Source organism: Streptomyces sp. NPDC014006 (genome assembly GCF_043088925.1).
Lineage (GTDB): Bacteria > Actinomycetota > Actinomycetes > Streptomycetales > Streptomycetaceae > Streptomyces.
In genome coordinates this window covers 169,075-224,056 of record NZ_JBICAJ010000003.1, presented here as the reverse complement: position 1 = coordinate 224,056, position 54,982 = coordinate 169,075, and the positions used below count along the sequence as shown (strand labels likewise).

General features: G+C 73.0%; 59 protein-coding genes (1 of these 59 cut by a window edge). 41 read left to right on the top strand and 18 right to left on the bottom strand.

The features are described from left to right. Positions 1-219 precede the first annotated feature (219 nt). The 11 genes from ACF1GV_RS13200 to ACF1GV_RS13150 all read left to right on the top strand — a co-directional run bounded on the left by ACF1GV_RS13200 (position 220) and on the right by ACF1GV_RS13150 (position 9,936). A complete protein-coding gene (locus ACF1GV_RS13200) occupies positions 220-1,008 on the top strand; it encodes an aldose 1-epimerase (protein ID WP_391679949.1) in 789 nt (262 codons plus the stop codon). A 10-nt stretch (positions 1,009-1,018) separates the two neighbouring features. Next, positions 1,019-1,567 (top strand): orotate phosphoribosyltransferase, encoded by a 549-nt coding sequence (gene pyrE / locus ACF1GV_RS13195; RefSeq protein WP_391679948.1) that lies wholly within the window; start codon positions 1,019-1,021, stop codon positions 1,565-1,567. 132 nt (positions 1,568-1,699) lie between these two features. Continuing rightward, positions 1,700-2,722, top strand: coding sequence for a class II fructose-bisphosphate aldolase (fbaA, locus tag ACF1GV_RS13190; RefSeq protein ID WP_391679946.1), 1,023 nt, complete (start codon positions 1,700-1,702; stop codon positions 2,720-2,722). A gap of 187 nt (positions 2,723-2,909) precedes the next feature. Continuing rightward, positions 2,910-4,934 carry an Ig-like domain repeat protein gene (locus ACF1GV_RS13185; protein WP_391679944.1) on the top strand — a complete coding sequence of 675 codons (2,025 nt, stop codon included), beginning with the start codon at positions 2,910-2,912 and terminating at the stop codon, positions 4,932-4,934. 13 nt (positions 4,935-4,947) lie between these two features. Next, positions 4,948-5,361 carry a DUF3151 domain-containing protein gene (locus ACF1GV_RS13180; protein WP_363269109.1) on the top strand — a complete coding sequence of 138 codons (414 nt, stop codon included), beginning with the start codon at positions 4,948-4,950 and terminating at the stop codon, positions 5,359-5,361. 144 nt (positions 5,362-5,505) lie between these two features. Continuing rightward, on the top strand, positions 5,506-6,345 hold the full coding sequence (locus ACF1GV_RS13175) for a tryptophan 2,3-dioxygenase family protein (RefSeq protein WP_391679942.1): 840 nt from the start codon (positions 5,506-5,508) through the stop codon (positions 6,343-6,345). Beyond that, positions 6,338-7,549 (top strand): kynureninase, encoded by a 1,212-nt coding sequence (gene kynU / locus ACF1GV_RS13170; RefSeq protein ID WP_391679940.1) that lies wholly within the window; start codon positions 6,338-6,340, stop codon positions 7,547-7,549. Before ACF1GV_RS13175 ends, kynU begins: the two co-directional genes overlap by 8 nt. Positions 7,550-7,680: 131 nt before the next feature. Next, complete coding sequence (locus ACF1GV_RS13165) at positions 7,681-8,019, top strand: hypothetical protein (RefSeq protein WP_391679938.1); 339 nt, start codon at positions 7,681-7,683, stop codon at positions 8,017-8,019. 10 nt (positions 8,020-8,029) lie between these two features. Then, positions 8,030-8,362, top strand: coding sequence for a DUF4288 domain-containing protein (locus ACF1GV_RS13160; protein WP_391679937.1), 333 nt, complete (start codon positions 8,030-8,032; stop codon positions 8,360-8,362). A 52-nt stretch (positions 8,363-8,414) separates the two neighbouring features. Beyond that, complete coding sequence (locus ACF1GV_RS13155; protein WP_391679935.1) at positions 8,415-9,221, top strand: ABC transporter permease; 807 nt, start codon at positions 8,415-8,417, stop codon at positions 9,219-9,221. 1 nt (position 9,222) lies between these two features. Further along, a complete protein-coding gene (locus ACF1GV_RS13150) occupies positions 9,223-9,936 on the top strand; it encodes an ATP-binding cassette domain-containing protein (protein WP_363269103.1) in 714 nt (237 codons plus the stop codon). Positions 9,937-10,003: 67 nt separating this feature from the next. Here the strand turns inward: ACF1GV_RS13150 and ACF1GV_RS13145 are convergent, their stop codons facing one another. From ACF1GV_RS13145 to ACF1GV_RS13115, 7 genes are all read right to left on the bottom strand, one after another. Further along, positions 10,004-10,732, bottom strand: a complete 729-nt coding sequence (locus tag ACF1GV_RS13145; protein ID WP_391679933.1) for a DNA-binding response regulator — start codon at positions 10,730-10,732, stop codon at positions 10,004-10,006. Positions 10,733-10,931: 199 nt separating this feature from the next. Next, on the bottom strand, positions 10,932-11,363 hold the full coding sequence (locus ACF1GV_RS13140) for a DUF2511 domain-containing protein (RefSeq protein WP_391679931.1): 432 nt from the start codon (positions 11,361-11,363) through the stop codon (positions 10,932-10,934). Next, entirely contained in the window at positions 11,360-12,274 is a 915-nt protein-coding gene (locus tag ACF1GV_RS13135; RefSeq protein ID WP_391679929.1) for an ATP-binding cassette domain-containing protein, read from the bottom strand. The genes ACF1GV_RS13140 and ACF1GV_RS13135 overlap by 4 nt, the downstream gene beginning before the upstream one ends. Further along, positions 12,271-13,071 (bottom strand): hypothetical protein, encoded by an 801-nt coding sequence (locus tag ACF1GV_RS13130; protein WP_391679927.1) that lies wholly within the window; start codon positions 13,069-13,071, stop codon positions 12,271-12,273. The genes ACF1GV_RS13135 and ACF1GV_RS13130 overlap by 4 nt, the downstream gene beginning before the upstream one ends. A 146-nt stretch (positions 13,072-13,217) precedes the next feature. After that, complete coding sequence (locus ACF1GV_RS13125; protein WP_391679926.1) at positions 13,218-13,832, bottom strand: hypothetical protein; 615 nt, start codon at positions 13,830-13,832, stop codon at positions 13,218-13,220. Positions 13,833-14,166: 334 nt separating this feature from the next. After that, the gene (locus ACF1GV_RS13120) at positions 14,167-15,048 is read right to left on the bottom strand and encodes a hypothetical protein (RefSeq protein WP_391679924.1); all 882 of its coding nucleotides are present in this window, start codon (positions 15,046-15,048) and stop codon (positions 14,167-14,169) included. Beyond that, positions 15,045-15,602, bottom strand: a complete 558-nt coding sequence (locus ACF1GV_RS13115; RefSeq protein WP_363269096.1) for a sigma-70 family RNA polymerase sigma factor — start codon at positions 15,600-15,602, stop codon at positions 15,045-15,047. The genes ACF1GV_RS13120 and ACF1GV_RS13115 overlap by 4 nt, the downstream gene beginning before the upstream one ends. A gap of 232 nt (positions 15,603-15,834) precedes the next feature. On the opposite strand from ACF1GV_RS13115, the gene ACF1GV_RS13110 reads away from it, so the two are divergent. From ACF1GV_RS13110 to ACF1GV_RS13085, 6 genes are all read left to right on the top strand, one after another. Then, on the top strand, positions 15,835-15,999 hold the full coding sequence (locus ACF1GV_RS13110) for a gallidermin/nisin family lantibiotic (RefSeq protein WP_363269094.1): 165 nt from the start codon (positions 15,835-15,837) through the stop codon (positions 15,997-15,999). Positions 16,000-16,112: 113 nt separating this feature from the next. Next, a complete protein-coding gene (locus ACF1GV_RS13105; protein WP_391679922.1) occupies positions 16,113-19,319 on the top strand; it encodes a lantibiotic dehydratase in 3,207 nt (1,068 codons plus the stop codon). After that, the gene (locus ACF1GV_RS13100) at positions 19,316-20,704 is read left to right on the top strand and encodes a lanthionine synthetase C family protein (RefSeq protein ID WP_391679921.1); all 1,389 of its coding nucleotides are present in this window, start codon (positions 19,316-19,318) and stop codon (positions 20,702-20,704) included. The genes ACF1GV_RS13105 and ACF1GV_RS13100 overlap by 4 nt, the downstream gene beginning before the upstream one ends. Then, a complete protein-coding gene (locus ACF1GV_RS13095; RefSeq protein WP_391679919.1) occupies positions 20,701-21,690 on the top strand; it encodes an ABC transporter ATP-binding protein in 990 nt (329 codons plus the stop codon). Before ACF1GV_RS13100 ends, ACF1GV_RS13095 begins: the two co-directional genes overlap by 4 nt. Further along, entirely contained in the window at positions 21,687-22,487 is an 801-nt protein-coding gene (locus tag ACF1GV_RS13090; protein WP_391679918.1) for an ABC transporter permease, read from the top strand. Before ACF1GV_RS13095 ends, ACF1GV_RS13090 begins: the two co-directional genes overlap by 4 nt. Further along, positions 22,484-23,743: a DUF6895 family protein gene (locus tag ACF1GV_RS13085; protein WP_391679917.1), complete on the top strand. Its 1,260-nt coding sequence runs from the start codon at positions 22,484-22,486 to the stop codon at positions 23,741-23,743. Before ACF1GV_RS13090 ends, ACF1GV_RS13085 begins: the two co-directional genes overlap by 4 nt. A 268-nt stretch (positions 23,744-24,011) precedes the next feature. On the opposite strand, the gene ACF1GV_RS13080 is transcribed toward ACF1GV_RS13085, so the two are convergent. Beyond that, the gene (locus ACF1GV_RS13080; protein ID WP_391679915.1) at positions 24,012-24,635 is read right to left on the bottom strand and encodes a TetR/AcrR family transcriptional regulator; all 624 of its coding nucleotides are present in this window, start codon (positions 24,633-24,635) and stop codon (positions 24,012-24,014) included. Between the two features lie 198 nt (positions 24,636-24,833). On the opposite strand from ACF1GV_RS13080, the gene ACF1GV_RS13075 reads away from it, so the two are divergent. The 7 genes from ACF1GV_RS13075 to ACF1GV_RS13045 all read left to right on the top strand — a co-directional run bounded on the left by ACF1GV_RS13075 (position 24,834) and on the right by ACF1GV_RS13045 (position 32,266). After that, positions 24,834-25,706 carry an alpha/beta hydrolase gene (locus ACF1GV_RS13075; RefSeq protein WP_391679914.1) on the top strand — a complete coding sequence of 291 codons (873 nt, stop codon included), beginning with the start codon at positions 24,834-24,836 and terminating at the stop codon, positions 25,704-25,706. A gap of 187 nt (positions 25,707-25,893) precedes the next feature. After that, positions 25,894-26,889: an alpha/beta hydrolase gene (locus ACF1GV_RS13070; protein WP_391679913.1), complete on the top strand. Its 996-nt coding sequence runs from the start codon at positions 25,894-25,896 to the stop codon at positions 26,887-26,889. Next, on the top strand, positions 26,882-28,078 hold the full coding sequence (locus tag ACF1GV_RS13065; RefSeq protein ID WP_391679911.1) for an acyltransferase: 1,197 nt from the start codon (positions 26,882-26,884) through the stop codon (positions 28,076-28,078). Before ACF1GV_RS13070 ends, ACF1GV_RS13065 begins: the two co-directional genes overlap by 8 nt. After that, positions 28,071-29,474, top strand: a complete 1,404-nt coding sequence (locus tag ACF1GV_RS13060) for a sensor histidine kinase (protein WP_391679909.1) — start codon at positions 28,071-28,073, stop codon at positions 29,472-29,474. The genes ACF1GV_RS13065 and ACF1GV_RS13060 overlap by 8 nt, the downstream gene beginning before the upstream one ends. Further along, positions 29,471-30,145, top strand: a complete 675-nt coding sequence (locus ACF1GV_RS13055; RefSeq protein ID WP_391679907.1) for a response regulator — start codon at positions 29,471-29,473, stop codon at positions 30,143-30,145. Before ACF1GV_RS13060 ends, ACF1GV_RS13055 begins: the two co-directional genes overlap by 4 nt. Before the next feature lie 103 nt (positions 30,146-30,248). Further along, a complete protein-coding gene (locus tag ACF1GV_RS13050) occupies positions 30,249-31,607 on the top strand; it encodes a histidine kinase (protein WP_391679905.1) in 1,359 nt (452 codons plus the stop codon). Then, positions 31,604-32,266, top strand: a complete 663-nt coding sequence (locus tag ACF1GV_RS13045; RefSeq protein WP_363266325.1) for a response regulator transcription factor — start codon at positions 31,604-31,606, stop codon at positions 32,264-32,266. Before ACF1GV_RS13050 ends, ACF1GV_RS13045 begins: the two co-directional genes overlap by 4 nt. A gap of 134 nt (positions 32,267-32,400) precedes the next feature. Here ACF1GV_RS13045 and ACF1GV_RS13040 read toward each other — a convergent pair whose 3' ends face one another. Together ACF1GV_RS13040 and ACF1GV_RS13035 are read right to left on the bottom strand one after the other, a co-directional pair. After that, positions 32,401-32,895 (bottom strand): hypothetical protein, encoded by a 495-nt coding sequence (locus ACF1GV_RS13040; protein ID WP_391679904.1) that lies wholly within the window; start codon positions 32,893-32,895, stop codon positions 32,401-32,403. 14 nt (positions 32,896-32,909) lie between these two features. Beyond that, positions 32,910-33,443 carry a hypothetical protein gene (locus tag ACF1GV_RS13035; RefSeq protein ID WP_363266327.1) on the bottom strand — a complete coding sequence of 178 codons (534 nt, stop codon included), beginning with the start codon at positions 33,441-33,443 and terminating at the stop codon, positions 32,910-32,912. A gap of 264 nt (positions 33,444-33,707) precedes the next feature. Here ACF1GV_RS13035 and ACF1GV_RS13030 point away from each other — a divergent pair, with 264 nt between their 5' ends. Next, a complete protein-coding gene (locus tag ACF1GV_RS13030; protein ID WP_391679902.1) occupies positions 33,708-34,928 on the top strand; it encodes a cytochrome P450 in 1,221 nt (406 codons plus the stop codon). Between the two features lie 181 nt (positions 34,929-35,109). On the opposite strand, the gene ACF1GV_RS13025 is transcribed toward ACF1GV_RS13030, so the two are convergent. Both ACF1GV_RS13025 and ACF1GV_RS13020 read right to left on the bottom strand, forming a co-directional pair. Further along, the gene (locus ACF1GV_RS13025) at positions 35,110-36,678 is read right to left on the bottom strand and encodes an ABC transporter permease (protein ID WP_391679901.1); all 1,569 of its coding nucleotides are present in this window, start codon (positions 36,676-36,678) and stop codon (positions 35,110-35,112) included. Continuing rightward, the gene (locus tag ACF1GV_RS13020) at positions 36,675-37,577 is read right to left on the bottom strand and encodes an ATP-binding cassette domain-containing protein (RefSeq protein ID WP_391679900.1); all 903 of its coding nucleotides are present in this window, start codon (positions 37,575-37,577) and stop codon (positions 36,675-36,677) included. Before ACF1GV_RS13020 ends, ACF1GV_RS13025 begins: the two co-directional genes overlap by 4 nt. Positions 37,578-37,650: 73 nt before the next feature. Here ACF1GV_RS13020 and ACF1GV_RS13015 point away from each other — a divergent pair, with 73 nt between their 5' ends. Continuing rightward, positions 37,651-38,151, top strand: a complete 501-nt coding sequence (locus tag ACF1GV_RS13015) for a GbsR/MarR family transcriptional regulator (RefSeq protein WP_391679898.1) — start codon at positions 37,651-37,653, stop codon at positions 38,149-38,151. Between the two features lie 36 nt (positions 38,152-38,187). On the opposite strand, the gene ACF1GV_RS13010 is transcribed toward ACF1GV_RS13015, so the two are convergent. After that, positions 38,188-39,018, bottom strand: a complete 831-nt coding sequence (locus ACF1GV_RS13010; protein WP_391679897.1) for a diacylglycerol kinase family protein — start codon at positions 39,016-39,018, stop codon at positions 38,188-38,190. A 208-nt stretch (positions 39,019-39,226) separates the two neighbouring features. On the opposite strand from ACF1GV_RS13010, the gene ACF1GV_RS13005 reads away from it, so the two are divergent. The 4 genes from ACF1GV_RS13005 (at position 39,227) to ACF1GV_RS12990 (ending at position 41,810) form a co-directional block, all read left to right on the top strand. Next, a complete protein-coding gene (locus tag ACF1GV_RS13005; protein ID WP_391679895.1) occupies positions 39,227-40,510 on the top strand; it encodes an adenylosuccinate synthase in 1,284 nt (427 codons plus the stop codon). A gap of 74 nt (positions 40,511-40,584) precedes the next feature. Further along, positions 40,585-40,779: a hypothetical protein gene (locus ACF1GV_RS13000; protein WP_391679893.1), complete on the top strand. Its 195-nt coding sequence runs from the start codon at positions 40,585-40,587 to the stop codon at positions 40,777-40,779. A gap of 152 nt (positions 40,780-40,931) precedes the next feature. Continuing rightward, entirely contained in the window at positions 40,932-41,363 is a 432-nt protein-coding gene (locus ACF1GV_RS12995; RefSeq protein ID WP_391679892.1) for an ester cyclase, read from the top strand. Positions 41,364-41,519: 156 nt separating this feature from the next. Then, the gene (locus tag ACF1GV_RS12990) at positions 41,520-41,810 is read left to right on the top strand and encodes a hypothetical protein (RefSeq protein WP_391680423.1); all 291 of its coding nucleotides are present in this window, start codon (positions 41,520-41,522) and stop codon (positions 41,808-41,810) included. Positions 41,811-41,822: 12 nt separating this feature from the next. Here ACF1GV_RS12990 and ACF1GV_RS12985 read toward each other — a convergent pair whose 3' ends face one another. The 3 genes from ACF1GV_RS12985 to ACF1GV_RS12975 form a co-directional block, all read right to left on the bottom strand. Beyond that, positions 41,823-42,473: a hypothetical protein gene (locus tag ACF1GV_RS12985; protein ID WP_391679890.1), complete on the bottom strand. Its 651-nt coding sequence runs from the start codon at positions 42,471-42,473 to the stop codon at positions 41,823-41,825. Positions 42,474-42,565: 92 nt separating this feature from the next. Next, positions 42,566-43,303: a GntR family transcriptional regulator gene (locus ACF1GV_RS12980; protein ID WP_391679888.1), complete on the bottom strand. Its 738-nt coding sequence runs from the start codon at positions 43,301-43,303 to the stop codon at positions 42,566-42,568. Between the two features lie 106 nt (positions 43,304-43,409). Next, positions 43,410-44,768, bottom strand: a complete 1,359-nt coding sequence (locus ACF1GV_RS12975) for an aspartate aminotransferase family protein (protein ID WP_391679886.1) — start codon at positions 44,766-44,768, stop codon at positions 43,410-43,412. Positions 44,769-44,938: 170 nt separating this feature from the next. On the opposite strand from ACF1GV_RS12975, the gene ACF1GV_RS12970 reads away from it, so the two are divergent. The 3 genes from ACF1GV_RS12970 (at position 44,939) to ACF1GV_RS12960 (ending at position 48,358) form a co-directional block, all read left to right on the top strand. After that, the gene (locus ACF1GV_RS12970) at positions 44,939-45,556 is read left to right on the top strand and encodes a type 1 glutamine amidotransferase family protein (RefSeq protein ID WP_391679885.1); all 618 of its coding nucleotides are present in this window, start codon (positions 44,939-44,941) and stop codon (positions 45,554-45,556) included. Beyond that, positions 45,553-46,011 carry a MarR family winged helix-turn-helix transcriptional regulator gene (locus tag ACF1GV_RS12965; RefSeq protein ID WP_391679883.1) on the top strand — a complete coding sequence of 153 codons (459 nt, stop codon included), beginning with the start codon at positions 45,553-45,555 and terminating at the stop codon, positions 46,009-46,011. Before ACF1GV_RS12970 ends, ACF1GV_RS12965 begins: the two co-directional genes overlap by 4 nt. Before the next feature lie 70 nt (positions 46,012-46,081). Then, a complete protein-coding gene (locus ACF1GV_RS12960) occupies positions 46,082-48,358 on the top strand; it encodes a protein kinase (RefSeq protein WP_391679882.1) in 2,277 nt (758 codons plus the stop codon). A 159-nt stretch (positions 48,359-48,517) separates the two neighbouring features. Here ACF1GV_RS12960 and ACF1GV_RS12955 read toward each other — a convergent pair whose 3' ends face one another. After that, positions 48,518-49,270 (bottom strand): SLATT domain-containing protein, encoded by a 753-nt coding sequence (locus ACF1GV_RS12955; protein ID WP_391679880.1) that lies wholly within the window; start codon positions 49,268-49,270, stop codon positions 48,518-48,520. Positions 49,271-49,566: 296 nt separating this feature from the next. Between ACF1GV_RS12955 and ACF1GV_RS12950 the strand changes: the two genes are divergently transcribed. The 3 genes from ACF1GV_RS12950 to ACF1GV_RS12940 all read left to right on the top strand — a co-directional run bounded on the left by ACF1GV_RS12950 (position 49,567) and on the right by ACF1GV_RS12940 (position 51,242). Beyond that, positions 49,567-49,911 (top strand): YbaB/EbfC family nucleoid-associated protein, encoded by a 345-nt coding sequence (locus ACF1GV_RS12950; RefSeq protein WP_391679878.1) that lies wholly within the window; start codon positions 49,567-49,569, stop codon positions 49,909-49,911. A 76-nt stretch (positions 49,912-49,987) separates the two neighbouring features. Then, complete coding sequence (recR, locus tag ACF1GV_RS12945; protein WP_391679877.1) at positions 49,988-50,587, top strand: recombination mediator RecR; 600 nt, start codon at positions 49,988-49,990, stop codon at positions 50,585-50,587. Next, complete coding sequence (locus tag ACF1GV_RS12940) at positions 50,580-51,242, top strand: DUF5063 domain-containing protein (protein WP_391679875.1); 663 nt, start codon at positions 50,580-50,582, stop codon at positions 51,240-51,242. Before recR ends, ACF1GV_RS12940 begins: the two co-directional genes overlap by 8 nt. Here the strand turns inward: ACF1GV_RS12940 and ACF1GV_RS12935 are convergent. Next, on the bottom strand, positions 51,193-51,633 hold the full coding sequence (locus tag ACF1GV_RS12935; RefSeq protein WP_391679874.1) for a hypothetical protein: 441 nt from the start codon (positions 51,631-51,633) through the stop codon (positions 51,193-51,195). The genes ACF1GV_RS12940 and ACF1GV_RS12935 overlap by 50 nt on opposite strands. A 96-nt stretch (positions 51,634-51,729) precedes the next feature. Here ACF1GV_RS12935 and ACF1GV_RS12930 point away from each other — a divergent pair, with 96 nt between their 5' ends. The 5 genes from ACF1GV_RS12930 to ACF1GV_RS12910 form a co-directional block, all read left to right on the top strand. Next, the gene (locus tag ACF1GV_RS12930; RefSeq protein ID WP_391680422.1) at positions 51,730-52,506 is read left to right on the top strand and encodes a helix-turn-helix domain-containing protein; all 777 of its coding nucleotides are present in this window, start codon (positions 51,730-51,732) and stop codon (positions 52,504-52,506) included. Further along, positions 52,503-52,688: a DUF397 domain-containing protein gene (locus ACF1GV_RS12925; protein ID WP_391679873.1), complete on the top strand. Its 186-nt coding sequence runs from the start codon at positions 52,503-52,505 to the stop codon at positions 52,686-52,688. Before ACF1GV_RS12930 ends, ACF1GV_RS12925 begins: the two co-directional genes overlap by 4 nt. Positions 52,689-52,994: 306 nt before the next feature. Next, positions 52,995-53,924, top strand: coding sequence for a hypothetical protein (locus ACF1GV_RS12920; RefSeq protein ID WP_391679871.1), 930 nt, complete (start codon positions 52,995-52,997; stop codon positions 53,922-53,924). A 50-nt stretch (positions 53,925-53,974) separates the two neighbouring features. Then, positions 53,975-54,556 (top strand): Uma2 family endonuclease, encoded by a 582-nt coding sequence (locus tag ACF1GV_RS12915; protein WP_391679869.1) that lies wholly within the window; start codon positions 53,975-53,977, stop codon positions 54,554-54,556. 194 nt (positions 54,557-54,750) lie between these two features. Further along, positions 54,751-54,982: the 5' end (the start) of an aspartate kinase gene (locus ACF1GV_RS12910; RefSeq protein WP_363266351.1), read on the top strand. 1,040 nt of this gene lie beyond the right edge of the window; 232 of the gene's 1,272 nt are visible here — the first part of the coding sequence; it begins with the start codon at positions 54,751-54,753; its stop codon lies beyond the right edge, outside the window.

Below are 54,982 nucleotides of genomic sequence, written 5' to 3'. Positions count from 1 at the left end.
GGAAAGCGACGCCCCGGAGTCGCACCGCGCCCGGACCGTCGCCCGGAGTCCCACCGCGCCCGAACCGGCCCCCCGGAGTCCCTCCGCCCCCGAACCGTCGCCCCGGAGTCCCACCGCCCCATAAACCGACGCCCCGGAGTCCTCCCGCCCCCGAACCGGCCCTGCGGCGTCCGCCGGTCCCGTCGCCCCGGCGCCGACCCGCCCCAGTACTGTCGTCCCGTGAGTAACGAAGACATCACGTTGAGCGCGGGGGACGCGCAGGTCGTCGTGCGGCCCGGCAGCGGTGGGCGGATCGGGTCGGTGCTGGTCGGCGGTGTGGAGCTGCTGCGCCAAGGGGACCGCTACGGCTGCTTCCCGATGGTGCCCTGGTGCGGGCGTATCCGGGACGGACGGTTCCGGGACGGTGCCATGGTGCACCAGATGCCGCTGAACGCCCCGCCGCACGCCATCCACGGCACCGCCCGCGACGCCGCCTGGACGACCGCCCGCGTCACCGCCGACGAGGCCGTCCTGACGTACGACCTGGTCGAGCCCTGGCCCTACCCCGGCCGGGTCACGCAGGTCGTCGCCCTCGCGCCGGACTCCCTGACGCTGACCATGTCGGTCGAGACGTACGACTCGTCGTTCCCGGCGCAGATCGGCTGGCACCCCTGGTTCCACCGGAACCTGGGCGGCCAGGACGTCACGCTGGACTTCTCGCCCGCCTGGCAGGAGGAGCGCGGCGACGACCACCTGCCCACCGGCAACCGGATCGAGCCGCGGCCCGGCCCCTGGGACGACTGCTTCGGGATGCCCGGCGGTGTCGACGTCACCCTCACCTGGCCGGGGCAGCTGCGGCTGAAGGTGGCCAGCCGCGAGGAGTGGGTCGTCGTGTACGACGAGCAGGCCGAGGCGGTGTGCGTGGAGCCGCAGACCGGGCCGCCCAACGGACTGAACACCGCCCCGCGCCTGGTCACGCCCCTGGAGCCGCTGGAGGCCACGACCACCTGGAGCTGGCGGCGCCTTTAAGCTGGCAGACATGACGGACGTTCGCGCGGCGCTGCTGCAGCAGATCAAGGACAAGGCCGTGGTACACGGCAGGGTGACCCTCTCCTCGGGTCTGGAGGCCGACTACTACATCGACCTGCGCCGCATCACTCTCGACGGCGAGGCCGCCCCACTGGTCGGCCAGGTCCTGCTGGACCTGACCGCCGATCTGGAGTTCGACGCGGTCGGCGGCCTGACCATGGGCGCCGACCCGGTCGCCGCCGCCATGCTGCACGCGGCCGCCGCGCGCGGGAAGAAGCTGGACGCGTTCGTCGTCCGCAAGGCCGCCAAGGCGCACGGCCTGCAGCGCCGCGTCGAGGGCCCGGACATCGCGGGCCGCCGCGTGCTGGTCGTCGAGGACACGTCCACGACCGGTGGCTCCCCGCTCACCGCCGTCGAGGCCGTGCGCGAGGCCGGCGCCGAGGTGGTCGCCGTCGCCACGATCGTCGACCGGGCGACCGGTGCCGCGGAGAAGATCCAGGACGGCGCGGGGGTGCCGTACCTGTACGCCTACGCCAAGGACGAGCTGGGCCTGGACTGACCGCTCTCTGGACCGTGCCTGGACCTTCCGGCCGAGTCTGGGAAGATGGGGCCGACGATGACGTCGCCCCCATGGTCTAGGTCAGGGCCGTAACGCACCACACGCCCACCCGCACATACAAGGAGCGGACAGATGCCCATCGCAACCCCCGAGGTCTACAACGAGATGCTCGACCGGGCGAAGGCAGGCAAGTTCGCCTACCCGGCCATCAACGTCACCTCCTCCCAGACCCTGCACGCGGCCCTGCGCGGCTTCGCGGAGGCGGAGAGCGACGGCATCGTCCAGATCTCCACGGGTGGTGCCGAGTTCCTGGGCGGCCAGCACAACAAGGACATGGTCACCGGCGCGGTGGCCCTGGCCGAGTTCGCGCACATCGTCGCCGAGAAGTACGACGTCAACATCGCCCTGCACACCGACCACTGCCCGAAGGACAAGCTCGACGGGTATGTGCGTCCGCTGCTGGCGCTGTCGAAGAAGCGCGTCGAGGCCGGTCTGAACCCGCTGTTCCAGTCCCACATGTGGGACGGCTCCGCGGAGACCCTGGCCGACAACCTGTCGATCGCCCAGGAGCTGCTGGAGCAGGCCCGCGCCGCCAAGATCATCCTCGAGGTCGAGATCACCCCGACCGGTGGCGAGGAGGACGGCGTCACGCACGAGATCAACGACTCCCTGTACACCACGGTGGACGACGCGATCCGTACGGCGGAGGCGCTCGGCCTGGGCGAGAAGGGCCGCTACCTGCTCGCCGCGTCCTTCGGCAACGTCCACGGTGTGTACAAGCCGGGCAACGTCGTCCTGCGTCCCGAGCTGCTGAAGGAGCTGAACGAGGGCGTCGCCGCGAAGTTCGGCAAGGCCTCGCCGTTCGACTTCGTCTTCCACGGCGGCTCCGGCTCCTCCGAGGAGGAGATCCTGACCGCCCTGGAGAACGGTGTGGTCAAGATGAACATCGACACCGACACCCAGTACGCCTTCACGCGTCCGGTCGCCGCCCACATGTTCACCCACTACGACGGCGTCCTGAAGGTCGACGGCGAGGTCGGCGACAAGAAGACCTACGACCCGCGCACCTGGGGCAAGCTGGCCGAGGCGGGCATGGCCGCCCGTGTCCTGGAGGCCTGCAAGCACCTGCGCTCCACCGGCACCAAGATCAAGTAAGCGGCCCCGCCGCCGACCGAGGGCCCGGCGCCCGTGCTGCGGCACGGCGCCGGGCCCTCGGCGTGTCACAGGCGCCGGGGGCGCCGCACAGGTGATACTCCCGCGCGCGATGTCAGGGACATGCTCTACGCTGCGCTTCGCCGCGTCTCCCTCGGGACGCGGGGACCATTGGGGGGTCTCCTACATCGTGCGTAAGCGCTCTCTCTCGGCCGCGACGGCGCTCGCGGTCCTCTGCAGTTCCGCGGCGCTCGTCGCGGGCACGGCCGGCTCCGCCGCGGCGGACAGCAGCTTGCTGCTGCCGCTCAAGAGTGCCGGCGACGTCGTGGTGGACGGCGTCCACCAGCGGATCTTCATCAGCGATCCGTCCGCCGGCAAGGTCGTCGCGACCAACTACTCCGGCGCCGTGCTGGCCACCGCCTCCGCCCTGCCGGGCGTCACCGGCCTCGCCCTGTCCGACGACGCGAACCGCCTGTACGCCGCGGTACCCGGCGCCGACGCCGTCGTCGCCCTGGACACCCAGGCGGTCACCGAGCAGGCCCGGTACGCGACCGGCGAGGGCACCCACCCGCGCTTCCTCGCGCTCGCGGGCGGCAAGATCTGGTTCGGCTACGGCAGCGACATCGCCAACGGCGCCTGGGGCGACGACGACGGCGACATCGGTTCGCTGGACGTCTCCGGCGCCGACCCGGTGGTGGCCCTGGGCCAGGACACCGAGACCGCCTACTCGGGCGCCCCGCGCCTGGCCGCCTCGCCGGCGAACCCGAACGTCATCGCCGCCGCCGGCTCGTACCCCAACAGCTTTGCCCTCGCCACCTACGACGTGACGACGGGCAGCGCGGTGCGCACCGCGCGCGCCGAGGGTGACCAGAACGCGGCGCGCGGCATGACGAACGACCTCGCCTACACCCCGGACGGCACCCGCCTGATCACCGCCAACCCGGGCAACAGCCACTCCGTGTGGCAGACCTCGGACCTCACCCAGGTCGCCGGCTACCCGAGCGAGTACCACGGCGCCGCCGTGGCCGTCGCCCCGGACGGCACCGTCGCGGCGGGCTCCGACGCCGCGTACGGCGACGACGTCTTCGTCTACCGCCCCGGTGAGCAGACCGCCGTGCGGCACTACGACTTCCCCGGCACCGGCTACATCGGCAGCGGCAGCGGGGACGAGCTGGTCGACGGCGGTCTCGCCTGGGAGCCCGGCGGCAGCCGCCTCTTCGCGGTGACCCGCAACGACCGCGGCGCCCTGCGGCTGCAGCGGATGGACGAGCCGGTCAAGTCCGCGCCCGTCGTCACCGTGAAGGCACCGGCGACCGCCTCGCTCGACAAGGCGCTCACCGTCTCCGGCACCGTCACCGCGAGCCTGCAGCTGCCCGCCGGGACGCCGCTCACCGTGACGCGGTACGACGCCGAGGCACCGAACGGCAAGGCGCTCGGCACCAAGCCGCTGGGCGCGAACGGCGCGTACTCCTTCACCGACACCCCGACCGCGGCCGGCACCGTCACCTACAAGGTGACCTACACCGGGGACGCCGAGCACGCGGCCGCCGCCGCGATCGCACGGGTCGGCGTCGCCCACAAGGCGACCGCGATCAGCCTCGACCGCAACGGCACGGTCGTGAACTACGGCACGACGGTGACGTACACGGCCACCCTCGGCCCGACGTACCGGAACCGGGTCGTGGAGATCTGGGCCGACCCGTGGGGCTACGAGCCCAAGCGGCTGCTCAAGCGGGGCACCGTCGACGCCCAGGGCAAGCTGTCGGCGTCCATGTGGATGAACCGCGACACCACCGTCACCGCGGTCTTCGCCGGGGACGCCCGCAACGGCTACGCGTCCGCCAAGTCGGGTGTGTACACCCGCGCCGGGGTGACGACCACGCTGTCCCGCCACTACAAGTGGACCAAGATCGGCACCACCTGGTACCAGACCTACCACCAGAGCACCGACGCGCTGATCACCACCTGGCACAACGCCTACCCGGGCCGCTACACCCGGATCGACGTGCAGGTGTACGTCCAGGGCGCCTGGCAGACCGGTTTCTCGGAGTTCTACGAGCTCGGCAGCGACGGCAAGATGTACCTCACCCTCGAGAACGACGGCGCCGCCGGTGTGCGCGCCCGGGTGCGGTCGGTGTACGTCGACGGCTACAACGGGGACAACGTGAACGCCGGTGTCACCGGACCGTGGAAGTACTTCAACGTCACCCGGTGACAGACTGGACGCCATGTCCCTTCACGAGAACCTGCTCGGGGGTCCGCCCCCGACCCACCTGCCCGACGACCCGGAGCCGCGCGAGCTCCTCGCCAAGGGCACCCCGCCCGCCGAGGTCGCCGCGCGGTTCCCGGCGTCCTCACTCGCCTGGGCCCAGCTGGCCGACGACGCGTTCGAGCGGGGTGCGGCGGTGGAGTCCTACGCGTACGCCCGGACGGGCTACCACCGCGGCCTGGACGCGCTGCGGCGCAACGGCTGGAAGGGCCACGGCCCGGTGCCGTGGGAGCACGAGCCGAACCGCGGCTTCCTGCGGGCCCTGCACGGCCTCGCGCGGGCCGCGCACGCGATCGGCGAGGAGGAGGAGTACGAGCGCTGCTCGCAGTTCCTGAAGGACTCCTCGCCGGCCGCGGCGCAGACGCTGGGCTAGAGCGTTCTCCCTGGTGGGCCCGCCCTTGACGGGGCGGGCCTTGCCGTTTCCCCGGTGATTGCGGAGGATGCGGGTGGGGACCGGGGCCCCCGTGCCGGTAACGGCAGGGGCGGACCGCTACCCGGAGTACAGCAGGAGACAGCGATGTCCCACGAGGCTCACCAGTCCGACGAGCTTCAGACCCCGCATCTCGACTTCGAGGGCACCACGCCGTACGAGGACTACGTCAAGGCGGACGTGCTCACCCACCTCCAGCACACCCTCTCCGACGATCCCGGAGAGATGGTCTTCCTGGTCACTACCCAGGTGATGGAGCTGTGGTTCACGGTCATCGTCCATGAATGGGAGACGGCCGCGCGCGCCCTGCGCGAGGACCGGGTGCCGGTCGCGATCGATGCGCTGAAACGTTCCGTGCGCGAACTGGAGGCGCTGAACGCCTCCTGGAAGCCGCTGGGCGGACTCACCCCGCAGCAGTTCAACTCCTACCGGTCCGCGCTCGGCGAGGGCTCCGGTTTCCAGTCCGCGATGTACCGGCGGCTGGAGTTCCTGCTCGGCGAGAAGTCCGCGTCCATGCTGGTGCCGCACCGCGGCGCGCCCCGCGTCCACGCGGAACTGGAGAAGGCGCTGCACGAGCCGTCGCTGTACGACGAGGTGCTGCGGCTGCTCGCGCGGCGCGGGTACGCCGTTCCGGCGTCCGTGCTCGGGCGGGACGTGTCCCGCAAGTACGAGCCGTCCGACGCCGTCGAGGAAGCCTGGGCGAAGATCTACTCCGGCGACGAGAGCGGCGAACTGGCCCGGCTGGGCGAGGCGTTGACGGATGTCGCGGAGCTGGTGTGGCGCTGGCGCAACGACCACCTGACGGCCACGCGCCGCGCCATGGGCGCCAAGCAGGGCACCGGTGGTTCGGCCGGGGTGGCGTGGCTGGAGAAGCGCGCCCAGAAGAACGTGTTCCCGGAGCTGTGGACGGCGAGGTCCCATGTCTGAGCCGAGTGGAGCGTCCGCGGTGCCGGAGCTGGGCGCGCGGGCGGAGAAGCTGGATGCCGCGGACGAACTCGCAAACGTGCGCGGCCGTTTCGTGCTCGACGACGTCGTGTACCTGGACGGCAACTCGCTCGGCGCGCTGCCGGCGCATGTCCCGGGCCGGGTGGAGGACGTCGTCCGCCGCCAGTGGGGCGAGCTGCGCATCCGCTCCTGGGAGGAGAGCGGCTGGTGGACGGCGCCCGAGCGGATCGGCGACCGGATCGCGCCGCTGGTCGGCGCGGCGCCGGGGCAGATCGTCGTGGGCGACTCGACCAGCGTGAACGTGTTCAAAGCGCTGGTCGGCGCGGTGCGGCTGGCCGGGGACGGGCGCCACGAGATCCTCGTCGACGCCTCCACGTTCCCGACGGACGGATACATCGCCGAGTCGGCGGCCCGGCTGACGGGGTGCACGCTGCGGGCGGTGACGCCGGCGCAGGTGCCGGGGGCGCTGTCGGAGCGTACGGCGGCGGTGCTGCTGAACCACGTCGACTACCGCACCGGGCGCCTGCACGACCTGCCGTCGCTGACCGCGGCGGTGCACGCGGTGGGCGCGGTCGCGGTGTGGGACCTGTGTCACAGCGCGGGGGCGCTGCCGGTGGGGCTGGACGAGCACGGGGTGGACCTGGCGGTCGGCTGCACGTACAAGTACCTCAACGGCGGCCCCGGTTCGCCGGCGTATCTGTACGTGCGCCGTTCGCTCCAGGACCGTTTCGACTCGCCGCTGCCGGGCTGGAACTCCCACGCCGAGCCGTTCGGCATGCGCCCCGAGTACGCGCCGGCGCCCGGTGCGCTGCGGGGGCGTGTGGGCACGCCGGACATCCTGTCGATGCTGGCGCTGGAGGCGGCGCTGGACGTCTGGGACGGGGTGTCGATCGAGGCGGTGCGTGCCAAGTCGCTCGCGCTGACGGACTTCTTCCTGACGTGCGTCGAGGAGTACGTGGGCCCGGGTCGGGTCGAGTCCGTCACGCCGGTGGCGCACAGGGAGCGCGGCAGCCAGGTCGCGTTGCGGTGCGCGGACGCGGGTGACGTCATGAAGCGCCTGATCGAGCGGGGGGTGGTGGGCGACTACCGGGCCCCTGACGTTCTGCGCTTCGGCTTCACACCGCTGTATGTGGGGTTCGCGGACGTGGAGCGGGCGGCTCGGGTGCTGGGGGCTGTCTTGAGCTAGCGGCGTGCGGGTGGGCCGGTCACCCGTGACTGACGGGGGACTGCCAACCGGGCTGCCAGGACGCGGTGGTGGCCGATGTCGGTGGAAAAGTCGGACGCGTTCGTGATGAACCGTCCGACAGGAGGACCGATATGAAGACACTGAGCCGTGTCCTGGCACCCGCCCTGCTCGCGCTGTCCCTCGGAGGTCTGGCGGTGCCCGCCGCGTCCGCCGCCCCCGCGTCCGTCCCCGTCGTGCAGGCGGCCGACGACGCGGGCCTGGTGGCCGGCCGGGACTGCCGGGCGGGGGACAACCTCGACGAGATCGCCGCGAAGTTCATCTCCCGCTGCAAGAAGGGCTCGATCCGCCGGGAGTTCCCGAGCGACCGTCTCTCCCGCAGCCTCGGGGAGATCTACGACGGCAAGCAGCGCGGTGACCGCGATGACGTCAAGGCGTGGAAGCTGCTGAACGACCGCCGCTTCGACAAGTAGCGTGGATCACGTGAGCGAGACATCCGACGTACTGCCCTTCGTGGCGCTGGTGGTGATGGAGGCCACCGGCGCCGGGGAGCCCCTGTTCCAGGAGAACGTCGTCCTGGTGCACGCACCCGACGAGACCTCCGCCCGGCAGCGGGTGGAGCGGCGGGCGCGTGACGCCGAGACCGACTACCTCAACGATCAGGGGCAGACGGTCAGCTGGCGGCTGAAGGCGATCGTCGACGTCAAGGAGGCCGAGGACACCGACCTCGGCCGTGACGCCGACCTGTACACCCGCCACTTCCGGGACTGGGCCGCGTACGAACGGGTGGAGCCGCTGCTCTCCCGCGAGGAGTGACCGGCCGGCGGCTGTCGTGAACCGGAGCGCGGCCCCCGGCTACGTACCGGGCATGCGATACGACACGACAGCTGCCCCGCCCCCGGCGGGGGAGCGAGACGACCCCTCGCTGATCACCGTCACGGGAACGGAACTGGCCCGCCTCAAGCGAGGCTTCCTGGCGTGGTACCACCTGCTGGCCCCGGTGGCCATCACCGTGCCGCTCTTCCTCGGCGCGCTCGGCTCGTCGGAGGCCAGGGCCGGGCAGACGTTCGAGGTCTTCCGGAACGTGACCCTGGAGTTCTGGGGCGTCCTGGTGCCGATGACGGCCGGGCTCGCCGCCGCCCTGTCCGTGCGCGCCGACCAGGACGCCTGGCGCCTGCTGCTCTCCTACGGCGTGCCGCGCGGCAGGTACTTCGTCGGGAAGGTCGCCGCGCTCGGGGTGCTCGGATTCCTCTCGGCGACCGTGCTGCTGGTGATGCTCTCCCTGGGCGCCGCGCTCAGCGGACGCTTCCCGGACGCGCTCGGCACCGTGGCCGCCGCCGTCTATCTGCCCTGGCTGGTCGGCCTGTCCATGACCGCGCTGGCGACGCTGGTCGCCGTGGCGTGGGGCATGGGACCCAGCATCGGCGTGGGCGTCGCCGGACTGCTGTGCGGGGCGCTCGTCTCGGACAAGGTGTTCTGGTATGCGGTGCCGTTCGCCTGGCCGATGCGGGTGGTGCTGCCGCTGGCCGGCATCGGGCCGAACGGTGTGCCGCTGCCCAAGGACAGCCCCGTCACGGATCCGGGGGCCATTCCGGTCGCCGTCGCTCTCGCCGCCGTGCTGGCCGCCGTCCTGCTCGCCGTGGGCCGGCTGCACATGACCCGCAAGGAGATCTGACATGGTGCCCGCCCTGCGCATCCGCGACCTGCACAAGCACTACGGCACCCACCGTGCCCTGGACGGCGTCGACCTGACCGTGGAGTCGGGAGAGGTCTATGGGCTGCTCGGCCCGAACGGCGCCGGCAAGACCACGCTGATGAAGGCGCTGCTCGGGCTGCAGCGGCCCACCTCCGGGAGCATCGAGATCCACGGCCGCCCGGTGGGCCGGGACAGCCTCGCCGAGGTCGGCGCGCTCATCGAGGTGCCCGGGCTGTGGCCGCAGCTGACCGCCGACGAGACGCTGCGCATCCACGCCCGGCTGCGCGGGGTGCCGAGGGAATGGATCGAGCCCGCGCTGGAGCGGGTCGGCATGACCGGGGCGCGGGAGCGCAAGGTCGGCGCGTACTCGCTCGGCATGCGCTGGCGTCTGGGCATCGCGGTGGCGCTGCTGGCGCGGCCGCGGCTGATCGTGCTGGACGAGCCGACGAACGGCCTCGACCCGGTGGGCATCCGGGAGATGCGCGGCATCATCCGCTCCCTCGCCGGGCAGGGGGTCGCGGTGCTCATCGCCAGCCATCAGCTCGCCGAGGTGGCGCAGGTGTGCGACCGGGTCCAGGTGCTGGTGGCCGGCAGCACCCGCTATGAGGGCCCGCTGGACGGGCTCGCCGTCGACGGAGATGTCGAGGCCGGCTTCTTCCGGCTGGTGGAAACGGCCGGTGCCGGCATCCGGTGAGGCCGTCACGGTGCGGTCCGGCCGCCCTGGGTGCGCGGGCGGCCGGACCGCACGGCCTCGGGGCGGGTCAGCCGGCCCGGCCGACCGGGCGGCCGGGAGCGTCGATCAGCCCCAGTTCGGCCGCCCGCGCGTGCAGTTCGCTGCGGCCCGACACCCCGAAGGCGTCGTACAGCTTGCGGATACGGCGGTACATCGACCGCTCCGAACAGTAGTTGCGGCGCGCGATCTCCGACACCGTCGCCGAGGTGCACAGCATCCGCAGCAGAGCGGCGTCGTAACCGCCCGGGCGGGGGGCGAGGGCGGGGTACGGCTCGGTGCCGGGCGCGGGGACGGGCGGCCGTATCGGAGCGCCGTCCGGCAGGACACACAGCCGGAAGGCCGGACGGCCGGCGGCGGGTGAGTCGGTGTCGGGCGAGGCGTGCGCCCGGCAGCGCGCCAGCAGCAGGTCGATCTGCCGCTCCTCGGGAATGGCGAGGTTGAGGACGCAGTTCGCCCCCGAGCGTATGGCGTTGTAGGTGAGGTGCCCGGACACGTCGTCGGTGACGGCGATCAGCAGCGCCATCGCATGGCGGGTGCGCAGGGCCCGCAGCCGGTCCGCCTGGAGTTCGCTGGACACCGGCAGGAGGACGGGCAGCCCGGGATCACCCGGGGCGGCCAGCTGGGAGTCGTCGACGAAGTCGACGCGGTCGAGGCCGGCCCGCAGCGTGCTGAGCGGCGTGCCGGGCGTGGAGAACGGCCGCTTCAGGCCGGTGTGGGCGAGGACGTGGAGCGACGTGGTGACGATGAGCTGGGTCAAGACGGTGTTCCCCCGTGGTTCGCAAGGTCGGTTCCGTACGGTTCGGTGCCCGACCGGTGGATCCTGAGCTTCGGTGTCCTGCGTCATGGGTCCTGGTGTTCAGGTCGGCATGCGGTCCTCGGACGTGCTGCCCCTGTGTGGCGGGGCAGCAGGAACCGCGCCGCCCCGGTGGGAGCGGCGCGGTGGCGGGCTCCGGTGGTCAGCCGGCGGCCCTGCACAGCTTCAGGGTCTTGCTGAGCAGTGAACCCAGACTGATCGGGTCGCCGTCGTCGCCCTTGGCGCGCAGCGGCCCGATGTCGTGGTAACCCGCGTCCCGCGCACGGTCGTTGAGTGCGTAGGCGGTGCCGTCGGGCGCGGTGAAGACGGCCTGGGTCCCCTTGCGGCACTCGGCGGTGCCGTGGTCGACGGTGAGCGGCCAGGTGTATCCGAGGTTCTCGGCGCTCATCCGCTGTGCAGTGGAGGTCGGGCTGGGCAGCGGGTCGGGGTGGCCGGTGGCCGGGTGGCTGGTGCCGCTGCCGCCGCACGCGGTGAGGGCGAGCAGCAGGGCTGCCGCGCCGGCGAGTGTCACCGGCAGGGTCGTGCGGGTCCGGGACGGCCGGCCACAGCCGGGAGTCGATGTCTCGGATGTCATGAACTGGCTACCTCGCTCTCGGGAGAGGCGGACGGGGTGACAGGGTGTCCGGTGGCTCGGAGCAGGGCCGCGTAGCCGTCCTCCAGCGTCGGCTGCACCGGCCGGGCGTCCGGAGGCGGCACGGAGGCGACCACGCGGTACTGGGGGCCGTCGGCGGTCGTGAGCGCGCTGACCACGTCGGCGCCCGGCGGCGGCGCCGCGGCGCCGGCCGGCAGCAGATAGGTGCAGCCGGCGGCCTGGCTGATCAGCGCGGACGTGGTGTCGTGGAAGACGAGTCGGCCCGCGGTGAGCACCGCCACCTCGGGGCAGGTCTGGGCGACGTCGTCGAGGATGTGCGTGGACAGCAGCACGGTGCGGTGGCCGCCGAGGTCGGCGAGCAGTGCGCGGAACCGCATCCGCTCGTGCGGGTCGAGCCCCGCGGTGGGCTCGTCCACGATCAGTACCGTCGGATCGCCGAGCAGCGCCTGGGCGATGCCGATACGGCGCCGCATGCCGCCGGAGAAACCACCCAGCCGCTCCCCGGCGCGGTCCTCCAGACCGACCTCGGCGAGCCGGTCGCCGACCTGGCGGCGGCGTTCGCGTTTGTCGTGGACGCCCTTGAGGACGGCGATGTAGTCGAGGAACTCCCGTGCCGTCAGGTCCGGATACGGCGACAGCTCCTGCGGCAGATAGCCGAGGGTGCGTTTCATCGCGGTCAGGCCCGCGGTCGTGGCCAGGTCGTGCCCCGCCACGACGACGCGGCCCGACGTGGGTTTCAGCACGCCGGTCAGGATGCGCAGCAGCGTGGTCTTGCCCGCGCCGTTCGCCCCGAGCAGGCCGACCGTACCGCCCTCGATGTGCAGGTCCACGTCCTCCAGGGCGCGCCGGCCCCCCGGGTGAACCTTCGTCAGGGATTGCGTCGTGATGTTCATCGGGGTCGCTCTCCGTGTCGTCGTGGGCGTGCGGCGAGGTGACCGAGGACGTGGCACACCACGGCGGTCAGCAGCACCAGTGCGAGGTTCAGGCAGGCGGAGGTGCCGGTGGCGTCCGGGCGCAGCGGGCCGGCGCCGTCGCGGGCCGCCCAGACCGACGGCGCGTCCGCCCATGCCACGAGCGGATAGCCGCCGAGCGGCGACAGCACGGTGCCGGTGGGCGTCGGCAGCGGGGAGAAACGGGGAGGGAACTGGGTCGCCCACAGCCACACCGCGACCAGGACCGCCCGCGCGGCGGCGACCGGCATGAGCAGGCCCAGCAGCCCGGCGAGCGCCGTCGCGGCGAGCGCGGCGGGAACGACGGCCGTGACCAGGGCGGTCAGCGCCGCCGCGAGGGGGCGGGCGTCGGCGTGGGCGAGCGCGAGAACCGCACCGTAGACCAGCAGCAGGGCGGCGATCGGCGCGAGCGCGGTCAGCAGGGGGCCCAGGAGGGCACCGGTGCTGCGCGACAGACGGCCGGTCGGAGTGGCCGTCAGCAGTTCCGGCATGCCGCGGGTCCGCAGACCGCGGCGCGGCAGGTCGGTCGTCGCGAGGGCCAGGCCGAGCGCGCAGAACGTGTTGACCAGCACCGCGGCCGCGCCCACGCGGGTCGCGGGGTCGGCGGCGGCGGTGACCACGGGCGAGGTCAGCGCGAGCAGCAGGCTCAGCGCGGCCAGCGGGAGCACGGCGGCCCACACCGTGCGGCGCCGGGCGGCCATGAGGGCCTCGTAGCGGACGCTGCAGAGGAAGACGGTCATGGGGTCACCCGGGTCGCGGGGGATCGGGGGGTGGGTGCGGTGGCCGGGTGGGTCGCGGCCTCGGGTGCGGAAGGCGGGCGTGCCGAGTCGCTCTGGGCTGTGGGGGGTTGGTGGAGGCTGGCCTGTGCCTGGGCCGGTGCGCGCACTCAGTTCTCCTTGTCGTGGGGGGTCAGGGCGCCGGAGCGGTCGCCGTCGGCGAGGGTGCGCAGGGCCAGCGCGGTCAGTACGGCGCCGGCCGCGAGGGCCGGCACGCCCTGCGGTGCGCCCTGTGGCGCGACGCGGTCCAGCAGCAGCAGTTTGGCCAGGCAGACGGCGATGACCAGGGCGGTGCCGGCTCCGGCCGAGCCGCGGCGGGCGGTGCCCCACACTGCGCAGCCGGTCAGCAGGGCGGTCAGGCCCGCGAGTTCGGTGAGCGTCGTGGCGGGGCGGATGTCACGGCCGGTGGCGGTGAGCAGGCCGACCAGGGCGGTGGCCGCCAGGACCGCCAGGGCGGTGGGTGCGCACAGGCGGCGGGCGACGGTGTGGGGGTAGCGGGTCGGGAGGGTGAGGTGCAGCTCGGTCATCGTCTCCCGGGCGACGACGGAGGCGCAGGCCAGGGCGGTCGCGGCGGGGAGGGCGGTGGTGAGGAGGGCGCGGCCGAGGAGGGTGCCGTCGGGGTCGTCGCCGGTGGCCATCGCCGCCCAGGCGACGAGGGCGGCGGCGCAGGGCAGGACGAGGGCGGCGAGGCCGCAGCGGCGGGCCTCGTGCGGCCAGGCGCTCATGACCTGCTCCTCCCGTTGCGGTGTTCCGGCGGGATCCGTCGCCGCCTCGCCAGGCGGGGGATGACTGGCGAGGGGCGGCGGACGTGTGGTGTACGTAGCGGTGGGGGTGGGGGGCGGTTCACGGAAGTTTCGGGATGGCTGGGGGCGGGTGCCTGCGGCGCCGGGCCGGTTTTTGCCAGCGGGTTTCGTTGTGGCTGGTCGCGCCGTTCCCCGCGCCCCTTTTGTGCCTGCGGCGGCCCGTTGCGGTGTGTGGGTGGAAGGCGTCGCGCATTCGGTTCGCTGGGGGTCGGGGCCGGGGGGCGGGGGTGTCCGTCGTCCGGCGGGTGCGCGAGCCTCACCCTCGGGTGGGGTAGCGGCGCATCGACCCCGTTGCCCAGGCCAGCAGCGCTGCTGACGCCGTCAGGGTCCAGGGGCTCGTGGACAGGACCGGGTCCAGCAGGGCGCGCAGGGGGGTGGAGAGCAGGCCCTGCGGTCCGGTCAGTACGCCCAGTGCCCACAGTCCGGCTCCCGCCGCCGCGCCCGCCGCCGGTGCTATCCGTACCGACAGGGCCAGCGCCAGGGACGACGCGAGGAGGGCCTCGCCCAGCCAGCCCGCGACCACCGGCCACCACCCGGGCCCGCCGATGAGGGCCGAACACACCACCGCCAGCGCGAGGTCGGCGCCGATCACCACGACCATCCGGGCCAGGAACACCGTCCCCGGCGGCACCTGGAGGGTGAACATCAGCTCCCCGCGTGGATCGCGCCGCGGCGACGCGACGACGAGCCCGGCGAGGACGATCAGCGCCACGCAGGCCGCGCCGAAGAGGCGGGGGCCGAGCCGTCCCGCGTCCAGGAGCGGGGTCACCGCGGCGGCGACCAGCAGTCCCACCGCACTCAGCGGCGCCCACAGCCTGGGCAGCAGCGCCGCCTCCGTGCGCGCCAGCTGCCAGGCCAGCCGCCAGGGCGCCGGCGAGCGCGCGGGGGCCGGGGACGCCTGCGGCGGGGCCGTGGCGGCGGCACCCGAGAGGGCCGGGGCCAGCAGGGTGTCGAAGCCCGGTACGGTCGCCTCCGCGCTCTCCGCGCTCTCCGCCTTCCGCACCGCGACGCCCAGCGCACGCCAGTCCGCGAACCGCGCCCGGCAGCCGGTGCAGCCGTCGAGGTGACGGCGGTCCTCCTCGGCGGGCACGCCGCGCAGGAGCCCGATCAGCTCCTCGTCCGCAAGATGGTCTCTCATCGTCGTCCCGTTCCTTCCAGCCGCGAGGCGGCGAGCATGCTGCCCAGTCGCCTGCGCGCATGGGACATCCGGCTCTTGACTGTGCCCACCGGGATGCCGAGGACGGCCGCCACCTCCGGATAGGCGAGTTCTTCCACGAGGACCAGGCCGAGCACCTCCCGCAGATGTTCGGGCAGGGCGCGGACGGCCTCGCGCAGCTCCGTGCGTTCGGTTTCCACGAGGACCTGCTCCTCCACCCCGGGCTCCGGGTGCGGCACGTGCTGGGCCTCGGCGAGGTCCGTGAACCGGGGCCGGGAGCGGCGCAGCTGGTTGTGGGCCTGACGCCGCGCGACACCCAGCAGCCAGCCGCGTACCGAGGACTCGCCCCGGAAGGCCGCGGCGGACCGCCACACGGCGAGCCACGACTCCTGGAGGATCTCCTCCGCCACCCCCTGATCGGAGGTGAGTCTGCGGATGAGGCGCAGCATGGCGGCCGCATGCCGCTCGTAGAGGGTCCGCAGGGCGGTCTGGTCACCACGCGCGGCCGCGGTCAGCAGGGCTTCGTCCGAACACACACGTCGTACGTAGCGCCTGAGCGGGCGGCGGTTCACACCAGTGCGTCGGGATTCGGCCGCCGCTCGGGGCGCCGTGCGGGGCCGTTCGGAATCCGGGGTTCCAGCCTCTGCCAGCGGACTGCCATTCCTGCCAGGCCGCACGGGAGCTGTTGAGTACGTCCGAAACGGCATGGTTCCGTGATCACGGATCGATCCGACGAACATTCATCCGGTTCTGACGAAGGAGCCTTTCATGGGCACCCACGGAGTTCAGTACGACGAGGCGGACCTGTTCGACCTCGACCTGGAGATCGGCGTGGAGAAGTCGGTCGCCGGTCCGGCCATCACCTCCGTTTCCTACTGCACGCCCGGCTGCACCAGCGACGGCGGTGGCTCGGGCTGCAGCCACTGCTGCTGACCGCCCTCGGCCCGGGGCCGGCCGGTTCTCCCGGCCGGCCCCGGGCCTCGCCCGGCATCCACCGGTGCCCGGGAGCAGTCCGCGAGGAGGGGAAGAAAACCTTGGGGGAGTCCTTGTTCCGTGCCGGAGACGTCTTCCTGCTCCGTGCACCCGTCGCGCAGGCCGCACCCGGCCTGCCCCTCCCGGCGGACGGCACCCCGCCCGCCGATCCCGCGGCCTGCGCCGCGCTGCTCGCCGCGGCCGCCGCCGACCCGGTGCTCGACGAAGCCCTCGCCGTGGCCTCTCCGGCACTGAGCGCCCTGGTCCACCGCGTCGCCCGGCACGGTGGCGGCGGTCTCAAGGCGAGCCGGCTGCGCCGCGCCGCGCTCGCCGTCCTGCGCTACGACATCCGGATGCGGACCCGGCCCACCCCCTTCGGCCTCTTCGCGGGCGTCACGGCCGGCGAGTTCGACGTCACGGCGAAGGCGGTCCGCGGCCCGGGCCACCGCACCCGCACGCACGCCGACCAGCGCTGGCTCGCCAAGGTGACCCACCGTCTGGAGCGCGACCCGGCCGTCCTGCAGGCGCTGACCGTCCAGGCCCACCAGGCACTGACGGTCCGCGGCGACCGTCTCGTCCTCACCGCCCCCTCGGCGCCGGACGCCGGCCCCGACCCGGACGGCGAGGGACGCGCCACGGTCTCCGTGCGGCACACCCCGGTCGTGGCGTGGGTCGTGCGGGAGGCGCGTACGCCCGTGTCGTACCCGCTGTTGGCGCAGCGGCTCACCGCTGCCTTCCCGCAGGCGCCCGTGGACCGGCTGCACCACCTGCTGGGGGAGCTGGTCCGGCAGGAGATCCTGCTGACCGGGCTGCGTCCGCCCCTCGACGGCGAGGACCCGCTGCGGCACGTCCTGGCCGCCCTCGACCCCGTCACCGGGGCGTCGGAGGAGACCCGGCACACCGTCGACACCCTGCGCCGGCTCGATCGCGAGCGCGCCGAGTACGACGCCCTGCCGCTGGGCGCCGGACGGGACCGGCTGCACGCGCTGCTCGACACCGCGCGTTCCGTCGCGGCGGACGACACCCCTTTGCACATCGACACCCGGCTCGACGCCACCCTGCACCTGCCGCACGCCGTGCGCGCCGAGGTGGAGCGCGCGGTGGACGTCATGGTGCTGCTGTCGCGGCCCAAGCGGGGGCTGTTCGCCCTGCGCGACTACCACCGGCGGTTCCTCGACGTGTACGGCGCCGACCGCCTCGTACCCGTGCTGGACCTGCTCGATCCGTCCACCGGGCTCGGCGCGCCCGCCGGGTACGGCTGGCCCAACAGCGAGGCCGCGCCCGCAGCGCCGGACGACCCGCGCACCGCCCGGCGCGAGCGGGCCATGGCGCGGCTGGCCGCCGCGGCGCTGCGCGAGCGGCGGCGGGAAGTGGTGCTCACGGACGCCGACCTGGCCGAACTGCGCCACGACGGCGCCGGCGAGCGGGCGGACGCGCAGAACTCCTGCGAGGTCACCGTGCAGGTCGTCGCCGCGTCGGCGGAGGCGCTGACCGACGGCGACTTCCTCGTCTTCCTGTCCCCCTCCCCGGGCTCGCACCGGGCCGGGTCCACCTTCGCCCGGTTCGCCGACCAGGACCCCGCCTGGCGGGAGCCGTTCGCCGCCCTGCACCGGGACACGCCCGTCCACGTCGAGGGCGCGCTCGCCGCCGATCTGGCCTTCCGGCCGCGGTCGGGCCGGGCGGCCAACCTCGCCCACACCCGGCCGGCGACCGGCCGCCGGATCTCCGTCGGCGTCCCCGACGCGCCCGGTGTGGAGGAGCTGCGCCTCGCGGACATCGCGGTCGGCGCCACCCTCGACCGGCTGACCGCCGTCCACCTGCCGACCGGGCGGGAGATCGTCCCCGTCCTCGGCAACATGGTCAGCGCCCCGGCCCAGGCGCCCAACGCCGTCCGGCTGCTGTGGGAGATCGGCCTGGAGGGGCAGCGGCTGTGGGAGCCGTGGAACTGGGGGCCGCTCGCCGACGCGCCCTGCGTGCCCCGCATCCGCCACGGCCGCTTCGTGCTCGCGCCCGCCGTCTGGCGTCTCGACGAACTTCGCGCCCTCGGGGGTGGGGAGCACGGCGCGGACGGCCCCGAGGGCACCGCCTGGGACCGGGCCGTCGCCCGGTGGCGCGAGCGGTGGGACGTACCCCGCCATGTCCTCGCCGTCACCGCCGACCAGCGGCTGCTCCTCGACCTCGGCCACCCCTGGCACCGGGAGCTGCTGCGCGACCAGGTACTCAGGCACCCCGACCTGATCGCCCAGGAGGTGCCCGGTGAGCACGAGGGCCTGCTGGACAGCCCGCTGGCCGGGCACACCGCCGAACTCGTCGTCCCGCTCACCCGCCGCTCCGGCACCCCGGCCCACCGGCCGTACGCCGGGCGCCACTTGCCGCAGCGGGCCGTGCACGGCCTCGGCGGCGACTGGCTCCACCTCAAGCTCCACGGCTCCGCCCGCACCCAGGACGACCTGCTGCGCCTGCACCTGCCCCAGCTGATCGGCCGGGCCCGCGAACTGGGCGCGGACCGCTGGTTCTTCATCCGCTACACCGACGACGCCGGCCACCACCTGCGCCTGCGTCTGCGCGGCGACCGGCGTGTGCTGTGGAGCGTGGTGGCCCCGGCGGTCGGCGAACTCCTCGGAGACTGGCAGCGGCAGGGGCTCCTGCGCGGCCACACCGTCGCCCCGTACGACCCGGAGACCGAGCGCTACGGCGGGGCGGCCGCACTGGCCACGGCGGAGGAGGTCTTCCAGTACGACAGCGAGGCCGCCGTGGAGTTGCTGCGCATCGTCCACCAGGGCGCCCCCGGGAGCGAGGGCCTGTGGGCCGGCGGGCTCGGCCTCGACGCCCTCGCCGTCGTCTCCTGCGCCGCGCTCGCCCACGCCTTCGGGCCGCCCGAACCCGGGCACCCCTTGCTCACCGAGGACTGCGGGGACGACGCGGCCGCCGCCTGGCTGTCCATGACCGGGTCACGGCGCGACCTGCCCGACGCCTATCGCGCCCGGCCCGCGTACTGGCGCCGTCTGGTCGACCCCCGCGGCGGCTGGCCGGCCCTGGCCGCCGACCCGCTGGGCGCCCGCGTCCTGGCCGCCCTGCGGGAGCGCGACGCGGCCGTGCGGCGGCTCGCCGCGCAGGTCAGGGCGGCCGACGAGACACCGGAGGGCCGGGTCGTGGGCAGCCTGATGCACATGGTGTGCAACCGGCTGTTCGGCGGCTCGACCGCACGGGAGACGACCGTCCTCGGCATCGCCCGCGGCGCGGTCCAGGACCACCTCAACCGTCGGAGGCACCAGTCATGAGCTCCCTCGCCGGCACCCCGGCAGCACAGCGCACGGGCGCCGGGCGCGCCGTCACCCTGGTCGCCGAACGCCTCGCCGACCCGGACGCGGTGGCCGCCGTAGCCTCGCGCGACGACAACCGGGACCCCGTGTACGACGCGGTGATGTGGGGCCCGCTGACCCTCGCCAACGGTCTGCCCGGCACCGCCCTGCTGCACGGCGAACTGGCCCGCGAGGACCCCTCCTGGCGGTCCGTGGCCCACCGCCACCTCGCAGCGGCCGGCCGCGCGGCGCCCACCGCGCCCAGCCGCGGCCTGTTCTCCGGCCCGGCCGCACTGCTCGCCGCCGCCCAGACCTGCGCGGGCCCCGAGGGCCACTACGCCTCCCTGCGGCACCGCCTGACGTCCTGGGTCGCGAGGGACCAGACCGAACGCCTCGCCGTCTTCCGCGCCCGCGCCGACGCGGGCGGACAGGGCGTCGACTGGGCGGCGTACGACCTGGTCAACGGTCTGTCCGGCACCACCCGGCTGCTCCTCGACGCCGTCGACGACCCGGCCGAGCGCTCGCCGGAGGCCGCTCGGGCGCTGGAGGAGTCGCTGCGCCACCTGGTGGCGCTGACGGAACCGGTGACCGTCGACGGCCCGGACGGGCCGCGGAACGTGCCCGGGTGGTGGGTGCCGGCGGCCCTGCAGGTCAGTGAGCGGGACCGGACCGCGTATCCGCACGGCGACTTCAACCTCGGTATGGCACACGGCATCGCCGGGCCGCTGGCCGTCCTCGCCGCCGCCGCCGAACGCGGCCACCAGGCACCGGGCCTTCAGGAGGCCGCCCACCGGATCGCCGAGTGGCTGCTCGGGTGGACGCTGATCGATGACGCCGGACCCTACTTCCCGGCCCGCGCCGGCTGGGAGGACGAGACCGCCGGCTCGCGCCCGCGTGCCCTGTTCACCCGGACCGCCTGGTGCTACGGCACCCCTGGCGTCGCTGCCGCGCTGCACCGGGCGGGGGAGGTCTTCGGGCAGCCGATCTGGCGCGCGTCCGCGGTCGCGGCACTGCGGGCGGCCCTGCGGCGCGAGGAAGACAGGTGGGCGATCGAGGGCCCCACCCTCTGCCACGGGTACGCCGGGCTGCTCGCCGTGGTCTCCCGGGTCGCCGAGGTGTCGGGCGACGCCGAACTGCACGCCGGGCGCGACCGGCTGACCGGCATGGTCCTGGACTGCCTCGACGAGGACGCCCCGTTCGCCTTCCGGCACCTGATGCGTTTCCCGGCCGCCGCCCGCTCGCCCGTCCCGCACCGGGCGCTGAACGTGGCCGGCATGCTCGAAGGGGCCGCCGGAGTCGCCCTCGCCCTGCTGCCGGTGACGAACGGGCCTCGCCCGTGGGACCGCTGTCTGGGGCTGGCGTGAGGGCGGCCGGGCCCGCGGCGGCGGGCACGGCCGATCCGCGGACCCGGTCCGGCGAGGAGGTCCGCACGCCCGCGTTCGACGTCCGGGGCCTCGTGGTCCGCTACGGTCGCGTCACCGCCGTCGACGGCGTCGACATCTCCTCCCCGCCCGGCCGCATCACGGCACTGCTCGGCCCGAACGGGGCGGGCAAGTCCAGCCTGATGGGCGTGCTGTCCACCGCGTCCCGCCCCGACGCGGGCAGCGTGCGGATCTTCGGGCACGACGTGCGGCAGGCCCCCACGGCGGCGCGCCGCGCGCTGGGACTGGTCTTCCAGGAACGCACCCTCGACAAGGAGCTGTCCGTCGAGCGCAACCTCTGGTTCCATGCCCGCCTGTTCGGCATGCGCCGTGCCGACGCCCGCGAGCGCATCACCCTGATGCTGGACCTGTTCGGCCTCGCCGACCGGCGTCGGCAGCCGGTGGAGGAACTGTCGGGCGGGCTCGCCCGGCGCGTGGAGATCGCGCGAGCCCTGCTGCACCGCCCCGGCCTGCTCCTCCTCGACGAGCCGACCAACGGCCTGGACCCGAGCGCACGCGGCGCCGTCTGGGCCGACCTGACCCGGCTGCGCGACGAACTGGGCGTGACGGTCCTGTACTCCACGCACTACATGGACGAGGCCGAGTACGCCGACGAGATCGTGATCATGCGCCAGGGGCGGGTCGTCCGGCAGGGCAGCGCCGCGCGGCTGAAGTCCAGCCTGGACTCCTCGCGGATCGTGGTGGCCAGCGGCGACGACCGGCTCGCCGCGGACCAGCTGCGGGCCGCCGGCTTCGACCCGCTGACGGAACCGGACGGGATCGCCGTGCACTGTGCCGACCCGGAGGGCCGGATCGCGGACGTCGTCCGCGCCCTGGACGTGCCCGGTCTGACGGTGTCGGTGCGGCATCCGTCGATGAACGACGTCTACCTGGCGGTGGCGCAGGACAAGCGGGTGGGAACGCCATGAGCACAGGTCTTCTGCCGGCCGTCGCCGACAGCGCCGGGGCCCGGTCGGCATCGGGCGCGCGGGCGGTCGCCGTCATCGCCCACCGGGACCTGCTGCGCCAGCTGAAGCGGCCGGGCGTGCTGTTCAGCCAGGCCGTGCAGATCGTGTTCTTCGTTCTGGTCTACGCCGTCGGCTTCGACGGGATGATCGGCGCGGTACGGCCCGGGGTGCCGTTCAGCGCGTACGTCTTCCCCGGCATCATCGCGATCCAGGTCGTGTCCATCGGGGTCGCCTCCGGCCAGACGTACGCCTGGGACCGCGAGTACGGCGTGCTGCGCGAGCTGCTCGTGGCGCCGGTGCCGCGGATCTGCCTGCCGCTGGGCAAGGTCGTGGCGGGCGCCGGGACGGTGACGGTGCAGAGCATGCTGATGCTGGCCTTCGCCCCGCTCGCGGGGGTGCCGATGACCCCGCGGCGCTTCTGCCTGGCCGCTGGCTGCTACGCGCTGTCCGCGGCGGTGTTCAGCGTCCTCGGACTGTGCCTGGCCACACTGATCAAGCGGGTCCAGACCCTTCAGGCGACGGTCCAGCTCGCCATGTTCCCGATGCTGTTCCTGTCGGGCTCGGTCTTCAGCCCCGAGGACGCGCCGGGGTGGCTGTCCGCCGCGATGCACCTCAACCCGATGACCTACGCGGTCGACCTGGCCCGTCAGTCCCTGCTGGGCGGGCCGGGCCTGCTGCCGTGGTGGGGCGACCTGGCGGCACTGGCAGGGGTGCTGGTGCCGGCCCTGGGGCTGCTCCGGCTGAGGAGCGGGCGGTGAGCGGGGCAGGGACGGAACCGGCGCGGGACGTCCTGCCGGGGGTTGTGGGCTGGCTGGAGCGGAACCTGTGTTTCTTCGACCCGGAGATGTGGGAACGCCACCTGCCCCGCCGGCCCTTCTCTGCCGGGCCGCTGCTCGAACTCCTCGGCTTCCTGCGTCTGTTGTCCGATACGCCTGCGCCTGCGCCGGTCCGGCCCGTGTCCGAGGGCCTGCGCGCGGGTGCGCTGGCGCTTGCCGAACAGGTCGTGGACACAGCGGAGTTCACACGGCGGCTGCGGCGCGCCGACGAATTCTTCCCCTACCACCTCAACCTGGTCGCGCTGCAACACCTGATGGGCCGCCCGCGGCCCGGCCTGCTGCACAGGTGCGAGGCCCTGCTCGTCGCGGGCGCGGGCGGCCACTTCCAGCCGCACCGGCCGCTGCTGTCCCGGCTGGAGCTGCGCTACGTCGCCGACCGGGCCGGCGTGGCGGTGCCCCAGGGCGTGCCCGGCCTGGCCGCCCTGTACCGCCAGAGCCTGCCCGGCCTGGGCGCCGATCCGCTCGCTCTGGACGACACGGAGGTCTACGCATTCACGCACGCGCTGTTCTACGCCACCGACTTCGGCGCCCATGCCCTGCCGCCCGGCGCGGCCGTGGACGACACCGTCCGCGTGCTGCTGGCCTCCCACCTGATCGGCGGCCACCTGGACCTGCTGGCGGAGCTGCTGCTGTGTGCGGACGTGGTGGGCCCGGAGGAGACGGACCTGGTGCGGCGGGGGTGGACGGCCCTGGCGTCGGCGCAGCGGCCCGACGGCGCGGTACCCGGCCCGGTCCATCGCCCGGCGGTGCTGGCGGGACTGACGGGGGAGAAGGCCGAGGCGTACCTCTTCGGCACCTGCTACCACACGACCCTGGCTACGGGGCTGGCGGCGGCGGCACGGCTGCGGCAGGTGAGCCGGCCGGTGCCGCAAGCCCCGTCGCCGTGCCTGCCGGAGTCCGCCGCTGAGGGGGCACCGTCGCCGTATCCACCCGTCGGTGCGGATCCCGACGCCGTACGTGAGTGGGCCGGGGCCGTCGCGGCGGCGGCTGCGCACGCGACGGAGCCGGACCGCGGGCGATGGGTCGAGGCGGTGGCCGGAGCGCTGGTGCTGTGCGCCCGCCGCCGGGACCGGCCGGGGCTGGAGGCCGTGCTGGGGGCGGCGGGGGTGCTGGGGGTGGCGGGGAGTCCGCTCGTGCGGTCGGCTACGGCGCGCCTCGCGGCGGGGTGGTGCGGCTGAGCCGGCGGCGCGGGGTGTCGTTCGGCTTTCGTTTGTCTGCGGGGGCGTTGTGGTTGCTCGCGCCCACGCGGCGGCGCATGTCGAATACAGCCCCGCGCCCGTCTTTGTGCCTGCGGCGGCCCGTTGCGGTGCGGTGGGTGGCTGGTGTCGCGCCTGCGGTGCGTTGTGGGTCGGGGCCGGGGTGGGGGGTGTCCGTCCTCGGTCCGGCCGGAAGCCGGAGCCGGGCTCCCCTCCCGGCTCACGCACCCCCGACAGCAACCCTTTGCCTTCAGCGCAGTACACCCTCATTTCCGTCGGCGTACGCCCCCGCCTTCGCCGCCTCGTACGCCGCCCGGGCCGCCCGCTGCGCGGCGGCGGGGCCGGGGGCCGTCCCCGTCGTCAGCAGCTCGTAGTACAGGGGGGCCGAGACCGCCCGTACGACCGCTCCCGCATCCGTCCCGCGCGGCAACTCCCCTCGCTGCGCGTCCTGTTCCACGCACTTCGCCCACTCCGCCGCCCGTACCTCGCGGAACCGCCGCAGCGCCTCCGCCGTGCGCGCGTCGCAGGCCGCGGCCGCGATCACCGCCCGGAAGAGGGACCCCTGCCGGGGATCCGCCAGGGTGCGCTGCACCAGGGACGCGTGCGCCCGCAGATCCCCGAGTACCGCTCCGGTCTCCTCCCGCGGCAGCGACTGCTCGGCCATGTCCGCGAGCAGATCGGCGACCAGGCCCGTCACCGACCCCCACCGCCGGTAGACGGTCGTCTTGCCGACCTCCGCCCGCCGCGCGACGTCCGCGAGGTCGAGCCGGTCGAAGCCGTGCTCCACGAGCGCGTCCCCGGCTGCCCGCAGCACGGCCGTGCGGACACGTGCGGTGCGCCCGCCGGGACGTACGGTGCCGGGTTCGGCGGACATAACGGCCTCCTTGGTGCACGGACGGGTTACCCCGCCAGCGTAACGAAACAGCAGGACCATTTAGCCTTTCACCGAGCGTGACATCCACGTGTCCGTGCACGTCATCGGCCTGGTACCGTCCCGGCCAACGGCCGATTTTTTCCTCCTGGTCCGTCTCATCTGGTCGCCGAATAGGTTTCATCGCTGAGAGGTTGGAGCATGCCGGACGACGTCGCCGCAGCCCGGGCCGCCGCCGAGGAGGAGTCGGCCTTCTCGCATCCGCCCGTCGACCCCGACGCCACCGCCGCCTACGGCGACCACCCCGACCAGGTGATCGACTTCTACGCCCCACGCGTCCAGGCCGGCCCGACCGCGGCCGCCCCCCTGATCGCCGTCCTGCACGGTGGTGCCTGGCGGGCGCCGTACGACCGGCGGCACATCAGCCCGTTCGCGGACTTCCTGGCGCGGCGGGGGTTCGCCGTGGCCAGCGTGGAGTACCGGCGGGGGAGCGCCACGGAGGGTGACGCCGTCGCGGGCCGTTGGCCGGAGACGTTCGACGACGTCGCCGCCGCGCTGGACGCGCTGCCGGGCCTCGCCCGCGAGGCGCTGCCGCAGGCCGACGCGCGCCGCACGGTCGTCACCGGCCACTCCGCCGGCGGTCACCTCGCCCTGTGGGCGGCGGCCCGGCACGTCCTGCCCGCCGACGCGCCCTGGCACACCGACCGCCCGGTGCCGTTGCGCGGTGTGGTCGCCCTCGCCCCGATCGCGGACTTCACGGTCGCGGAGAAGCTCGATGTCTGCGGCAACGCGGCCCGTCAACTGCTGGGCGGGGGAGAGGCGTTCGTCGAGCGCCGGCCGTACGCGGACCCGGCCCTGCTGCTGCCCACCGGCATCGCGACCACGCTCGTCCAGGGCCGCGCCGACCTCGACGTCCCGCAGGCGGTCGCCGAGTCGTACGCCGATGCGGCGGCGAAGGCGGGGGAGGTGGTCGGCCTGACGCTGCTGGAGGACGTGGGCCACTTCCCCCTGATCGACCCGGCGGCGGACGCGTGCGCGGTGGTCGCGGAGGAGATCGCCCAGCTGGCGTGGTGAGGTCGTGGTGAGCCCCCGCGTTCACCGCCTTCACCGAGCACGTCGAGGCGGAGCCCCGTCGTACCCGTAGTACCTGAGAGCTACGCCGCAGATGAGCTCCCCGGCGTGACGCGGGTGAGGCGCCGCGCTCCGTAACTTCCTTGTCAGGCAGGCCCGGTGGACGGGCCGCACGGCGGGGAGGCGATCGGTGGACACGGGGGAGTACGGCGCACGGCAGAACCCGGCGCGACGGCGAGGACGGCGACTGCTCCGCGCGCTGCTGGCCGCACTGATCACCACCGCGGTCGTGCTGCCCCTCTCCGCCGCGGCCCGGCCACAGATCCCCGCCCCGGCCCCGGCGCAGCTCCCGCCCGTGACCCGGGCCACGCTGCCTCGGGCGTACGCCGCGAACCGGGCCAACGCCCTGGAGGCGGCCCGGATGGCCGCGGCGTACGGCGCCACGGCACGGGCGCGGGCGGAACGGGCCCTGGCGGAGCGCCGGCTGCTCGCCTTCGACGGCCGCGGAGCGGGCCGCGCCATAGAGGTGCTCGGCGACCTGGCCCGCGCCGACCGGATCGCCGTCCTCGTACCGGGTTCGGACACGTCCCTCGGCACCTACGCCCGCTTCCGCGCGACGGCGACCGCGCTCGCGGCCCGCCTCGGCAGAGAGGCACCACCGGGGACGGCCACCGCCGTGGTGGCGTGGCTCGGTTACGACACCCCGGGCACGGTCAGTACGACGGTCCTCACCCCGGACAGGGCGGACCAAGCCGCCCCGGCGCTGCGGGACTTCATACGGCAACTGCACGTCATCGCGGGTCCCTCGGCCCACGTCACCCTTCTGTGTCACTCCTACGGCTCGGTGGTGTGCTCTCGTGCGGCGGACCGGCTGGCCGTGGACGACATCGCCCTGGTCGGCAGCCCGGGCACGGGCGCCGACGACGTGGCCGCGCTGCACACCACCGCCCGGGTGTGGGCGGCGCGCGGCGGCGACGACTGGGTGGCCGAAGTGCCGCACGTGCGGGCGGATCTGTTCGGGACGACCGTCGGCTTCGGTACGGACCCGGTGGACCCGGCGTTCGGTGCCCGCGTCTTCGCGGCCGGCGACGGCGGGCACAGCGACTACTTCCGGCCGGGTTCGGTGTCCCTGGCGAACCTCGCCCGGATCGTGCTCGGCGAGCAGGCGGAGGTGTCCGGTGCGTGAGCGTTCGACGCGGACGAGAGCCGGGAGGATCGCAGCCCGGATCGCTGCCGCCACCCCGGCCGACCGGGACCGGGCCGTGGACGCGCTGCGGGCCGTCGCCATCTGCGGTGTGGTGCTCGGGCACTGGCTGGTGACCGCACTGGTCGCCGAAGGCGGCAGCCTGCACACCGCGAGCCCGTTGCGGTCGATGCCGTGGCTGGCCCCGGTCTCCTGGGTCTTCCAGACCCTGGCGGTGTTCTTCCTGGTCGGCGGGCACTCCGCGACCCGCGGTCTGGCGGCGGCACGGCGGCGTGGCGTTCCCTACCGGCGGTGGCTGGCGGACCGGCTCGGGCGGCTGTTCCGGCCGGTGGCGGCCCTGCTGGCGCTCTGGGCGGTGGCGGCGGCGCTCCTGGTGGTGACCGGCGCCGAGCTGACCTGCGTGCACACGCTGGTCAAGCTGGCGCTGTCACCCCTGTGGTTCCTTGTGGTCTTCGCCGGGCTGACGGCGGCGACTCCGCTGCTGACCCGGCTCAACCCGCTGTGGCCGCTCGCCGTCGTCCTCCATGTGGACCTGGTGCGCTTCGGACTCGGCGGGCCGGCCTGGCTCGGCTGGGTGAACGTGGTGGCCGGCTGGCTCGTGCCCTACACCCTGGGCGCCGCGTGGACGAGGGGTGAGCTGGAGCGGCGGCGGGCCGGGTGGCTGCTGCTGGGCGGGGGCGTCGTGGCGACCGTGGTGCTGGTGGCATGGGCGGGCTATCCGGCGTCCATGGTCGGGGTGCCGGGCGCGGCGGTGTCCAACCTCGACCCGCCGACCCTGGCCGCCGTCACGTTCGGGCTGGCCCAGTGCGGCCTGGCGCTGTTGGTGCGCGACCGGTTGCGCCGGGCCCTGCGCCGGCCGGTGGCCTGGGCGGTGGTGGCGTTGGTGAACCTGTCCGCGATGACGATCTTCCTGTGGCATCAGACGGCTCTGATGGCCACCACGGCCGGCGCGCTGCTCGTCGGTCGGCTGCCCGGTCTGCACACGGCGCCCGGCGGCCTCGGGTGGGTAGCGGCCCGGCTGCTGTGGCTGCCGGTGTTCGCGGTGGTGCTGGGCGTGTGCTGGACCGCCTTCCGATGGCACGAGCAGGGCGGTTCGCGGGGCCGGTCCCGGGTGGTGCGCTCGCACCGCCCGGCGGATCGCCGGACCTCGGGGGATGCGCGCCATGTCTAGGCTGAGCGGCGTGACGGAATCGGGGGTGGGCCGGGTGGTGCTGCGCTGGCTCCGGGTGCTGCGCGACGACCTGTGGACGATGCGTGCGGACCCCCTGCCGCCGTTCGTGTGGCTGCGCTGGTTCCCGCACGGCCTGCTGTGTCTCGTCGCGTTCGGGGTGACGTTCGGCGCGGTGGCGCAGCTGGTGAGCAACGGCGGCGTCGGCGGGCAGCTCGCCTTCCTGATCGGGCTCGCGCAGGGCGGTGCGGTGGTGTTCGCGCTGTGGCGGCCGGTGCCGGCGTGGTGGTTGTCCATGGCCGGCACGCTGGTGGGCGCCGTGGAGGTGCGGCGCCAGCTGATGGCCGGCGGCGCTCACGACTTCACCTGGCCCTGGTCGTCGGCCGGGATCATCGGGCACATGACCGTGCTGCTGCTGCTCGCGTTGCGGGTGCGCACCCGGGTGTCGGTCGAGGCGCTGGCCGTGACCGCGCTGTTCACCTATGTCGCGCAGGGCGTGTGGGGCGCGTCCCGCTACACGCCCACCGGACTGCTCGCGGTCATCCTGTCCACGGTCGTCGTGGTGCTCGGCGTCGCCTTGCGCGGTCGCCGCGAGGCCCGCGCCCAGCTGGAGCAGCAGACCACGCTGACCGCCGAGGAGCGGGCCCGGCGCGCCCTGCTGGAGGAACGCAACCGGATCGCCCGGGAACTGCACGACGTGGTGGCCCACCACATGTCGGTGATCTCCATCCAGGCCCAGGTCGCGCCGCATCTGGTCAAGGACCCGCCGCAGGAGCTGAGGGAGAACCTCGCCGGGATCCGGCAGAACGCGCTGGAGGCGCTGACCGAGCTGCGCCGGGTGCTGGGCGTGCTGCGCTCGGAGCTGCCCGAGGACCTCGGCACCCTCGGGCAGGGCCGCGACACCGCCGGTCCCGGCACCGCGCCCGACGCCCCGCAGCCCACCCTGGACCGGCTCGGCAGCCTCATCGACAACACCCGTGCCGCCGGCCTGGAGATCCGCACCGACATCCGGGGCGACGCGGTGCCGTATCCGCCGGGGGTGGAGCTGTCCGCGTTCCGCATAGTGCAGGAGGCGCTCAGCAACGTCCTGAAGCACGCGCCGGGTGCCGCCGTGCGCGTCGAGGTCGTCCACTTCCCCGACGGTCTCTACCTCGGGGTGACCAACTCCCGCCCGACGCGCCCCGCCACGGAATCCTCGGGCAGCGGGCACGGGCTGCTCGGCATGCGGGAGCGCGCCACGATGCTCGGCGGTCATGTCATCGCCCACCCGACCCTGCACGGCGGTTTCGCCGTCTCGGCGTTCCTGCCCCGGGACGGCCGCCCGTTCGCCGAGCGGCCGGTGCCGCCCCCCAGATACGACGTGGAACTCATCTTCCCGACAGGAGACGACCTCGCATGACGAGCGGCCCCACCCGCGTACTGATCGCCGACGACCAGCAGATGGTCCGCCAGGGCTTCACCGTGCTGCTCGACACCCAGCCCGACATCGAGGTGATCGGGCAGGCCGTCGACGGGCGGGACGCGGTGGCGAAAGTGGCGGAACTGGCGCCGGACGTCGTCCTGATGGACATCCGCATGCCCGAAATGGACGGCATCGAGGCCACTCGCCGCATCAAGGCCGCCACCCCCGAGGTCAAGGTGCTGGTGCTGACCACCTTCGACCTCGACGAGTACGTGTACGACGCGCTGCGTTCCGGCGCGGCCGGGTTTTTGCTGAAGGACGCCTCCGCGGACCAGCTGGCAGAAGCGGTGCGGGTGGTGGCGGCCGGGGACGCGCTGCTCGCGCCGGGCATCACCCGGCGGCTGATCACCGAGTTCGCCCGCCTCAACGAGGCGCCCCGCGCTCCGTTGAAGGAACGGATCGCCGACCTCACCGAGCGCGAGACGGAGGTGCTGGCGCTGATCGCGCAGGGCCTGTCCAACGCGGAGATCGCCCAGCGCCTTGTCGTCGCGGAGCAGACCGTGAAGACCCACGTGGGCCGCATCCTGGTGAAACTGGGCCTGCGGGACCGCACGCAGGCGGCGGTGTTCGCCTACGAGTCGGGCCTGGTGCGGCCGTCCGGCTACTGACACGGCCCGGCCCGGTCGGTACCCGTAGTACTTGAGACGGACCCCGCAGGACCCCTCTCACTGGTGACGACCGGGCCACCCGGCCCGGCCTACCGTGTGGAGCGTGACCGAGACGACCCCCACGCACAGCACACCGCCGCAGGGCGCGGACGGCGGGTACGCCGCGTACAAGCCGCGCAGCCCCGAGGTCCGGGCGGCCGTGCAGGCGCTGCGCGGCCTGCGGCAGGACCTGCTGCACGACGCCTTCGCCTACCGCCCGCTGCCCCGCAGGTCCACGGACGGTCCCCTTCTGCGCGCCGTGCCGGTGCGGCTGCGGCGGTTCGTCGTGTGGGCGCCGCACACGGTCGTGGGTGGGCTGGCGCTGCTGGTCTGGATGATCGGCGCCACGCGCTCACCGGGCTGGCCGCCGTATCTGCTGATGAGCTTCCTGCCGGCGGCCGCCGTGCTGCTGACGCTGCTCAGGCCGGTCGCCGCGTTCTGGCTGTCGCTGGTCTCGGCACCCGTCCTGTGCGTGGTGGACCCGCTGTGGGACCTGTGGCCCTTCCAGCCGGGCAGCTTCGTCGCGCACCTGTGCGTCATGACGATCGTGGCGATCCGCACCCGCCCGCGCACCGCCGCCTGGATGTGGCTGCTGACGTTGGTGTACGGGGGGATGGCCGAGCTGCTCGCGCATCCCTTCGAAGGCACGACCACGATGCCCATGCTCTTCCTGTCGGCGGTGCTGCTGCTCGCCGTCACCGTCTGGCACATCCGCCGGGACGCCGAGCAGGAGGTCACCGCCCAGCAGACGGTCACCGCGCACGAGCGTTCGCGGCGCACCCTGCTGGAGGAGCGCACCACCATCGCGCGCGAGCTGCACGACGTGGTCGCCCACCACATGTCGGTCGTCGCCATTCAGGCGGAGGCCGCGCCGTACCGGGTGCAGAACCCACCGGAGGAGCTGGAGAGAGCCTTCGCCACGATCCGGGAGAACGCGGTGGCGGCCCTGACCGAGCTGCGCCGCGTGCTGGGCGTCGTACGGGCGGAGGACTACGAGGCCCCGGAGGCGCCGCAGCCCACGCTGGCCGACCTGGACGCCCTGCTGGCCAATGTGCGCCAGGCCGGCCTGGACGTGGACAAGGGGGTGACGGGCGCGGTGCGCGAGCTGCCGCAGGGCGTGGAGCTGTCGGCGTACCGGATCGTGCAGGAGGCGCTGAGCAACACCCTGCGGCACGCGCCGGGCGCGAGCGCACGGGTGGAGATCGGGTACGTCCTCGGCGGGCTGGGCCTGCGCATAGTCAACGGCCCGCCGCCCGGCCCCGCGCCGGTCAGGAAGTCACCCGGCGCCGGGCACGGCATCACCGGCATGCGGGAGCGGGTGACCATGCTGAACGGGGAGATGACGGCGGGCCCCATGGCCGACGGCGGCTACGAGGTGGCGGTGTTCCTGCCGGTGACCGCGGTGGCGGAGGGCACCCCATGACGATCCGGGTACTGATCGCGGACGATCAGATGATGGTCCGGGAGGGCTTCTCGGTCCTGCTGAACGCGATGCCGGACATCGAGGTCGTCGGCGAGGCGGTCAACGGCCGCGAGGCGGTGGACCGGGTACGCGAACTCGCCCCGGACGTGGTGCTGATGGACATCCGGATGCCCGAGCTGAACGGCATCGAGGCGACCCGGGAGATCGTCGCGGCGGACGCGTCGGCGAAGGTTTTGGTGCTGACGACGTTCGATCTGGACGAGTACGTGTACCAGGCGTTGCGCGCGGGCGCCTCCGGCTTCCTGCTGAAGGACGCCTCGGCCCGCCAACTCGCCGACGGGGTCAGGGTGGTGGCGGCCGGTGAGGCACTGCTCGCGCCGTCGGTGACCCGGCGTCTGATCACCGAGTTCTCGCGGCTCTCGGACGCCCCGCGGCTGCCGTCGGCGGCGCAGGCGTACGGGGAGCTGACCGAACGGGAGACGGAGGTGCTGGTCCTGATCGCCCAGGGCCTGTCGAACGCGGAGATCGCCGAGCGCCTCGTGGTCGCCGAGTCGACGATCAAGACCCATGTCAGCCGCATCCTGGTGAAGCTGGGTCTGCGCGACCGCACCCAGGCGGCGGTGTTCGCCTACGAGACCCGCCTGGTGACCCCCGGCTGACGGCCGGGTGCGCGGCACCGGCGGCGCGGCGGCGGTGGGCCGGCGGCGGTGGCCCACCGGGGGGCGACGGACGCCGGGCGGGCGTCCCCGCCCGGCGGCCCGGGTCAGCGGGCCGCCCGGCCCGGCGGCCGGGGTCAGCGGGCCTCCCCGCCGTCCTCGCCGTCCCCGACCGCCTCGCCGTTCTTGCTCTTGCCGTCGCCGAGGCGGTCGGTGAGCGGTTCCAGCAGCAGGCCCACGGTGGCGACGGCGACGGCCGGCAGCAGGGAGTGGGCACGAACCCCCGGTGTCCACTCCAGCAGCATCACGCCGACGAGGAACGCCGACAGCCAGCCGAAGGCGGCGTCGCAGACGCGGGCCACGGACGGTGACGGGTGCAGCGAGGCGCGCACGAGCGCACGCGCCGGCACCGTGATGGCCATGGCGACGGCCGCGCACGGGCCCATCAGCAGCAGCGCCCACAAGACGGGCAGGACCCCGTCGAACTCCACCGCGTCGGGGAAGACCGCGGCCGTGACGAGCAGGACGAGCAGGAACACCAGCCCGACCAGCCCGGCCACGAACAGGACGAGCCCCCCCACGACCAGGCGGGCGAGCCGCTTCTCACCAGGCGTCGACGGTTCGTCATCCATCCGGCTGCCCTCGCTTACGCGGCGATGATGATGATCGCCTTGGCGAGGTCACTGGCGATGTCGTGCGGTATCCCGGCCTTCATCAGCGCCAGGGCCAGCGCGTGCTCGCCCCAGTTCTCCACGGCGTCGATCGCGTCGGCGATCTTGTTGCCGTTCTTGGCGACGTACTTGGCCGCCTTCGGCGAGACCCGCTTGAGCACCTTGCCCAGCCACACCCCGCCGTGCCGGAAACCGGCCACGACGAGCTTGCGGACGATGGTGCTCCAACCGAACCCCGGCATCGGCTTGCCGGGGGCCTTGCCCTCCAGCCGGTCGGCGTAGGCCTCGAACTGGGCGATCTCGGCGGTGTCGGAGCCCCCGTCGGCCTTCATCCGCTCAATGAGATCCCGCACCTCGGCCGCGGTGAACGTCGGCTCGCCGGTGTCGGTGACGGTGGTGCGGGCCACGCTCTGCGCTTCCGTGGCCTCGGCCAGCGGAGCCGTAACCCCCAGAGCCATCGCTGCGGTGGCCACGATCGCGGCGGCGCGTATGGCAGTCGACGATGTCACGTCGGTGTTCCCCTCTTGTGCAGTTGTGCAAGTGGTGCCTGTTGGTCAGACAGACACGACGCGGTCCGCCCCCTCTCCTCGGCCGCTGGTCGGGCGACGGGAGCGGGGCAACCGTGACAGAGGTGATCTTGTAGAACAACAGCCGCCGAAGACAACGGCTTTGAGCAAGAACTGAGCAAGGACCGAACCGGCGGCCGCGTCGGGGAACGACGGCCCGCACCGCACCCCTGGCCAGACGGCAGGCTCCCGCGTTAGCGTCCGTGCATGTCAGCGGTCACCGACCTCGCCTTCGACCCCTGGAACCCGCACTTCGTCGACAACCCGTACCCCGCCTACGCCGAACTGCGCGAGCGCGGCCGGGTGCTCTACTACGAGCCGACGAACCAGTGGCTGGTCCCGCACCACGCGGACGTCTCCGCGCTGCTGCGGGAGCGCCGGCTGGGGCGGACGTATCTGCACCGGTTCTCGCACGAGGAGTTCGGGCGCACCCCGCCCCCGCCGGAGCACGAGCCGTTCCACACGCTCAACGACCACGGCATGCTCGACCTCGAACCGCCGGACCACACCCGCATCCGGCGCCTGGTGTCCAAGGCGTTCACCCCGCGCACGGTCGAGCAGCTGAGGCCGTATGTGCACGCGCTGGCGGGCGACCTCGTCCAGCGGCTCGTCGACGCGGGCGGCGGGGACCTGCTCACCGATGTGGCCGAGCCGCTGCCCGTCGCCGTGATCGCCGAGATGCTGGGCATCCCGCAGAGCGACCGGCATCTGCTGCGCCCCTGGTCGGCGGAGATCTGCGGGATGTACGAGCTGAACCCGTCCGAGGAGACGGCGGCCAGGGCCGTGCGGGCGTCGGTGGAGTTCTCCGACTACCTGCGCACGCTGATCGCGGAGCGCCGCGCGAAACCCGGCGAGGACCTGATCTCCGGGCTCATCGCCGCGCACGACGAGGGCGACCGGCTCACCGAGCAGGAGATGATCTCCACCGCCGTCCTCCTCCTCAACGCCGGTCACGAGGCCACCGTCAACGCCACGGTCAACGGCTGGTACGCCCTCTTCCGCCACCCGGACCAGCTGGCCGCCCTGCGCACCGACCGCTCACTGGTCCCCACCGCGATCGAGGAGCTGATGCGCTACGACACCCCGCTGCAGCTCTTCGAACGCTGGGTGCTGGACGAGATCGAGATCGACGGCACGACGATCCCCAGGGGCGCGGAGATCGCCATGCTCTTCGGCTCCGCCAACCACGACCCGGCCGTCTTCGCCGACCCCGGCCGCCTGGACCTCACCCGCCGCGACAACCCGCACATCTCCTTCAGTGCCGGCATCCACTACTGCATCGGCGCCCCCCTGGCCCGTATCGAACTGGCCGCCTCGATGAGCGCCTTGCTGACCAAGGCCCCCACACTCACCCTCGCGGCCGAGCCCGCACGCAAGCCGAACTTCGTGATCAGGGGCTTGGCGGGGCTGCGGGTGGAGGTGGGGTGATCACTCGTTCGGGATGATCACCGATCGATCCCCGGCGGCCGCCGACGCGGGTTCGTCACGCTGGTGCTCGCCTGCGAAGGGAGGCAGCGTGACGGTTATGGCAGAGCGCGCTTCGTCGTCCTTCCCGACCCGGTCGCCATCGATCTCGACACCGAGGAGCTCAAGCAGTACGTCGACTGGGTCACCCTCCGAGGTCCCGCCTCCGCACCCCCGCCAGCCCTACGGCGACCAGCACCGCCGCCAGCCCCAGCAGCACCCCCACCGGCCCCCACGCCATCTCCCCGCCCGGCAGCTTCGGCAGGTGGCCGAAGGGGGAGAGGTTCACAACCGCCCGGGGGGCGTTCAGCGCCGGGCCCACCCAGCCGATCAGCAGGACGGCGCCCGCGACCGCCCAGGCCGCCACCGCGAGCCGGGGCGCGAGCCCGTACAGCAGGACCGCCACCCCGCCGATCACCCACACCGCCGGTACCTGCACCAGACAGGCCCCCAGGATCGCGCCCGGCTCCTTGCCGTAGCCGGCGGCGAAACCGAGGCCCGTCAGGAGCATCAGCAGGACCGCGCCGCCGAAGGCGATCAGCAGATGCCCCGCGGCCCAGCGCAGCCGGCCGACCGCGCCCGCCAGGACCGGTTCCGCGCGGCCGGAGGTTTCCTCGCCGTGCAGGCGAAGCACCGAGGCGACGACGTACAGGGCGGCGATCAGGCCCATCACGCCGGTCATCGACGCCAGGAACGTGTCCGTCAGACCCGAGTGGCCGCCCATCCGCTCGAAGATCTCCCGGGCCCGCGCGTTGTCCCCGACCAGATCGGCCGCGCCCTCGGTCATCCCGCCGTAGACCACCCCGGCGAGGAAGAAGCCCGCGGACCAGCCCAGCACGTTGCCGCGCTGCAGACGCCAGGCCAGCGCGCCCGCCGTGCCCAGCCGCCCCGATGCCGGTCCCGGCCGGGCCGGCAGGAAGCTCAGGCCCACATCCCGGCGCGCGGCGAGGACGTAGGCCACCACCGCCTGTGCGAGCGCGGCCGCCGCGAACAGCGGCAGCACCCACCAGCGTTCCCCGGCGAAGGCGCGCAGGTTCTCCAGCCAGCCGAGCGGTGACAGCCAGGTCAGCGCCGACGAGCCGTCGTCCCGCGCCGCGTCGCCGGCCGCGCGCAGCACGAACGCGGCGCCCAGCGCGGCCGCCGTCAGGCCACGCGCCAGGCGGGCGCTCTCGGTCAGCTGGGCGAGGATCGCGGCGAGCGTGGCGAAGACCAGGCCGGTGCCCGCGACGCCGAGCGCGAGGGCCACGGCCCCCGCCGCGCCGTGCGCGGCCAGGCCCGCCGCCAGTACCAGCGCCAGTACGGCGTTGGCGGCCGCCGCCGTGAGCAGGGCGGCCGTCAGGGAAGCGCGCCGCCCCACCGCGCCGGAGGCGAGTAGTTCCAGCCGTCCGCTCTCCTCCTCGTCGCGGGTGTGGCGTACGACGACCAGCAGGCTCGTCACCGCCGCGAGCGCACCGGCGTAGACGCCGACGCGCCAGGCGGTGAGCGCGCCGAGGGAGTCGCCGAAGACAGGGCCGACCATCGCGCGCAGGGAGGCGTTGGCGGACATCTGGCGCAGCAGGTCCGCGCGGTCGGCGTCGGTGGCGTACAGGCTCTTCAGCGTGTTCGGCATCGACAGGACCATCAGGGCGTTCACCGCGATCCACGCCGGGAGCGTCAGCCGGTCGCGGCGCAGGGCGAAGCGGGTGAGGACGCCGGTGCCGGCCAGGGCGGTCATCGGGCCACCTCTTCCCGGGTGCCCTGGTAGTGGCGCAGGAACAGCTCCTCCAGGGTCGGCGGCGACGACGTCAGGGACCGCACGCCGCTCCCGGCGAGGGAGCGCAGCACGGCGTCCAGCTTGTCGGTGTCGACCTGGAGGCGGACCCGGCGGCCCTGGACGTCGAGACCGTGCACGCCGGGCAGGTGGGCGAGCCCGTTCGGCGGGCCCGCGAGTTCGGCGGTGACGCTGGTGCGGGTCAGGTGGCGCAGGTCGGTGAGCGAGCCGGTCTCCACGGTCCGCCCCTTGCGGATGATGCTGACGCGGTCGCACAGTTCCTCGACCTCGCTGAGGATGTGGGACGACAGCAGGACGGTCCGTCCCCGCTGCCGCTCCTCGGCGACACAACGCTGGAAGACCCCCTCCATCAGCGGATCGAGGCCGGAGGTCGGTTCGTCCAGGATCAGCAGGTCGACGTCCGAGGCGAACGCGGCGACCAGCGCGACCTTCTGCCGGTTGCCCTTGGAGTACGTGCGGCCCTTCCTGGTCGGGTCCAGCTCGAAGCGGTCGATCAGCTCGGCGCGGCGCCGCGCGTCCAGGCCGCCGCGCAGCCGGCCGTACAGGTCGATGACCTCGCCGCCGGAGAGGTTGCGCCACAGGGTCACGTCGCCGGGGACGTACGCGATGCGGCGGTGCACCTCGACGGCGTCCCGCCAGGGGTCGCGGCCGAGCACCTGCGCGGCGCCGGAGTCGGCGCGCAGCAGGCCGAGCAGCACCCGGATGGTGGTGGACTTGCCGGCGCCGTTGGGGCCGAGGAAGCCGTGCACCTCGCCGGTCTCGATCTCCAGGTCGAGCCCGGCGAGGGCGTGGGTGCGGCCGAAGGACTTGTGCAGTCCGGACACCGAGATGGCCTTCGTCATGGCTCCGAACGTACGCTTCTTTCAGAAACTTGTGAAGCTAAGGAAGGATCGAAACGCAAGATAGGCTGGACACATGGTCGACGAGACGGTGGAGCGGCAGACCGGACGGGACGCCGAGGCGGTGTCGCGCTTCGTGGAGCACTTCGCGGCGCAGCTCGTGGAGGCGGGCATGCCGCGCATGCCGTCCCGGGTCTTCGCCGCGCTGCTGGCCTCCGACACCGGGGCACTGACCTCCGCCGAGTTGGGCGAGCAGCTGCGGATCAGCCCGGCCGCCGTGTCCGGTGCGGTGCGCTATCTGTCCCAGGTGCACATGGTGTCCAGGGAGCGCGAGCCGGGCTCGCGGCGCGAGCGGTACCGAGTGCACAGCGACCAGTGGTACGAGGCGCTCACCAACCGTGAGGCGATCATCAAACGCTGGGAGGACGCCCTGCGCGAAGGCATCACCGGCCTCGGCGCCGACACCCCGGCCGGCGCCCGCCTCGCCGAGACGCTGGCCTTCTTCGAGTTCATCGAGCAGGACGTCGCCGGGATGATGGAACGCTGGCGGGCGTACCGGGCGGCACGGCGGGGGTGACCGGCGCCCGAGCCGGCGCGGCGTCGCCCCCTCACCTCACTGCGCCGCCGGCACCGTGAGTGCCCACGCCCCCTGCGCCACCGTCCACGTCCGCCGTCGTACCGGGCCCGAGACCGCCGCGTCCGCGCGGTAGCGGAAGTCCGCCCCCGTGACCGTCACCCGGCGGCCCGTCGCCCGCAGCGGGGTGGCCGCCGCGCCGACCGACACCGGCCGCACCTCGACCTCCGCGAGCCCCGCGGCCCCCGGCAGCACCGACACGCCCGACACCGGCTGCTCCGTGCCGACCAGCAGCTTCCCGTCGACCTCCACCCGCAGCCGGGCCGGACCGTCGGCGTCTGCCGCCGCGCGGACCTCGCGGGCGGGCACCAGCGCGTGCACGAGGGACCGGCAGGTGCGCAGCCACGGCCGTACCGCGTCCGTGCCCTCCGCCCCCGGCGGGACCTCCCGCAGCGGCGGAATCCGCAGCTCGCCCAGCACCACCCCGTCGCTGTCGTCGACCAGCAGGTCCAGGCGCCGCTCGGCCCCGTCGAGGACGGCCCGCGCCGCCGCCACGGCACCCGTCGGCACGCCGAGCGCCCGCATCACGGACAGCCGGCCCCCGACCGGGACCACCGACAGCGCGCAGCCGGCCAGCTCCCGGCGCCGGTGCAGCAGGGTCACCGCCCACGCCAGGGTGCGGTCGTCACCGATCACGACCGGCCTGCGGGACCCCCGGCGGAGCAGCATCCGGGCGAATTCCTCCGGGCCCTCCGGCAGGCACACTTTCGTCGCCGCACCCGCGCTGAGCACGTCTTTCGCGATCCGGACGGACTCTGGGTCCGTCCGCCGGGCGACCGGATCGATGATCACCAACAGCTGGTCGGACATCGCGAAGGTCGCCACCTCGGTCCTGCCTCGCTTCCTCGGGTAGCATCTTGGTGCAAGAGCCCCTTGCGCTATTGCGCCAGGGGCTTCGTCTATTCCGGGGCATCCGGTCCGACGGTAGCGGCCAACGACGGCCGTGGTGCACGCGGCGGAACCCTTCCGCGTACGCCCCTGACCTTGGACATGCCCCGCCCGGAAGGGGTGTACGCGCGTGCCCGCACTTGTGCTGCTCGGTGCTCAGTGGGGTGACGAGGGCAAGGGAAAGGCCACCGACCTGCTCGGTGGATCGGTGGATTATGTAGTGCGCTATCAGGGCGGCAACAACGCCGGCCACACAGTCGTCGTCGGCGACCAGAAGTACGCACTGCACCTCCTCCCTTCCGGAATCCTCTCCCCCGGTTGTACGCCCGTCATCGGAAACGGTGTCGTCGTCGACCCGTCGGTCCTGCTCTCCGAGCTGAGCGGTCTGAACGAGCGCGGCGTCGACACGTCGAAGCTCCTGATCAGCGGCAACGCGCACGTCATCACGCCGTACAACGTCACCGTCGACAAGGTGACCGAGCGCTTCCTCGGAAAGCGCAAGATCGGCACGACCGGGCGCGGCATCGGGCCGACCTACGCGGACAAGATCAACCGCGTCGGCATCCGGGTGCAGGATCTGTACGACGAGTCGATCCTTCAGCAGAAGGTCGAGGCGGCCCTCGACGTCAAGAACCAGATCCTCACCAAGCTCTACAACCGGCGCGCCATCACCGCCGACCAGGTGGTCGAGGAGCTGCTGGGCTACGCCGAGAAGATCAAGCCGTACGTCGCCGACACGGTGCTGATCCTGAACCAGGCCCTGGAAGACGACAAGGTCGTGCTCTTCGAGGGCGGCCAGGGCACGCTGCTGGACATCGACCACGGCACGTACCCCTTCGTCACCTCCAGCAACCCGACCGCCGGTGGCGCCTGCACCGGTGCGGGTGTCGGCCCGACGAAGATCAGCCGGGTCATCGGCATCCTCAAGGCGTACACGACCCGGGTCGGCGCCGGTCCGTTCCCGACCGAGCTGTTCGACGAGGACGGCGACGCGCTGCGCCGCATCGGTGGCGAGCGCGGTGTCACCACCGGCCGTGACCGCCGCTGCGGCTGGTTCGACGCGGTGATCGCCCGCTACGCGACCCGCGTGAACGGCCTGACCGACTTCTTCCTCACCAAGCTCGACGTGCTCACCGGCTGGGAGCAGATCCCGGTCTGCGTGGCGTACGAGATCGACGGCAAGCGCGTCGAGGAGCTGCCGTACTCGCAGACCGACTTCCACCACGCGAAGCCGGTCTACGAGATGCTGCCGGGCTGGAGCGAGGACATCAGCAAGGCGAAGTCCTTCTCCGACCTGCCGAAGAACGCGCAGGCGTATGTGAAGGCGCTCGAGGAGATGTCCGGCGCGCCGATCTCCGCGATCGGTGTGGGCCCGGGCCGGGACGAGACGATCGAGATCAACTCGTTCCTGTAGTGCTCGCCTGATCCTCTGACACGTGCGGGCGCCTCCGGCAAGCGGGGGCGCCCGTTTCGTGGTCCAATCGGGGCATGCCCCTCCGTGAGGCGCCGTGCCAGGGCCCGTACGGCGGTGAGGTCCAGGGCACGGAGTGCGGTGAACGAGCCCGCTTCGAGGTGATCCGGCACCGGCGGGCCCCCCTGCACGTCTGCCCCGTCCACCTGGGCCCGGCGCTCCTGCTGGCCGACGGGGTGCTGTGGCCCCCGGACATCCGCCTCGTCGGTTGACCGCCGCTGCTGTGGCCCCGGACATCCGCCTCATGGGTCGACCGCCGCTGCTCTGTCCCCGTTTCGCCGCGTGGTCTAGAGTCCCCTCGGCAAGATCGGCCAAGATCGACAATGCCGACAAGATCGGCACGAGCCGTCACAAGGGGGAGCACGTGGGGGACACGGACGCGCACAAGAAGGTGGTCCAGCACTTCTTCGAGGCCGTCAGCGAGCGGCGGCTGGAGGACCTGCCGCAGTTCATGGCGGCCGGCGTGGTGGACCACAACAAGATCATCCATGGTGAGGCGGACGAGCCCGGGGCCGCCTTCGAGGGACTGCGCCAGCAGGTCGCCGCGTTCGACCCGCTCACCGTGCAGGTCGACGAACTGCTCGCGGAGGGCGAGAAGGTGGTGGCCCGGGTGACACAGCGGGGCGTGCATCGCGGCACCCACCCGCGCATGCCAGAGCCGACCGGCCACGCCTTCGAGATCGAGGCGATCTGGATCTTCACGATCGCCGACGGCAAGATCTCCGAGATCCGCGCGGTCAGCGACCGCCTGGGCCTGTTCCTCCAGCTCGGCTGGCCCTGGCCGCAGGCGGACTGACACCCCGGCAGTCACTGAGGGCGCCACACCGGGGCGTCCGCGGCGCACGGGCCGCGGGCGCCCCGGGCCAGTGGTCACGCGAGCGGGCGAACCCTGCTGACCGGACATAAGGTGAGTCCGTAGGGGCGTGCATCGACCATGGAGAAGGTGAGCGCGATGCGCCTGCTCGTCAAAGCCAACGTGGACACGGAACGCGGCAACGAGGCCATCCGCAGCGGCAAGATGCCCCAGATGGTGAAGGAGATGCTGGAGCACATCAAGCCGGAGGCGGCCTACTTCGGCCCGATGGACGGCCACCGGACGATGCTGCTGGTCGTCGACCTGCCCGACAGCTCGCAGCTCCCGCCCACCCTGGACGTGCTGTACAGCGAACTGAACGCCTACGTCGAGGTCACCCCGGTGATGAACATCGAGGAACTCCAGAAGGGGACGGCCCAGCTTCAGTGACCGGACCGGCCGTCAGCTGAACACGATCATCGAGCCCTGCGCCAGACTTCGCGTCGCCGCCGCGTGCAGCCCCAGCCACACGTGCCGTTCGCGGGCGAAAGGGCTCGGGTCGTAGGGCGCCGGCTCGGCTGGCTGCTCCAACTCCGTTGGCTCCAGAGGCGGCTGCGGCGCTGCCGGCGGGTTGGCCGGGTCGATGCCGAGGGCCGGGGCGACCTGCTCCAGCTCCCGCAGCAGTCCTTGTGAAGACCCCAACGGGCCGCCACCCGCGAGGAGTTCATCATTGGCCAGCGGGTGCGGGAAGTCCAGCGGCACGTACGCGCCGGCGTGGTCGTAGTGCCAGACCAGGTGGGACTGCTGGGCCGTCGTCTCGAACATCTCCAGCAACTGCTCGTAGTCCCCGCCCAGTTCGTCCACCGGAGTCACCGGCAGCCCGCACAGCTGGAGCAGGTGCGCGCGCCGCAGGAAGTGCAGCGCGTCGTAGTCGAACCCGGCGACCGGGCCGACGTCTCCGGACAGTCCCGGCATGTACTGGTACACCGGCACCGGCGGCAGGCCGGCCTCGGCGAGCGCCGCGTTGTACTGGGCGAGTTCCTCGGCGAACGGGTTGTCGGGCGCGTGGCACAACACGTCGACGAGCGGTACCAGCCACAGGTCACAGGCCAAAAGTAGCTCCTCACACAGCAACGGCGCACGCCTTGGTCAGGGCAGCGTATTCGCTGTCACCCGCCCCCGTAAGACGCGGGGGTGTGTCCCCGTCAGCCGTCGTTTTCCCCCGCGCCCGGCGCCTCACCCCTGTGGGCCGCGAGCTGTTCGATCAGCGCCAGGGAGTGCGCGTTGTACGACGTGACGATCGACCGGGCGGTGGCGGTGTCGCGCCGGGACAGGGCGTCGACCAGCTCGGTGTGGCGGGCCCACAGGTGGCCGCGCAGATCGGTGAGCCGCCGCAGATGCTGCACCGCGCACACCCAGGACTGCACCCGCAGGCGGTGCAGGAAGCCGGCGAGGTAGGGGTTGCCGAACAGGGTGCTCAGCTCGCGCCAGAACCTCAGGTCGTAGCCGATCAGCACGGTCAGGTCACCCGCCCGCGCCGCCCGCTGCGCCTCCTCCGCGCGCCGCCGCACCCCGGCGGCCGCGGCCGCCACCTGCGGTTCGTGCAGGTCCCGGTAGCCCTTGTGGCCGTCGTCGAGGGCCGTGAACATCCCCTCCACGACCAGGCCGCGGGCCTCGATGATGCCCCGGTAGTCCGCGACGGAGTACTCGTGCACACGGAAGCCGCGGTGCTGGTCGGCCTCCAGCAGGCCCTGCGCGGCGAGGTCGACGAGCGCCTCGCGCACCGGCGTCGCGGAGACGCCGTACTGCTCGGCGATCTCCTTGACCGTGAACTCCTGCCCGGGCTTGAGCCGGCCGGCCAGCACTTCGTCGCGCAGTGCGTCGGCGATCTGCTGCCGCAGGGTGCTGCGGGTCACGGCGCCGGTGCCGGTACTGCCGGGCATGGTCGTGGGAGCTCCTTCCGGAACGCGCGCAGGTGGCGGGCTCGCAGGGTGTCTACGAGCACGCCACCTTACGCGTTCGGGCCACCGGGGGCGCCCCCCGCGGGAGCTACGCCGTGTACTCGTCTGCGACCGACAGGGCCGCGTCCAGCGCCGCGAGGCCCTCCTTCAGCTCGGCCTCGCTCACGTTGCACGGCGGGACGACGTGGGTGCGGTTCATGTTCACGAACGGCCACACGCCGTGCGCCTTGGCCGCCGCCGCGAAGGCCGCCATCGGCGCGTTCGCCTCACCGGCCGCGTTGTACGGCACCAGCGGCTCGCGCGTCTGCCGGTTCTTCACCAGCTCCAGCGCCCAGAACATGCCGGTGCCGCGGACCTCGCCGACGCTCGGGTGCCGCTCGGCCAGGTCGGTGAGGGCGGGGGCGAGCACCGTCTCGCCGAGCCGGCGGGCGTGCTCGACGACGCCCTCCTCGGCCATCACGTTGATCGTCGCCACGGCCGCGGCGCAGGCCAGCGGGTGCCCGGAGTAGGTGAGCCCGCCCGGGTAGGGCCGCTTGGAGAAGGTCTCGGCGATCGCCCCGGAGATCGCCACACCGCCCAGCGGGACGTATCCGCTGTTCACGCCCTTGGCGAAGGTCATCAGGTCCGGTACGACGCCGAACAGGTCGGCCGCGAACCACTCACCGGTGCGGCCGAACCCGGCCATCACCTCGTCCAGGATGAACACGATCCCGTACTTGTCGCAGATCTCGCGCACCCCGGCGAGATAGCCGGGCGGCGGGACCATGATCCCGGCGGTGCCTGGCACCGTCTCCAGGATGATCGCGGCGATCGTGGCCGGCCCCTCGAAGGCGATGGTCGTCTCCAGGTGCTCCAGCGCCCGCGCGCACTCCTGCTCCTCCGTCTCGGCGTAGAAGCGGGAGCGGTAGAGGAAGGGCGCCCAGAAGCGGACGACACCGCTGGTGCCGGTGTCGCTGGCCCAGCGGCGCGGGTCGCCGGTGGCGTTGATCGCCTGCTGGGTGCCGCCGTGGTACGAGCGGTACGCCGAGAGCACCTTCGGACGGCCGGTGTGCAGCCGGGCCATGCGGATCGCGTGCTCGACGGCGTCGGCGCCGGCGTTGGTGAAGAAGATCTTGGCCAGGTCGCCCGGGGTGCGCTCGGCGATCAGCCGGGCCGCCTCCGAACGCGCCTCGACCGCGAAGGCCGGCGCGAACGTCGTCATCGTCGCCGCCTGCTCCTGTATCGCGGCGACGACCTTCGGATGCTGGTAGCCGATGTTGGTGTAGACGAGCCCGCTGGTGAAGTCGAGGTAGCGCTTGCCGTCGTAGTCCCAGAAGTACGACCCCTCCGCGCCGGCGACGGCGAGCGGGTCGATCAGGTCCTGCGCGGACCAGGAGTGGAACACGTGCGCGCGGTCCGCGGCCTTCACCGCGGCGCCGGTCTGGGGGTCGGGCAGATGAGGGGTCATGTCGGCGAGCGTAAATGTCCGCGATGCGGAAGCGGTATCGGCGTCCTGTCTGTGGACAGGGCCTTTGCGCGACAGGTTGTCGATGCGGGTTCCGTCTCTCCGGGGCGTCATTGACAGCAATCTGTCGTAGTGACAGCCTGCTGTCATAGGCAGATTCGCTGGAGGCAGCCATGAGCAGCACCGACCGCAAGCCTGTGCACCTCGCCGTCTACGACACCCTCGCCGACTGGGAGACCGGCCACGCCACCGCGCACCTCGCGCTCGCCGGCTTCCCCGTCCGCACCGTCGGCCCCACCCGTGGGCCCGTGACCAGCATCGGCGGCCTGCGCATCCAGCCCGACCTCGCCCTGGAAGAGGTACGCCCCGAGGACAGCTCCCTGCTGATCCTGCCCGGCGCCAACGACTGGAACGCCGAAGGCGACCCCCTCGCCCCCTTCGCCCGCACCGCCCGCGGCTTCCTGGACGCCGGTGTCCCGGTCGCCGCGATCTGCGGCGCGACCCGCGGGCTCGCCCGCGAGGGCCTCTTCGACGACCACGCCCACACCAGCGGGGCGCCGCAGTACCTGGCGGCCACCGGATACGCCGGCGGCGACCGGTACGTCGAGACGGACGCCGTCACCGACGGCCTGCTGATCAGCGCCGGGCCCACCGAGCCGGTCGCCTTCGCGCGGGAGATCTTCCGGCTGCTCGGCGCCTACGACGAGCGCGTGACCGACGCCTGGTACCGCCTCTTCCACGACTCCGACGCGACGGCGTACGCCGAGCTGCAGCAGGCCGGCGCCCGGTGAGCCGAGCCCGTCAGGAACTGCTCAGCCGCACCGCGCTCGGTGTCTTCCGGCTCAACGGGCAGTTCCTTGCCGTGGCCGAGGAGCTGGCCCGGCCGGCCGGGCTGACCGCCGCCCGGTGGCAGGTCCTGGGAGCCGTACTGGCCGAGCCGCTGCCGGTCGCCGGGATCGCCCGCGCGATGGGCATCACCCGGCAGAGCGTGCAGCGGATCGCCGACCTGCTGGTGGAGCGGGGGCTGGCCGAGTACCGGCCGAACCCGGCCCACCGCCGTGCCAAACTGCTCGCGCCCACCGAGGCCGGGCGCGCGGCCGTCGCCCGTATCGGCCCCCGGCACGCCGCTTTCGCCGACCGGCTGGCCGACTCCTTCGGGGAGGCGGAGCTGGCATCCGCCGTCGAACTGCTGGAGCGGCTGGCCGTGGTCCTGGACAAGCTGGACCCGGCTGTTACGGAACCGTAGACACCGGCCCGTCCGCCTGCGCCGACCCCGCAACTATCGTGGGTCCGTTGCACAGGGGGAGGGGCAGGGCATGGAGAAACTGGGGCCGGGGGATCCGCACCGCATCGGCGTCTACCGGCTGCTGGCGCGGCTCGGTGCCGGCGGCATGGGGCAGGTGTATCTGGCCCGCTCCGACCGGGGACGCACGGTCGCCGTGAAACTGGTGCGCGAGGAGCTGGCCGCGCAGGAGGAGTTCCGCGCGCGCTTCCGGCAGGAGGTGCAGGCCGCGCAGCGCGTCGGCGGGCACTGGACGGCGCCCGTGCTCGACGCCGACACCGAGGCCGCCGTGCCGTGGGTGGCCACCGGGTACGTCGCCGGACCGAGCCTCGAGCGGGTCGTCGGCCACGACCACGGCGCCCTGCCGGAGCGCTCGGTGCGCATCCTGGCGGCGGGCCTCGCGCACGCCCTCAAGGACATCCACGCGGCGGGCATCGTCCACCGTGACCTGAAGCCCTCCAACGTGCTGGTGACGATCGACGGTCCCCGCGTCATCGACTTCGGCATCGCGCGGGCCCTGGAGACGCCGGCCCGGGAGGGGCTCACCCGCACCGGTTCGCTGGTCGGCTCGCCCGGCTTCATGGCGCCCGAGCAGGTGCGCGGCGACCGCATCACACCGGCCTGCGACGTCTTCTGCCTGGGCTCGGTGCTGGCCTACGCGGCCACCGGCACCCTCCCCTTCGGCTCCGCCACGACCGGGGTGCACGCGCTGATGTACCGCATCGCCCAGGAGGAACCCGACCTCGAGGGCGTGCCGGAGGGCATCGCCGACCTGGTCCGCGAGTGCCTGCGCAAGGACCCCGGAGCCCGCCCCACCCTGGACCGCGTCCTGGAGCACACCGGCGCGGAGGACACCGTCACCGACGGCCGCTCCCGCGACCCGTGGCTCCCCGGCACCCTGGTCGCCCAACTGGGGCGCCACGCGGTGCGGTTGCTGGACACGGAGAACCCGGAGGGCGCGGGTCCGGCCACAGCGGGTGCGGCTCCGGACGCGCCGGATGCCGGGGGTGACGCGAGGGCGGCCGACGGTGCCGCACCCGACGCCGCGAAGGCGGTTGCGGGCGGCGGTGCCGAGGCTGCCGTGGCAGGCGGGCCGCCGGCCACGGCACCGGACGCTCCCAGCGGTGCCCCGGGTGCCGTCTCGCCCGCCCCGGTCGCCCCGGCCGGCGCTCCGCGCATCGTGGCGGAACAGCCGGCCGCCGTGCCCGGCGCCGCTCCCGAGCACGGTTCCGCCGCCGACGCGGCCGCGGCGCCCGGTGTGCCCGGCCCCCGGGACGGGGCAGCCGGACCGCCTCCGCCGGGGCAGCCGGGGCATCTGCCGACGATGGCCGCCGGAGCGGGCGGCGGCGCGGCGCGCGGCACCGGCGCGGCACCGGGCACGGCCGCCCCCGCGCAGACGCCTCCGCACGGCCACCCCCAGGCGGCCGGGCCGGCACCCACCCCGCACACCCCGCCCCAGCCGGGCCACCCACCCGCGACGTACGGCGTCCCCCAGCAGCCCGGCGTCCAGCACGCGCAGGCGCCTGCGCCGCAAGGGCCGTACCACGGGAGCCCCGGTTACCCGCAGACCCCGGTGGCCCCCGCCCCGTACGGCCACCCGCACCCCCAGTCGTCTCCCGCACCCGGCGCCTACGGCCACCCGGGGCAGCCCGGTGGGTGGGCAGGGCCGGGGTACGCGGGGCCGGGCGGCGGGCTCGGGGCCACGCCGCCGTACGGGCCCCCGCCCTTCGGACAGCAGGAGCCCCCGCGCCGCAGCGGCCGTTCCACCGTGCTGCTCGTCGTGATCGCGGTGATCGTCGCGCTCGCCGCGGGCGGCTCGGTGTACGCGTTCATGAGCGGGGGCGGCTCCGGCAAGGGGTCCCACCCGTCCCCGACCGCGACCGGCGCGCAGCCCTCCCCGCAGCCGGCCACCGACGCCCCGTCCCCGACCCCGACCCCGAGCCCGTCCACGCAGAACGGCGCCGTTCCGCAGGGGTACCTCGGCACCTGGGCCACGACCATCGACAACGGGACCGGCCTCAACACCCGCGTGCTGACCATCCGCCAAGGCGAGGTGGGCGACGCGGTCCTCACCCTCGTCGCCGAGGGCCCGGCCGGCAGCGGCACCTACCACTGCGAGTTCACGGCCTCCCTCAGCGCGGCGCCCGGCCCGGACGGCCCGCTGCAGATCGGCCCGTCGACCGTGATCACCGGCCCGTCGGCATCCTGCTCACCGGGCGCGGCCACCGAGGTCACCCTGCTCCCGGACGGCAGCCTGGAACGCGTCAACACCAGCAACGGAGAAAAACTGACGTACACCCGCCAGAGCTGACCCCCGGCTGAGCGAGCTCACAGCCGACGAGACGGCAACCCCGCCCGGGGCGCGGGGCTGCATCTGATGTGCGGCTCCGCCGCGCGGGCGCGACCAGCCCCCACGCACCCGCAGCCGCAAAGCGACCGGCACCCACCCGCACCCAGCCCCCCAACCACCTCAACGAGGCTCAGGCGGCCGCTGCCGCGGCATGTTCGGCCGGGTGCCGCCGCCCGGCGGCATCGGAAAGCGGCCGTGCACGACCGTTCCGTCCTGCCGCGTCCCGGGGGAGGCCACCGCCGACTGGATGCCGAGCGGTGCGGAACCGGTGCGGAACTCCACCATCCAGTCCGCCGTCTCGGTGCGCACCAGCTCCGTGATGTCCTCGGAGAAGCGTCGCAGCACCCCCAGGCACCGGTCGGCGGCCTCGCTCGCCGTGCCCTCCGTCGGGCCCAGCACCTCGCGCACGCTCTCCGAGGCCCAGTCGAACTGGAGCACCTGAAGCCGGCGCTGCACGGCCTGCGCGGTCGCCACGTCCCTTATCCAGCCGGACGTCACGCCGAAGAACCGGTCCACGCCCACGCACGCCACCGCCAGCATCAGCGCCAGATAACCCCAGGGCGCGACGCCGCCGATCACGCCGGTGAGGTCCAGCAGCGGCAGCGCGGCCCCGGCGACCGCGCCCAGGGCCGCCCCGGCGCGCAGCAACCGCGCCCCGCGCCGCTTCCACACGCGGTCGGCGAGATACCAGGCCGACGTCTCCAGCGCCCCGCGCTCCACCCAGCGGTACAGCTCGTTCAGGCGCTGCGCGGGCTCGCCCCAGTCGCCGAGCGGGAACGCCCGCCCGGTCAGATCGCCCGGCCGCAGCCCGGCCGCACCCTCGCCCCACCCGTCCTGAGGCGGACCCTCGGGCTGCATCTCCGGCTGACCCACCCCGGCACTCCCTACTGATCCCGACCGACCGCGACCGATCACGCTGCGTGACCCAGTGACCCATGACCCAGTGACGCGTGATGCTGATGCGCCGGACCCTTCCTACCGCCCAATGGGTGGCGAGGGGTGACCTTTGGCCTCTTTTCCGCCCGGAAGAGGGCCTTGATCAGGTATAGGAGACGAGATCGACTCACTCGAAAGAGTGGCGGGGCGATGCCCTCCCGGACCACGTAGGCTCATTCCGAGAGCGGTAATTCCGCACGGAACGCGCGCACCGACGCCAAGGAGCTGAAGACGTGATCCCCGGTGGTGGCCAGCCGAACATGCAGCAGCTGCTGCAGCAGGCGCAGAAGATGCAGCAGGACCTTGCCAGGGCCCAGGAGGAACTGGCGAACACGGAGGTCGACGGCCAGGCGGGCGGCGGCCTGGTGAAGGCCACCGTGACCGGCTCCGGAGAACTCCGCACGCTGAAGATCGACCCCAAGGCCGTCGACCCGGAGGACACCGAGACGCTGGCCGACCTGATCGTGGCGGCCGTCCAGGCGGCCAACGAGAACGCGCAGAACCTCCAGCAGCAAAAGCTCGGCCCGCTGGCGCAGGGACTGGGCGGCGGCACCGGCATCCCCGGTCTGCCGTTCTAGTCACCTGTCTTTCTGAGTCGGGTCTCGGCCCTCTACCGTACGTAGTGACAGGAACCCCAGGAAGGACGGCAGTCCGTTGTACGAAGGCGTGGTCCAGGACCTCATCGACGAGCTGGGGCGGCTGCCCGGCGTCGGTCCCAAGAGCGCCCAGCGGATCGCCTTCCACATCCTCCAGGCGGAGCCCACGGACGTACGGCGCCTCGCGCACGCCCTCCTCGAGGTGAAGGCGAAGGTCCGCTTCTGTGCGACCTGCGGCAACGTCGCGCAGGAGGAGCTGTGCGGGATCTGCCGTGACCCGCGCCGCGACCCGGCGGTCATCTGCGTCGTGGAGGAACCGAAGGACGTCGTGGCGATCGAGCGGACCCGCGAGTTCCGCGGCCGCTACCACGTGCTCGGCGGCGCCATCAGCCCGATCGAGGGCGTGGGCCCCGACGACCTGCGCATCAGGGAACTCCTGGCCCGGCTGGCCGACGGCACGGTCACCGAGCTGATCCTGGCCACCGACCCCAATCTCGAAGGCGAGGCGACGGCGACGTACCTCGCCCGCATGATCAAGCCCATGGGCCTGAAGGTCACCCGCCTGGCCAGCGGCCTCCCGGTGGGTGGCGACCTGGAATACGCGGACGAGGTGACCCTCGGCCGCGCCTTCGAGGGGAGACGACTGCTAGATGTCTGACGCCACGCTGCACGCGACCGACCCGAACCCTGACGACTTCGTGGTCCAGATCGCGGACCAGATCGAGAGCTTCCTGGTGGCCGTCACGGAGGTGGCGAAGGGCGACGAGCCGGCATCGGCGGTCCCCTTCCTCCTCCTGGAGGTCTCCCAGCTCCTTCTGGCCGGCGGTCGCCTGGGTGCCCACGAGGACATCGTCCCCGACGAGCGCTACGAGCCCGACCCCGGCCCGGAGCAGGACGTGGACGAGCTGCGGGAGAACCTCGCCCGCCTGCTCGACCCCATCGACGTCTACTCCGAGGTCTTCGACCCTTACGAGCCGCGCACCGCCCCGGTCCCGGCCCGTATCTCCGACGACCTCACCGACGTCATCACCGACCTGCGCCACGGCATGGCCCACTACCGCGCCGGCCGTACCTCCGAGGCGCTGTGGTGGTGGCAGTTCTCCTACTTCTCCAACTGGGGCTCCACGGCCTCGGCGGCCCTGCGCGCCCTGCACTCGGTCCTGGCCCACGTCCGCCTGAACCAGCCCCTGGAGGAACTGGACGGCCTCGACACGGACCAGTCGGACCTGGGCGACGACACCCTGGAGTTCGAGGCGGGCCGGGTCATGGCCCAGGAGATCGGCGGACCGCTGGGGATCCACCCGGGCAGGTGACGGCGAGCAGCGCCTCCGCGTCGACGTACGGCGCGGTCGGCGTCGGCGCGCTGTACCAGCGCAGGGGCCAGGTGTCGCCGTCCAGCGCCGGTACGCCGATGTAGGTGACGGTGCGGTCCGCGCGCCGGCCGAACCGCTGCACGCCGAGCGGCCAGTCGTGGCGGTGCACGCTCCCCGGCGGGAGCAGGAAGTACACCCACCGGCTCCCGCCCCCGCCCGCGCACACGATCGGCCCCGCGTCGTCGTCGGCCCGCTCGATCAGCCCCTCGGCCACGGCCTGGCCCCTGCGCCCCTCGATCCGCACGGCGTCGAAGTGCACGCCCGCCAGGCGCAGTCGATGGCCCTGGGCGGGGACCCAGGAGGGCCGGTGAATTCTCTCGGTCATGGTCACACGGTGGCTTCCTGGTGGCTACGGTCGGTAGTGACCCAGGTGATACACGGCGCGGTGTACCGGTCGGAGGTGCGTTCAGTGACCCAGCCGCCCCCCATGTGGCGCTTCATCGGCAACCAGTTGAAGCGCTGGCGTACGAAGGCCAACGTTTCGCGGGAGGAGTTGGCCGCCGCGTCGAACTACTCCCCGGACACCATCAAGGCCATGGAGCAAGGGGTTCGGATGCCGACGCCCCGAGTCCTCGACGTGGCGGACGAGTTGTGCGGGGCGGAGGGATTACTGAGCGCGGCCAAGGACTACTTGAGCAGGGAGAAGTTTCCGCCGCGGGCGCAGGAGTTCATGGAGCGGGAGAGGGAGGCGATCAGCTTCTGGTGGTTCGAGGTCACGCACATCCCGGGGCTGCTGCAAACGAAGGAATACGCGCGGGCGCTCATGGAGAACCACGTTCCCCTCCTGGATGAGGAGACTGTGGAAGAGCGGATCGCAGCTCGGCTGGAACGGCAGTCCATCCTCGCCAGGCGGAAGCCACCGGTGGCTTTCAGCTTTGTGATCTACGAGGCAGCTCTGCGGGCCCCCCAAGTCAACGCTGAGCAGTTGCTCCGCCTGCTGGAGGCCTCTCGCCTGTCCAACGTGGCACTTCAGGTGTTGCCCTTCGAGCGGGTTGTCGCGTCCGCGCTCATGGGGCCGATCGTTCTGCTGGTGAACCGCGATCACGAGCGGTTCGCCTATACAGAAGGCCAGTTGGGTAGCCACCTTTCAGCGGACCCGGCGGTCGTCAGCCGCGCCAACGAACGGCTTAGCATGATTCGCGCGGAGGCTCTCAGCCCAGACGAGTCTGCCCGTTTCGTCGAGCGGATGGTGGATCAGCCATGAGCGACCAGATGAAGTGGTTCAAGTCGAGCTACAGCGACTCGGAAGGCGCCGCATGCGTCGAAGTAGCCGCCACCTCCACCACCATCCACATTCGCGACTCGAAGACCCCCGCGGCCCCGCATCTCGCCGTCCCCGCCCCCGTCTGGACGGCGTTCATCGCCGCACTTCAGCCCGGGGCTTGAGCCTCGGGCTTCGAGCTCTTCCCCTGGGTTTTGGGCTGGGTGAAACCGACCAACCAACCAAGCCTGTACGTGAGTTGAGGCGTCCTACCTCGAAAGAGTGACGTTCCGTGGTCAGCTTGCGCCGGAACGTAAAGCCGCTCTAGGTTCGCGGCACATAGATCGGCCCCGGTCGGTGCGCCAACACCGGCTCCGGGGCCTCGACCTACTCATCGAACGGACACTTCGATGGCGGCTTGCGCCTACCCTAATCCCGTCCTGCCGTCCCCGTCCCACCCCCTGGCCAAAACGGGGTACGGAAAGCGCTCCGTGGGTGACGAAGACCCGCACGCAGAGCAGGACTTCGCACACCTGCCCGACCGCGAACGCGACCTCGCGCTCTACATCGACCACCTGCACGACGGCCACGCCATGGGCTACAAGGCGATCGCGGCGCACCACCCCCGCTACGGTCAGCAGGCCGTCCGTTCGTCGATGAAGCTCCTGACCGTCGCCGGCCACCTGCGGCACATCCGGGAGCACATCACCGTCGAGGACAACTCGATGCGCTGGGTGACGCGGACGTACTGGTCGCGTACACCCAGGTCACCGGAGTGGTGGGCGGAGTTCGCGCGGGCGCGCAAGGGCCGGATCGTCACGGAGGCGTACGCCCCGGGCCTGGCGCGCACCGAGGAGCCGGAGCTGCCGGAGGAGCCGCTGGAGGAAGCCGCTCCGGAGGAGTCCGGCAGCGCCGCCTACCGCACCCTTGCCGAACTCAGGGACGCCGATCCCCGCATGCCGCTGTCCGATTCGGACTGCCAGGCCCTCGAAAACCTCGCCGCCGAGTGGCTCTCGCGTGGCGCGGCGCCGCACGACATCACCAAGGCCCTGACCGACGGACTTCCCGCGACGGTCGCGAACCCGGGGGGCCTGGCCCGCAACCGATTGGAGACGAAGATGCCGCCGAAGAAGGCGAAGATCCGGCAGAAGGCCACCCGCCGGGCCCGGATCGACCGCGTGATCATGTGCTGCGTCACGTGCGACGCCGACGAACTGACCACGAAAATCGTGGACGGCCTGTGCCTCGACTGCCGGGCCGAGATCGAGGCGGAGGAGGCGGCAGGACCGCTCCCCGGATACGTCCCGGACACCTTCCTCACCGCTCCGGCCCAGGGCACCGGCGTCGTCGACGTCACGCGCTGGGCGGACGAGGTGCGCCGCGCGGGCGGCCTGCGCCCGAAGGCCGCGAGGGGCGTATGAGCGTGCAGGACGTGCCGGTCCGGGCACCATGGAGTCGAGGAGGCGACGCCATGACCCCCAGGACCGAGCAGCACCGGCCGCAGATGTCCGTCGAGGAGTTCGAGGAACTGGAACGCCACGCCCCGGAGACTGTGCGGCTGGAGTTCATCGGGGGAAAGGTCCAGGTCAAGCCGGTGACCGATGGCAACCACGACCACATCATCGCCTGGCTGCAGAGGCTGTGCATGCAGCATCGGCCTGAGCTGTGGCTCTACGGGGACCGTGGGATGAAGGTCGAGCGCTACCGCAAGGGGCGGGCGCGCCCGGACGGCGTTCTGGCGCCCTTCGGGTTCCCGGTGGGGCATGGAGACTGGTCCGGTGCGGAGGGCGTGCTCATGGCCGTAGAGGTCACGTCGTACGACTCCGACACGCACCAGCGTGACCGAGTCGAGAAACCCGACGCCTACGCCGCCGCCGGCATCCCCGTCTACCTGCTCATCGACCGCGACGACGGTACCGTCACCGTCTTGAGCGACCCGGAGGACGGCCGCTACCGCCTCCAGCTCAACAAGCCTTTCGGCACCGTCGTCGAGCTTCCCGAGCCCGTGAACATCCCCCTCGACACGACCCCCCTCAAAGACCTCGCCGGCTGACCGTCTCACCATGTGACCCGACCCACATTCCGCGTGCCCACCGCCCCCCTGGGCATGAGCCTGTCGGACGCGAGCGGCCCGGACATCTCACGATGCGGTATCCCGAGGGGTGAAAACGGGCGCTCGATAGACTGAACCGACCGCGGTACACCGGCGTATCTGCGGAAAGAACACAAACGGAGCGAGGAGCGCACGTGGGCCTTGTCGTGCAGAAGTACGGAGGCTCCTCCGTAGCCGATGCCGAAGGCATCAAGCGCGTCGCCAAGCGGATCGTGGAAGCCAAGAAGAACGGCCACCAGGTGGTCGCCGTGGTTTCCGCGATGGGCGACACGACGGACGAGCTGATCGATCTCGCCGAGCAGGTATCCCCGATCCCTGCCGGGCGCGAGCTCGACATGCTGCTGACCGCCGGGGAGCGGATCTCGA

Excerpts from the sequence above, each read along its gene's own strand:
- ACF1GV_RS13150 (WP_363269103.1), top strand. The coding sequence starts at position 9,223 with ATGGTGCCCGCCCTGCGCATCCGCGACCTGCACAAGCACTACGGCACC.
- ACF1GV_RS13140 (WP_391679931.1), bottom strand. The coding sequence starts at position 11,363 with ATGACATCCGAGACATCGACTCCCGGCTGTGGCCGGCCGTCCCGGACC.
- ACF1GV_RS13075 (WP_391679914.1), top strand. The coding sequence starts at position 24,834 with ATGCCGGACGACGTCGCCGCAGCCCGGGCCGCCGCCGAGGAGGAGTCG.
- ACF1GV_RS13030 (WP_391679902.1), top strand. The coding sequence starts at position 33,708 with ATGTCAGCGGTCACCGACCTCGCCTTCGACCCCTGGAACCCGCACTTC.
- ACF1GV_RS13100 (WP_391679921.1), top strand. The coding sequence starts at position 19,316 with ATGAGCTCCCTCGCCGGCACCCCGGCAGCACAGCGCACGGGCGCCGGG.
- fbaA (WP_391679946.1), top strand. The coding sequence starts at position 1,700 with ATGCCCATCGCAACCCCCGAGGTCTACAACGAGATGCTCGACCGGGCG.
- ACF1GV_RS13155 (WP_391679935.1), top strand. The coding sequence starts at position 8,415 with ATGCGATACGACACGACAGCTGCCCCGCCCCCGGCGGGGGAGCGAGAC.
- ACF1GV_RS12990 (WP_391680423.1), top strand. The coding sequence starts at position 41,520 with ATGCGCCTGCTCGTCAAAGCCAACGTGGACACGGAACGCGGCAACGAG.
- ACF1GV_RS13080 (WP_391679915.1), bottom strand. The coding sequence starts at position 24,635 with ATGTCCGCCGAACCCGGCACCGTACGTCCCGGCGGGCGCACCGCACGT.
- ACF1GV_RS13010 (WP_391679897.1), bottom strand. The coding sequence starts at position 39,018 with ATGTCCGACCAGCTGTTGGTGATCATCGATCCGGTCGCCCGGCGGACG.
- pyrE (WP_391679948.1), top strand. The coding sequence starts at position 1,019 with ATGACGGACGTTCGCGCGGCGCTGCTGCAGCAGATCAAGGACAAGGCC.
- ACF1GV_RS13055 (WP_391679907.1), top strand. The coding sequence starts at position 29,471 with ATGACGAGCGGCCCCACCCGCGTACTGATCGCCGACGACCAGCAGATG.
- ACF1GV_RS13045 (WP_363266325.1), top strand. The coding sequence starts at position 31,604 with ATGACGATCCGGGTACTGATCGCGGACGATCAGATGATGGTCCGGGAG.
- ACF1GV_RS13040 (WP_391679904.1), bottom strand. The coding sequence starts at position 32,895 with ATGGATGACGAACCGTCGACGCCTGGTGAGAAGCGGCTCGCCCGCCTG.
- ACF1GV_RS13175 (WP_391679942.1), top strand. The coding sequence starts at position 5,506 with ATGTCCCACGAGGCTCACCAGTCCGACGAGCTTCAGACCCCGCATCTC.
- ACF1GV_RS13020 (WP_391679900.1), bottom strand. The coding sequence starts at position 37,577 with ATGACGAAGGCCATCTCGGTGTCCGGACTGCACAAGTCCTTCGGCCGC.
- kynU (WP_391679940.1), top strand. The coding sequence starts at position 6,338 with ATGTCTGAGCCGAGTGGAGCGTCCGCGGTGCCGGAGCTGGGCGCGCGG.
- ACF1GV_RS12975 (WP_391679886.1), bottom strand. The coding sequence starts at position 44,768 with ATGACCCCTCATCTGCCCGACCCCCAGACCGGCGCCGCGGTGAAGGCC.
- ACF1GV_RS13110 (WP_363269094.1), top strand. The coding sequence starts at position 15,835 with ATGGGCACCCACGGAGTTCAGTACGACGAGGCGGACCTGTTCGACCTC.
- ACF1GV_RS13125 (WP_391679926.1), bottom strand. The coding sequence starts at position 13,832 with ATGAGCGCCTGGCCGCACGAGGCCCGCCGCTGCGGCCTCGCCGCCCTC.
- ACF1GV_RS13165 (WP_391679938.1), top strand. The coding sequence starts at position 7,681 with ATGAAGACACTGAGCCGTGTCCTGGCACCCGCCCTGCTCGCGCTGTCC.
- ACF1GV_RS12925 (WP_391679873.1), top strand. The coding sequence starts at position 52,503 with ATGAGCGACCAGATGAAGTGGTTCAAGTCGAGCTACAGCGACTCGGAA.
- ACF1GV_RS12915 (WP_391679869.1), top strand. The coding sequence starts at position 53,975 with ATGACCCCCAGGACCGAGCAGCACCGGCCGCAGATGTCCGTCGAGGAG.
- ACF1GV_RS12940 (WP_391679875.1), top strand. The coding sequence starts at position 50,580 with ATGTCTGACGCCACGCTGCACGCGACCGACCCGAACCCTGACGACTTC.
- ACF1GV_RS13015 (WP_391679898.1), top strand. The coding sequence starts at position 37,651 with ATGGTCGACGAGACGGTGGAGCGGCAGACCGGACGGGACGCCGAGGCG.
- ACF1GV_RS12960 (WP_391679882.1), top strand. The coding sequence starts at position 46,082 with ATGGAGAAACTGGGGCCGGGGGATCCGCACCGCATCGGCGTCTACCGG.
- ACF1GV_RS13180 (WP_363269109.1), top strand. The coding sequence starts at position 4,948 with ATGTCCCTTCACGAGAACCTGCTCGGGGGTCCGCCCCCGACCCACCTG.
- ACF1GV_RS13090 (WP_391679918.1), top strand. The coding sequence starts at position 21,687 with ATGAGCACAGGTCTTCTGCCGGCCGTCGCCGACAGCGCCGGGGCCCGG.
- ACF1GV_RS13000 (WP_391679893.1), top strand. The coding sequence starts at position 40,585 with ATGCCCCTCCGTGAGGCGCCGTGCCAGGGCCCGTACGGCGGTGAGGTC.
- ACF1GV_RS12930 (WP_391680422.1), top strand. The coding sequence starts at position 51,730 with ATGTGGCGCTTCATCGGCAACCAGTTGAAGCGCTGGCGTACGAAGGCC.
- ACF1GV_RS12970 (WP_391679885.1), top strand. The coding sequence starts at position 44,939 with ATGAGCAGCACCGACCGCAAGCCTGTGCACCTCGCCGTCTACGACACC.
- ACF1GV_RS13120 (WP_391679924.1), bottom strand. The coding sequence starts at position 15,048 with ATGAGAGACCATCTTGCGGACGAGGAGCTGATCGGGCTCCTGCGCGGC.
- ACF1GV_RS13060 (WP_391679909.1), top strand. The coding sequence starts at position 28,071 with ATGTCTAGGCTGAGCGGCGTGACGGAATCGGGGGTGGGCCGGGTGGTG.
- ACF1GV_RS13025 (WP_391679901.1), bottom strand. The coding sequence starts at position 36,678 with ATGACCGCCCTGGCCGGCACCGGCGTCCTCACCCGCTTCGCCCTGCGC.
- ACF1GV_RS13135 (WP_391679929.1), bottom strand. The coding sequence starts at position 12,274 with ATGAACATCACGACGCAATCCCTGACGAAGGTTCACCCGGGGGGCCGG.
- ACF1GV_RS12980 (WP_391679888.1), bottom strand. The coding sequence starts at position 43,303 with ATGCCCGGCAGTACCGGCACCGGCGCCGTGACCCGCAGCACCCTGCGG.
- ACF1GV_RS13130 (WP_391679927.1), bottom strand. The coding sequence starts at position 13,071 with ATGACCGTCTTCCTCTGCAGCGTCCGCTACGAGGCCCTCATGGCCGCC.